At 71.6% G+C, this 54,967-nt stretch carries 53 protein-coding genes (2 of these 53 cut by a window edge); 23 read left to right on the top strand and 30 right to left on the bottom strand.

The features are described 5' to 3' along the window. Window positions 1-565, bottom strand: the 5' portion of a protein-coding gene (locus tag ACIQ6Y_RS01545) for a response regulator transcription factor (protein ID WP_404031280.1). It extends 170 nt beyond the left edge of the window; 565 of the gene's 735 nt are visible here — the first part of the coding sequence; it begins with the start codon at window positions 563-565; the stop codon falls past the left edge of the window. 111 nt (window positions 566-676) lie between these two features. On the opposite strand from ACIQ6Y_RS01545, the gene ACIQ6Y_RS01540 reads away from it, so the two are divergent. Genes ACIQ6Y_RS01540 through ACIQ6Y_RS01530 form a run of 3 tightly spaced genes read left to right on the top strand, consistent with a single transcriptional unit; the run spans window position 677 to window position 2,762 of the window. Next, the gene (locus ACIQ6Y_RS01540; protein ID WP_404031277.1) at window positions 677-1,393 is read left to right on the top strand and encodes a glycosyltransferase family 2 protein; all 717 of its coding nucleotides are present in this window, start codon (window positions 677-679) and stop codon (window positions 1,391-1,393) included. Then, window positions 1,390-2,010, top strand: coding sequence for a DUF2064 domain-containing protein (locus ACIQ6Y_RS01535; RefSeq protein ID WP_404031274.1), 621 nt, complete (start codon window positions 1,390-1,392; stop codon window positions 2,008-2,010). Before ACIQ6Y_RS01540 ends, ACIQ6Y_RS01535 begins: the two co-directional genes overlap by 4 nt. Next, the gene (locus ACIQ6Y_RS01530) at window positions 2,007-2,762 is read left to right on the top strand and encodes a class I SAM-dependent methyltransferase (protein WP_404031272.1); all 756 of its coding nucleotides are present in this window, start codon (window positions 2,007-2,009) and stop codon (window positions 2,760-2,762) included. Before ACIQ6Y_RS01535 ends, ACIQ6Y_RS01530 begins: the two co-directional genes overlap by 4 nt. A 313-nt stretch (window positions 2,763-3,075) precedes the next feature. Here the strand turns inward: ACIQ6Y_RS01530 and ACIQ6Y_RS01525 are convergent, their stop codons facing one another. After that, window positions 3,076-4,308 carry a molybdopterin-dependent oxidoreductase gene (locus ACIQ6Y_RS01525; protein WP_404031269.1) on the bottom strand — a complete coding sequence of 411 codons (1,233 nt, stop codon included), beginning with the start codon at window positions 4,306-4,308 and terminating at the stop codon, window positions 3,076-3,078. A 161-nt stretch (window positions 4,309-4,469) separates the two neighbouring features. Here ACIQ6Y_RS01525 and ACIQ6Y_RS01520 point away from each other — a divergent pair, with 161 nt between their 5' ends. The 7 genes from ACIQ6Y_RS01520 to ACIQ6Y_RS01490 all read left to right on the top strand — a co-directional run bounded on the left by ACIQ6Y_RS01520 (window position 4,470) and on the right by ACIQ6Y_RS01490 (window position 11,018). Further along, complete coding sequence (locus ACIQ6Y_RS01520) at window positions 4,470-5,849, top strand: hypothetical protein (RefSeq protein ID WP_404031267.1); 1,380 nt, start codon at window positions 4,470-4,472, stop codon at window positions 5,847-5,849. 29 nt (window positions 5,850-5,878) lie between these two features. Next, window positions 5,879-6,328 (top strand): SRPBCC family protein, encoded by a 450-nt coding sequence (locus ACIQ6Y_RS01515; RefSeq protein WP_404031264.1) that lies wholly within the window; start codon window positions 5,879-5,881, stop codon window positions 6,326-6,328. A gap of 103 nt (window positions 6,329-6,431) precedes the next feature. Beyond that, window positions 6,432-7,037, top strand: coding sequence for a LysE family translocator (locus tag ACIQ6Y_RS01510; protein WP_404031262.1), 606 nt, complete (start codon window positions 6,432-6,434; stop codon window positions 7,035-7,037). 2 nt (window positions 7,038-7,039) lie between these two features. After that, complete coding sequence (locus ACIQ6Y_RS01505) at window positions 7,040-7,741, top strand: B3/4 domain-containing protein (protein ID WP_404031259.1); 702 nt, start codon at window positions 7,040-7,042, stop codon at window positions 7,739-7,741. 29 nt (window positions 7,742-7,770) lie between these two features. Further along, on the top strand, window positions 7,771-9,231 hold the full coding sequence (locus ACIQ6Y_RS01500) for a PLP-dependent aminotransferase family protein (RefSeq protein WP_404031257.1): 1,461 nt from the start codon (window positions 7,771-7,773) through the stop codon (window positions 9,229-9,231). Between the two features lie 137 nt (window positions 9,232-9,368). Then, window positions 9,369-9,521 carry a hypothetical protein gene (locus tag ACIQ6Y_RS01495; protein WP_404031254.1) on the top strand — a complete coding sequence of 51 codons (153 nt, stop codon included), beginning with the start codon at window positions 9,369-9,371 and terminating at the stop codon, window positions 9,519-9,521. Window positions 9,522-9,593: 72 nt separating this feature from the next. Continuing rightward, window positions 9,594-11,018: an MFS transporter gene (locus ACIQ6Y_RS01490; protein WP_404031252.1), complete on the top strand. Its 1,425-nt coding sequence runs from the start codon at window positions 9,594-9,596 to the stop codon at window positions 11,016-11,018. A 118-nt stretch (window positions 11,019-11,136) separates the two neighbouring features. Here the strand turns inward: ACIQ6Y_RS01490 and ACIQ6Y_RS01485 are convergent, their stop codons facing one another. The 3 genes from ACIQ6Y_RS01485 to ACIQ6Y_RS01475 form a co-directional block, all read right to left on the bottom strand. Beyond that, the gene (locus tag ACIQ6Y_RS01485) at window positions 11,137-12,579 is read right to left on the bottom strand and encodes an MFS transporter (protein ID WP_404031249.1); all 1,443 of its coding nucleotides are present in this window, start codon (window positions 12,577-12,579) and stop codon (window positions 11,137-11,139) included. Between the two features lie 61 nt (window positions 12,580-12,640). Beyond that, a complete protein-coding gene (locus ACIQ6Y_RS01480) occupies window positions 12,641-14,233 on the bottom strand; it encodes an MFS transporter (protein WP_404031247.1) in 1,593 nt (530 codons plus the stop codon). A gap of 50 nt (window positions 14,234-14,283) precedes the next feature. After that, entirely contained in the window at window positions 14,284-14,748 is a 465-nt protein-coding gene (locus ACIQ6Y_RS01475) for a MarR family winged helix-turn-helix transcriptional regulator (protein WP_404031245.1), read from the bottom strand. Window positions 14,749-14,960: 212 nt separating this feature from the next. Here ACIQ6Y_RS01475 and ACIQ6Y_RS01470 point away from each other — a divergent pair, with 212 nt between their 5' ends. After that, on the top strand, window positions 14,961-16,139 hold the full coding sequence (locus tag ACIQ6Y_RS01470; protein ID WP_404031242.1) for a magnesium and cobalt transport protein CorA: 1,179 nt from the start codon (window positions 14,961-14,963) through the stop codon (window positions 16,137-16,139). Here ACIQ6Y_RS01470 and ACIQ6Y_RS01465 read toward each other — a convergent pair. Together ACIQ6Y_RS01465 and ACIQ6Y_RS01460 are read right to left on the bottom strand one after the other, a co-directional pair. Then, complete coding sequence (locus ACIQ6Y_RS01465; RefSeq protein WP_404031240.1) at window positions 16,117-17,181, bottom strand: protein kinase family protein; 1,065 nt, start codon at window positions 17,179-17,181, stop codon at window positions 16,117-16,119. The two genes, ACIQ6Y_RS01470 and ACIQ6Y_RS01465, sit on opposite strands and share 23 nt — an antisense overlap. A 128-nt stretch (window positions 17,182-17,309) precedes the next feature. Continuing rightward, window positions 17,310-17,873 carry an NAD(P)H-dependent oxidoreductase gene (locus ACIQ6Y_RS01460; RefSeq protein WP_404031238.1) on the bottom strand — a complete coding sequence of 188 codons (564 nt, stop codon included), beginning with the start codon at window positions 17,871-17,873 and terminating at the stop codon, window positions 17,310-17,312. A 191-nt stretch (window positions 17,874-18,064) separates the two neighbouring features. Between ACIQ6Y_RS01460 and ACIQ6Y_RS01455 the strand changes: the two genes are divergently transcribed. Both ACIQ6Y_RS01455 and ACIQ6Y_RS01450 read left to right on the top strand, forming a co-directional pair. Next, window positions 18,065-18,748, top strand: coding sequence for a TetR/AcrR family transcriptional regulator (locus tag ACIQ6Y_RS01455; protein ID WP_404031236.1), 684 nt, complete (start codon window positions 18,065-18,067; stop codon window positions 18,746-18,748). Between the two features lie 129 nt (window positions 18,749-18,877). After that, complete coding sequence (locus ACIQ6Y_RS01450) at window positions 18,878-19,921, top strand: LacI family DNA-binding transcriptional regulator (RefSeq protein WP_404031233.1); 1,044 nt, start codon at window positions 18,878-18,880, stop codon at window positions 19,919-19,921. A gap of 21 nt (window positions 19,922-19,942) precedes the next feature. On the opposite strand, the gene trxA is transcribed toward ACIQ6Y_RS01450, so the two are convergent. After that, window positions 19,943-20,323 carry a thioredoxin gene (gene trxA, locus ACIQ6Y_RS01445; RefSeq protein ID WP_404031231.1) on the bottom strand — a complete coding sequence of 127 codons (381 nt, stop codon included), beginning with the start codon at window positions 20,321-20,323 and terminating at the stop codon, window positions 19,943-19,945. Window positions 20,324-20,465: 142 nt separating this feature from the next. Between trxA and ACIQ6Y_RS01440 the strand changes: the two genes are divergently transcribed. After that, window positions 20,466-21,905 carry a dihydrolipoyl dehydrogenase family protein gene (locus tag ACIQ6Y_RS01440; RefSeq protein ID WP_404031229.1) on the top strand — a complete coding sequence of 480 codons (1,440 nt, stop codon included), beginning with the start codon at window positions 20,466-20,468 and terminating at the stop codon, window positions 21,903-21,905. 34 nt (window positions 21,906-21,939) lie between these two features. On the opposite strand, the gene ACIQ6Y_RS01435 is transcribed toward ACIQ6Y_RS01440, so the two are convergent. After that, window positions 21,940-22,587 (bottom strand): peptide deformylase, encoded by a 648-nt coding sequence (locus ACIQ6Y_RS01435; RefSeq protein ID WP_404031226.1) that lies wholly within the window; start codon window positions 22,585-22,587, stop codon window positions 21,940-21,942. Between the two features lie 150 nt (window positions 22,588-22,737). Between ACIQ6Y_RS01435 and ACIQ6Y_RS01430 the strand changes: the two genes are divergently transcribed. Continuing rightward, window positions 22,738-24,195, top strand: a complete 1,458-nt coding sequence (locus tag ACIQ6Y_RS01430; RefSeq protein WP_404031224.1) for a PepSY-associated TM helix domain-containing protein — start codon at window positions 22,738-22,740, stop codon at window positions 24,193-24,195. Window positions 24,196-24,436: 241 nt separating this feature from the next. Here the strand turns inward: ACIQ6Y_RS01430 and ACIQ6Y_RS01425 are convergent, their stop codons facing one another. Then, the gene (locus ACIQ6Y_RS01425; protein WP_404031221.1) at window positions 24,437-24,901 is read right to left on the bottom strand and encodes a MarR family transcriptional regulator; all 465 of its coding nucleotides are present in this window, start codon (window positions 24,899-24,901) and stop codon (window positions 24,437-24,439) included. Continuing rightward, on the bottom strand, window positions 24,898-25,386 hold the full coding sequence (locus tag ACIQ6Y_RS01420; protein WP_404031219.1) for a MarR family winged helix-turn-helix transcriptional regulator: 489 nt from the start codon (window positions 25,384-25,386) through the stop codon (window positions 24,898-24,900). Before ACIQ6Y_RS01420 ends, ACIQ6Y_RS01425 begins: the two co-directional genes overlap by 4 nt. A gap of 112 nt (window positions 25,387-25,498) precedes the next feature. On the opposite strand from ACIQ6Y_RS01420, the gene ACIQ6Y_RS01415 reads away from it, so the two are divergent. Beyond that, complete coding sequence (locus ACIQ6Y_RS01415; RefSeq protein WP_404031216.1) at window positions 25,499-26,464, top strand: pirin family protein; 966 nt, start codon at window positions 25,499-25,501, stop codon at window positions 26,462-26,464. Window positions 26,465-26,665: 201 nt separating this feature from the next. Here ACIQ6Y_RS01415 and ACIQ6Y_RS01410 read toward each other — a convergent pair whose 3' ends face one another. From ACIQ6Y_RS01410 to ACIQ6Y_RS01375, 8 genes are all read right to left on the bottom strand, one after another. Next, complete coding sequence (locus ACIQ6Y_RS01410) at window positions 26,666-27,319, bottom strand: SdpA family antimicrobial peptide system protein (protein WP_404031213.1); 654 nt, start codon at window positions 27,317-27,319, stop codon at window positions 26,666-26,668. A gap of 2 nt (window positions 27,320-27,321) precedes the next feature. Continuing rightward, on the bottom strand, window positions 27,322-27,690 hold the full coding sequence (locus ACIQ6Y_RS01405) for a hypothetical protein (protein ID WP_404031211.1): 369 nt from the start codon (window positions 27,688-27,690) through the stop codon (window positions 27,322-27,324). A gap of 395 nt (window positions 27,691-28,085) precedes the next feature. Beyond that, window positions 28,086-28,805, bottom strand: a complete 720-nt coding sequence (locus ACIQ6Y_RS01400) for a potassium channel family protein (protein ID WP_404031208.1) — start codon at window positions 28,803-28,805, stop codon at window positions 28,086-28,088. After that, window positions 28,798-30,210: a TrkH family potassium uptake protein gene (locus tag ACIQ6Y_RS01395; protein ID WP_404031205.1), complete on the bottom strand. Its 1,413-nt coding sequence runs from the start codon at window positions 30,208-30,210 to the stop codon at window positions 28,798-28,800. The genes ACIQ6Y_RS01400 and ACIQ6Y_RS01395 overlap by 8 nt, the downstream gene beginning before the upstream one ends. A 329-nt stretch (window positions 30,211-30,539) precedes the next feature. Next, the gene (locus ACIQ6Y_RS01390; RefSeq protein WP_404031203.1) at window positions 30,540-30,974 is read right to left on the bottom strand and encodes a hypothetical protein; all 435 of its coding nucleotides are present in this window, start codon (window positions 30,972-30,974) and stop codon (window positions 30,540-30,542) included. 45 nt (window positions 30,975-31,019) lie between these two features. Continuing rightward, window positions 31,020-31,289, bottom strand: a complete 270-nt coding sequence (locus tag ACIQ6Y_RS01385) for a hypothetical protein (protein ID WP_404031200.1) — start codon at window positions 31,287-31,289, stop codon at window positions 31,020-31,022. Continuing rightward, on the bottom strand, window positions 31,286-32,593 hold the full coding sequence (gene nhaA / locus ACIQ6Y_RS01380) for a Na+/H+ antiporter NhaA (RefSeq protein ID WP_404031197.1): 1,308 nt from the start codon (window positions 32,591-32,593) through the stop codon (window positions 31,286-31,288). Before nhaA ends, ACIQ6Y_RS01385 begins: the two co-directional genes overlap by 4 nt. Window positions 32,594-33,182: 589 nt before the next feature. Next, window positions 33,183-33,488: an STAS domain-containing protein gene (locus ACIQ6Y_RS01375; RefSeq protein WP_404031194.1), complete on the bottom strand. Its 306-nt coding sequence runs from the start codon at window positions 33,486-33,488 to the stop codon at window positions 33,183-33,185. 392 nt (window positions 33,489-33,880) lie between these two features. Here ACIQ6Y_RS01375 and ACIQ6Y_RS01370 point away from each other — a divergent pair, with 392 nt between their 5' ends. Continuing rightward, window positions 33,881-35,116, top strand: a complete 1,236-nt coding sequence (locus tag ACIQ6Y_RS01370) for a cation:proton antiporter (RefSeq protein ID WP_404031192.1) — start codon at window positions 33,881-33,883, stop codon at window positions 35,114-35,116. Between the two features lie 437 nt (window positions 35,117-35,553). On the opposite strand, the gene ACIQ6Y_RS01365 is transcribed toward ACIQ6Y_RS01370, so the two are convergent. Both ACIQ6Y_RS01365 and ACIQ6Y_RS01360 read right to left on the bottom strand, forming a co-directional pair. Then, window positions 35,554-36,615: a PucR family transcriptional regulator gene (locus ACIQ6Y_RS01365; RefSeq protein WP_404031189.1), complete on the bottom strand. Its 1,062-nt coding sequence runs from the start codon at window positions 36,613-36,615 to the stop codon at window positions 35,554-35,556. Window positions 36,616-36,767: 152 nt separating this feature from the next. Continuing rightward, complete coding sequence (locus ACIQ6Y_RS01360; protein WP_404031186.1) at window positions 36,768-38,726, bottom strand: NAD-binding protein; 1,959 nt, start codon at window positions 38,724-38,726, stop codon at window positions 36,768-36,770. Between the two features lie 624 nt (window positions 38,727-39,350). Between ACIQ6Y_RS01360 and ACIQ6Y_RS01355 the strand changes: the two genes are divergently transcribed. From ACIQ6Y_RS01355 to ACIQ6Y_RS01345, 3 genes are all read left to right on the top strand, one after another. Then, window positions 39,351-41,390, top strand: a complete 2,040-nt coding sequence (locus tag ACIQ6Y_RS01355; RefSeq protein ID WP_404031184.1) for a flotillin family protein — start codon at window positions 39,351-39,353, stop codon at window positions 41,388-41,390. Between the two features lie 123 nt (window positions 41,391-41,513). Further along, window positions 41,514-46,406: a DNA repair ATPase gene (locus tag ACIQ6Y_RS01350; RefSeq protein ID WP_404031182.1), complete on the top strand. Its 4,893-nt coding sequence runs from the start codon at window positions 41,514-41,516 to the stop codon at window positions 46,404-46,406. A gap of 72 nt (window positions 46,407-46,478) precedes the next feature. Beyond that, window positions 46,479-46,982 carry a GNAT family N-acetyltransferase gene (locus ACIQ6Y_RS01345; protein WP_404031180.1) on the top strand — a complete coding sequence of 168 codons (504 nt, stop codon included), beginning with the start codon at window positions 46,479-46,481 and terminating at the stop codon, window positions 46,980-46,982. Window positions 46,983-47,072: 90 nt separating this feature from the next. Here the strand turns inward: ACIQ6Y_RS01345 and ACIQ6Y_RS01340 are convergent, their stop codons facing one another. The 6 genes from ACIQ6Y_RS01340 to ACIQ6Y_RS01315 form a co-directional block, all read right to left on the bottom strand. Beyond that, window positions 47,073-47,234: a transposase gene (locus tag ACIQ6Y_RS01340; RefSeq protein WP_404031177.1), complete on the bottom strand. Its 162-nt coding sequence runs from the start codon at window positions 47,232-47,234 to the stop codon at window positions 47,073-47,075. Between the two features lie 176 nt (window positions 47,235-47,410). Beyond that, a complete protein-coding gene (locus ACIQ6Y_RS01335; protein ID WP_404031174.1) occupies window positions 47,411-47,536 on the bottom strand; it encodes a hypothetical protein in 126 nt (41 codons plus the stop codon). Between the two features lie 337 nt (window positions 47,537-47,873). After that, complete coding sequence (locus ACIQ6Y_RS01330) at window positions 47,874-48,146, bottom strand: hypothetical protein (protein WP_404031172.1); 273 nt, start codon at window positions 48,144-48,146, stop codon at window positions 47,874-47,876. Between the two features lie 62 nt (window positions 48,147-48,208). After that, window positions 48,209-48,469, bottom strand: a complete 261-nt coding sequence (locus ACIQ6Y_RS01325; RefSeq protein WP_404031168.1) for a hypothetical protein — start codon at window positions 48,467-48,469, stop codon at window positions 48,209-48,211. A gap of 328 nt (window positions 48,470-48,797) precedes the next feature. Then, window positions 48,798-49,340: a DUF5994 family protein gene (locus ACIQ6Y_RS01320; RefSeq protein ID WP_404031165.1), complete on the bottom strand. Its 543-nt coding sequence runs from the start codon at window positions 49,338-49,340 to the stop codon at window positions 48,798-48,800. A 190-nt stretch (window positions 49,341-49,530) separates the two neighbouring features. Next, window positions 49,531-50,175, bottom strand: coding sequence for a GH32 C-terminal domain-containing protein (locus ACIQ6Y_RS01315; RefSeq protein ID WP_404031162.1), 645 nt, complete (start codon window positions 50,173-50,175; stop codon window positions 49,531-49,533). 45 nt (window positions 50,176-50,220) lie between these two features. Between ACIQ6Y_RS01315 and ACIQ6Y_RS01310 the strand changes: the two genes are divergently transcribed. Then, entirely contained in the window at window positions 50,221-50,391 is a 171-nt protein-coding gene (locus ACIQ6Y_RS01310) for a hypothetical protein (RefSeq protein ID WP_404031160.1), read from the top strand. Between the two features lie 28 nt (window positions 50,392-50,419). Here ACIQ6Y_RS01310 and ACIQ6Y_RS01305 read toward each other — a convergent pair whose 3' ends face one another. Both ACIQ6Y_RS01305 and ACIQ6Y_RS01300 read right to left on the bottom strand, forming a co-directional pair. Beyond that, window positions 50,420-50,632, bottom strand: coding sequence for a hypothetical protein (locus tag ACIQ6Y_RS01305; protein WP_404031157.1), 213 nt, complete (start codon window positions 50,630-50,632; stop codon window positions 50,420-50,422). After that, on the bottom strand, window positions 50,629-51,240 hold the full coding sequence (locus tag ACIQ6Y_RS01300; protein WP_404031154.1) for a hypothetical protein: 612 nt from the start codon (window positions 51,238-51,240) through the stop codon (window positions 50,629-50,631). The genes ACIQ6Y_RS01305 and ACIQ6Y_RS01300 overlap by 4 nt, the downstream gene beginning before the upstream one ends. 109 nt (window positions 51,241-51,349) lie before the next feature. On the opposite strand from ACIQ6Y_RS01300, the gene ACIQ6Y_RS01295 reads away from it, so the two are divergent. Continuing rightward, window positions 51,350-52,360, top strand: a complete 1,011-nt coding sequence (locus tag ACIQ6Y_RS01295; RefSeq protein ID WP_404031152.1) for a hypothetical protein — start codon at window positions 51,350-51,352, stop codon at window positions 52,358-52,360. Window positions 52,361-52,791: 431 nt separating this feature from the next. Further along, window positions 52,792-54,009, top strand: a complete 1,218-nt coding sequence (locus ACIQ6Y_RS01290) for a hypothetical protein (protein ID WP_404031149.1) — start codon at window positions 52,792-52,794, stop codon at window positions 54,007-54,009. 281 nt (window positions 54,010-54,290) lie between these two features. Here the strand turns inward: ACIQ6Y_RS01290 and ACIQ6Y_RS01285 are convergent, their stop codons facing one another. Then, window positions 54,291-54,967, bottom strand: the 3' portion of a protein-coding gene (locus ACIQ6Y_RS01285; protein ID WP_404031146.1) for an ROK family protein. Its footprint extends 490 nt past the window's final position; 677 of the gene's 1,167 nt are visible here — the last part of the coding sequence; the start codon falls outside the window, past its right edge; it ends in the stop codon at window positions 54,291-54,293.

Below are 54,967 nucleotides of genomic sequence, written 5' to 3'. Positions count from 1 at the left end.
CGCGGCCGAACGCCCGCCCCGGATGGCGCAGGAAGAACAGCAGCAGGTCGAACTCCCGCAGGGTGAGGGTGAGTTCGGAGCCGTCCTTGGTGACCCGGCGGGCGTCCGGGTCGATGCTCAGCCCGGCCGCGGTCACCCGATGTCCCGAGGGCGCGGGGCGGCTGCGGCGCAGCACCGACTCCACGCGCAGCACCAGTTCGCGGGGGCTGAACGGCTTGGTGACGTAGTCGTCCGCACCGACCTCCAGGCCCAGGATGCGGTCGTCCTCGTCGCCGCGCGCGGTCAGCATGATCACCGGCACGGGACCGCGTCCGCGCAGCCGCCGGCACACCTCCAGGCCGTCCATGCCGGGCAGCATCAGATCCAGCACCACCAGGTCGGGCCGGTGGGCCGCGGCCCGGGTGAGGGCGGTCGGACCGTCGTCCGCGCGGTCGACGACATAACCGGCCCGGTCCAGGTATCCGGCCACGACCTCGGAGACGGTCGGATCGTCGTCGACGACCAGGACCCGGGCCGACGAAGGGCCCTGGCGGTGCGCCCCGGAGGGCTCGTGCGGCTGCTGCATGACCCCAGCCTCGCATCCCTGCCGGGAGGCGGATCGCGCACGGACGCGACGTCCGCGTTTCGTAAGGAGCACGCGCCCGGAATGTCCGGATCGGATGCGTAGGGTGAAAGCGTGACGCCCCTTCCACCGCCCCTTCCACCGGCCCTTCCACCGGACGTCGACGTGGTGCTTCCCTGCCTGGACGAGGCCGAGGCCCTGCCCTGGGTGCTGCGGCGCATTCCGCCGGGCTGGCGCGCGCTGGTCGTCGACAACGGCTCCACCGACGGCTCCCCGCACATCGCCCGCGCGCTCGGCGCGACCGTCCTGCACGAGCCGCGCCGCGGCTTCGGCGCCGCCTGCCACACCGGGCTGATGGCGGCCACCGCCGACATCGTCTGCTTCTGCGACTGCGACGCCTCCCTCGACCCGGCGCTCCTCGTGCCGTTCGTCCGCGAGATCCTCGCCGGCGAGGCCGACCTGGTGCTCGGCCGGCGGCGCCCGGTCCGGCGCGGCACCTGGCCCGCCCACGCCCGCGCCGGCAACCTCGCGCTCACCCGGCTGCTGCGCCGCCGCAGCGGGCTGCGCCTGCACGACCTGGGCCCGCTGCGCGCCGCCCGCCGCGCGGACCTGCTCGCCCTCGGCCTCACCGACCGGCGCAGCGGCTACCCCCTGCAGATGGTCGTCCGCGCCGCCGACGCCGGCTGGCGCGTCAGCGAGCACGACGTGCCCTATCTGCCCCGCTCCGGTGCCTCCAAGGTGACCGGCACCTGGCGGGGCACCTGGCAGGCCGTCCGCGACATGAGCCGCGTCCTCGCCGAACCCCCGGCGACCGAAAGGGCCGTACGGTGACCACCACCCTCCTCGTCATCGCCAAGGAACCCCGCCCCGGCCGGGTCAAGACCCGCCTCACCCCGCCCTTCACCCCCGAGGAGGCCGCCCGGCTCGCCGAGGCCTCGCTCGCCGACACCCTCCACGCCGTGGCCGCCACCCCGGCCGACCGGCGCGTCCTCGCCCTCGACGGCACGCCCGGGCCCTGGCTGCCGTACGGCTTCGACGTCGTGCCGCAGTGCGCGGGCACCCTGGACGAGCGGCTCGCGGACGCCTTCGCGCACTGCTGCGGGCCGACGCTGCTCATCGGCATGGACACCCCGCAGGTGACGCCCGGCCTGCTCACCGTCGACCTCACGGCGTACGACGCCTGCTTCGGCCCGGCCGAGGACGGCGGCTTCTGGGCGCTGGGCCTCGCCGAGCCCGACCCGGGGCTGCTGCGGGGCGTGCCCATGTCCACGCCGGACACCGGGGCCGTACAGCGGGAGCGGCTCGTCGCGGCCGGGCTCCGGGTGCGCGACCTGCCCCGGCTGCGGGACGTCGACACCGCAGCCGACGCGCACGCGGTCGCGGCACTCGCCCCCAACGGCCGGTTCGCCGCCCGGCTGGCCCGCTGCACGACGGCGGCCGACCGGTGACCACCACGGTCCCGGCCTGGGCGGCCGCCGACCCCTACGCCGCCGCCCTGCGCGCCGGCCGCGGCCCGCTGTTCCTGCGCCGCAGCGACGGCTGGCTGCTGCCGCTGGAGGTGGAACGCTGGTGCGCACGGGCGGACGCGGCCGACCGGAAGGCGCTCGACCGCTGTGAGGGCGCCGTCCTCGACATCGGCTGCGGGCCCGGCCGGCTGGTCGTCGAACTCGCCGCGCACGGCCGGACCGTCCTCGGCATCGACGTCAGCCAGGCCGCCGTCGACCACACCGTCCGCCTCGGCGGGGCGGCGCTGCGCCGCTCGGTGTTCGACCCGCTGCCCGCCGAGGGCCGCTGGGGCACGCTGCTGCTGATGGACGGCAACATCGGCATCGGCGGCGAACCCCGCGCCCTGCTTCAGCGGGCGGCCCGGCTGCTGCGCCCCGCCGGGCTGCTGATCGCCGAGACCGACCCGGCGGACGTCGACGAACGCGTCCAGGTGCAGGTCGTCGACGTCACCGACGCCCGCCGCGCGACGGGCGGCGCGTTCCCCTGGGCCCGGCTCGGCACCCCCGCCCTGCTGCGGCTGGCCGGGGAGGCGGGCTGGAGCACCGTGGCTCAGTGGGACGCGGGCGGGCGCCGCTTCGTCGCCCTGCGCAGCCGGACCGCCAGCAGCAGCGCCGAACCACCGAAGAGGACGGCCGTGATCAGCAGCCAGCGGGCCAGGAAGCCGTCCGGCGACAGCGCGGTCACCGACCGGTAGCGCCGGTCCACCATCCCGCAGATCAGCGGGAACCACACCAGCAGCAGCAACGCCGACAGGGCCGCCGGCACCCGCACGTATCCCACCCACGGCCGGCGGCCGGCCGTCTCCAGCCCCCGTACGACGGCCCGGTCCACGGTCGCGTACAGCGGCAGCAGCACCAGGTCGTGCAGCAGCGCGGCGCCCACGAACCACAGGGCCACACCGAACCAGTCGCCGTCGAGCAGCCGCACCCCCGCGTAACCGGCGAGCGCGAACGAGCAGGCGAGCAGCAGCAGTTGCAGTGGGCTGCCGAGCGGCAGTCGGGCGCGCATCACAGGTCTCCGAAGGTCAGCCGGGCCACCCACTTGGTGTTCAGCACCCCGGGCGCGGCGGGCACGATGATCCGCGCCGGATGGCCGTGGTCGGGGGAGAGCGGCTCGCCGTTGACGTACAGGGCGAGCAGCGAGCGCTCGTCGGCGACCTGGTTGGCGCGCAGGGCCGCCCGCCGGAACGCGCCGTGCCGCTGGAGCGACTCGACGAACAGGTCCGGCGGGTCCTGTCCCTCGCCGACGAGCGCCGCGAGGTCCCGCAGCCGTACGCCGCGCCACCACTGGTCCGACGTGGACCAGCCCTCCACGCACGCGATCGGCAGCGCGGCGCTGTGCAGCGGAAGTCGCAGCAGCTCGGCGCGGCTGAGCCGGACCGTGCCGGTGCGGCCGGTGACGACCAGCCGCCATGCCTCCTCGCTCGTCTCGGCCGCGTCGATCCCGGCGTAGCGGGCCGTCTTGTTGATCTGGAAGCCGTTCGGGCCGCTGCCGGGCTCCGCCCCGCCGTGCGGCGCGAGCAGCGCGGTGCGCCGCAGCAGCCCGTCGAAGTTCTGCCCCACCGTCGTGGCGAACAGCAGCAGCGAACCGCCCCCGACGAACCACAGCGCACCCCGCCGCGACACGGTCGGCTCCGCCGGGCGCGGGGAGACGAGATCGTCCGCCTCGCCCCTCATCCGCCGCAGATTCCGTACGGCCATGGGGAACTTGAGGGCGGTGTGCGCGGCGAACGCGGCGAAGAACACCCACGCGCCGTAGAAGTGCAGCGGATAGAAGGAGCCGGGGAAGACATAGTCCAGCTGGACGTTCAGCACCCCGGTGACGAACTCGAACAGCCCGCCGCCCACCAGGAGCAGCAGCGAGATCCGCTCCAGTGCGTGCGCCAGGGAGCGGGCCGGCGGCAGGGTGAACAGCCTCGGCACCACCGACCACAGCTTGGCCAGCAGGACGGGGATCAGGGTGAGGCCGAGCGTGACGTGCACGCCCTGGTTCAGCCGGTACAGCCAGTGCGGGTCGGTCGGCCAGGCGAAGAGGTAGAAGCCCAGCAGGCCCTTGTCCGGCGTCTTGTCGTTCACCGGCGACAGATCCGGGTTGTAGGCGGCGTAGGAGACGAGACCGGTCAGGAACAGCACCGTGATCCCGGCCAGCAGGACCAGCCCGAGAACCGAGGTGAACCAGGGGCCGCGCAGCGGGCTGCGCCAGAAGCCGGGGGAGGTGGGGAGCCGTGGAGCGTCGCGCATGACTCGACCGTAGGCCGCCCGCGCCCCCTCACCGGGTGTGCGACGCATGACGAAACGCTGACGTCCGGCCGCGGTGCCGGGTCCCGCCCGCCCGTCCGGCCTAGCGTGCCGGTGTGACCCGCTCCCCGCGCCGAGATGTGCCCCGACGCCAGTGCCGCGATGTGCAGCGAGATCGCTGCGGAGACCTGCGCCGAGATCTGTACGCCGTCCTGGCCGCCGCGCTGCTCGTGACCGCGGCCGTGCTGGTCGGCCGGCACCTCCAGGACACCCGGCACACGCTGTTCGTGAACTGGCCGCCGCTGCTGGCCGACTGGGAGCCGCACCTCGGCCCCGGCACGCCCGCGGCGCTGCTGGTCGCGGCGGCCGTGGTGGCGTACGGCCCGGCGCTCGCCGTCCGGCTGTCCTGGCGCGCGCTGCTCGCGGCGGCCTGGGCGACCGGCCTGGCCTGGACCGTCTCACTCGCCCTGGTCGACGGCTGGCACCGGGGGATCGCCGAGCAGCTCACCACCCGCAGCGAGTATCTGCGGTCCGTCGGCCGCTTCGACGACATCCCGGCCACCCTGCGGGACTTCACCGCGCACATCCTCATCGACACCCCCGACAACTGGCCCGCCCATGTCGCGGGCCACCCGCCCGGCGCCACCCTCACCTTCGTGCTGCTCGACCGGATCGGGCTGCACGGCGGCGGCTGGGCCGGGATGTGGTGCATCACGCTCGGCGCGACGGCCTGTCTCGCCGTGCTCGTCGCCGTGCGCGCGCTGGTGGGGGAGGACCCGGCCCGGCGGGCCGCGCCCTTCCTGGTCCTGGCCCCGGCCGCGGTGTGGATGGGCACCTCGGCGGACGCGTACTTCGCGGCGGTCGCCGCCTGGGCCGTGGCCCTCCTCGCCCTCGCGGTCACCGGCGGCCCGGCCGGCTGGGCGGCGGGCTCGGGTCTGCTGTTCGGGCTGGCCTGCTATCTCTCGTACGGTCTGACGCTGATGGCGTTCCTCGGCGCGGCCGTGCTGCTGCTGGGCCGGGAGGGCGTCCGTGCGCGGCTCCTGCCGCTGTGCGGCCTCTTCCTCGCCGGACTCGCCGTCGTCCCGGCCGCGTTCACGCTCGCCGGCTTCGACTGGTGGGAGGCGTACCGCCTGCTGGTCACCCGTTACCACCAGGGCGCGGGCGGAGTCCGTCCCTACGGCTACTGGGTGTGGGCCAATCTCGCCTGCGCGGTGCTGATCGTCGGTCCGGCCACGGTGGCGGGGCTGCGGCGGGCCGGGGCGGCTCTGCGCGGGCGCGGTCCGGCCACGGTGGCGGGGGCGCGGCGGGCCGGGGCGGTTCTGCGCGGGCGGGCCCGGCTCGCGGTGCTGGTGTCCGCCGCCGTGCTCGCGGTGCTGGTCGCCGACCTCTCCGGCATGAGCAAGGCCGAGACGGAACGCATCTGGCTGCCCTTCGCCCTGTGGCTCCTGCCGTCCTGCGCGTTCCTCACCCGTCCCCGCGCCTGGCTCGCCGCCCAGGCCGTTCTCGCCCTGCTCCTCAACCATCTGCTGCGCACCGGGTGGTGACCGGGACCGGCGCGGCGGAGGCTTGAGGCATGACGATCGACGTGACGGCCGAGCGTGTCCTCCCCCTGCCCCCGGAACGCGTCGCCGCCTACGCCATGGACTGGCGGCACGACGCCGAGTGGACCCAGGGCATCCGCACCGCGGAGCTGACCCGGGAGGCGGACACGGGCGGCTTCGGCACCGGCGCCGAGGTCACCCGCACCGCGTACTTCCTGGGCCGGCGCATCGACTACGTCCTGCGGGTCGCCGCGTACGAGCCGCCGGGGCTGCTGGACATGGTCTCCGTTGCGGGCCCGATGCCGATGCGCGTCACCTACACCTTCGAGGCCCACCCGCGGGGCACGCTCGCCCGCATTCGGGTGCGGGGCGGCGGAGGCGGCCTCTACCGCATGGCGGCGCCGCTGCTCGCCCGGCAGGTGCGCGGCAGCCTCGTCAAGGACCTGCGCGATCTGGAGGCACGGCTCACCGGGCAGGACTGACTCGTGCGGTTATGGACCTGTCGATCATGCCTGCTTTGGCTCTGTCGGCCGGACCATTGCGGCGGGACAGTGGGAACGTCCGAAAGCTGGAGCGGAGGTTCCCGTGAGTGTCGCCTTTCTGTTGACCACCCTCGTCGTGGTGATCACCCCCGGCACCGGCGTGGTGTACACGCTGGCCGCCGGCCTGTCCCATGGCCGCAGGGCGAGTGTGATCGCCGCCTTCGCCTGCACGCTCGGCATCGTGCCGCACCTGCTGGCGACGGTCACCGGGCTCGCCGCGCTGCTGCACACCAGCGCCGTCGCCTACGAGACCGTGAAGTACCTCGGCGTCGGCTATCTGCTGTACATGGCGTGGGCGACCCTGCGCGACCGCGACGCGCTGACGGTCGCCGCGCAGAGCGAGCCGCGGTCCGCCGCCCGCGTGATCGCCTCCGGGGTGCTGCTCAACCTGCTCAACCCCAAGCTGACGATGTTCTTCGTCGCCTTCCTCCCGCAGTTCGTGCCCGCCGGCGCCGAGGGCTCCGCCGGGCAGATGCTGCGGCTCGGCGCCGTCTTCATGGCCCTCACCTTCGTGGTCTTCGCCGCCTACGGGCTGTGCGCCGCGGCCGTACGCGACCGTGTGCTCGCGCGCCCCGGGGTACTGACCGGCATCCGCCGGGTGTTCGCCGTCTGCTTCGTGGGCCTGAGCGCCCGGCTGGCGGTGGCGTGAGCATGCGCTTCCGGCACGCCGACACCCTGCGCTCGCAGTACCCCGAACTCACCGCGGGCGTGCTCTACGCCGACCGCGTCGACGCCGCCGCCGACACCGGCCCGGCCACCGCCTCGTACACCGCGCGGGCGACGGCCCGGCTGGCCGGGGCCACCGAGGGCGAGTTCCCCGAAGTCCTCGCCTGGCGGCGGACGTTCAGCCGGATGGGGCTGAAGCCGACGCAAGTCCGGTGCGCCTCGGAGTCCCTGCTGCGCCGGCTCCGCAAGGAGGGGACCCTGCCCCGCATCCACCCCGTGGTCGACCTGTGCAACGCCGTCTCGGTCGCCTACGCCGTCCCGGTGGCCGCCCTCGACGCCGACCGCATCGCCGGTCCGCTGCTGGAGGTGCGGCACGCCCGGGGCGACGAGCACTACACGCCCTTCGGCGGCGGCACCGAGCATCCCGCGCCCGGCGAGGTCACCTTCGTCGACTCCGAGGGACGTGCCCACGCCCGCCGCTGGACCCACCGGCAGAGCGGCCACTCCGCGGTGGGCCCGCACACCCGGCGCATCCTCGTGGTGACGGAGGCCATGCACGACGAAGGCGCCCTGGCCGTACCGGAGTTGCTGAAGACGCTCGCCGCGGAACTGACCGCGCACTGGCCGACCGGCACCGAGACGGCCGTACTCACCGCCACGGAGCCGGAGTTCACCTTCCCGGACTGAGGGCCGCCGCCCATGACACCATCGACGCGATGAACGAACCCTCCGGGCCCGGCTCCGACTTCCTCCAGCTCGACGCCGCTGCCGTGCCCGCCGTCGGCAAGGCGGACTGGCTCGCCGGGCGGCTGCGCGGGGCGATCGCCGACGGCCGGCTCACGGTCGGCAGCAGACTGCCGTCCACCCGGGTGCTGGCCGGCGAACTCGGCCTGTCCCGGGGGGTGGTGACCGAGGCCTACCGGCGGCTCGCCGAGGACGGCCATGTGGAGGGGCGCCGCCGCGGCGGCACGGTCGTGGTCGCCGTGCCCCGCCCGGCACCGCAGGCCCCCGCGCGTCCGGCCGGCCCGGCACCCGCGTCCCTGTTCACGGGCACACCCACCGTGGACGTCTTCGACGCCCTGCGCACCGCGCCCGCCCGCGTCGACTTCACCCCGGGCCGCCCCGACCTCGCCGTCTTCCCGCGCACCGCCTGGCTGCGCGCCGAACGGTCCGTGCTGGCCGAGCTGTCCGCCGACACCCTCGGCTACGGCGACCCGCGCGGGGCACCGCGACTGCGCCGGGCCGTCGCCGACTGGCTCGCCCGAAGCCGGGGCATCCGCGTCGCCCCGGACGAGGTACTGGTCCTGGCCGGCACCTCCCAGGCGCTCACCCTGCTGAACCCGGTCCTGCGCGCGGACGGCATCGACGCCGTCGCCGTCGAGGAGCCCAGCTCGCTCGGTGCCCGCCAGCACCTGCTGCACGGCGGCATGGCCACCCCGCCGGTGCCGGTCGACGAGCACGGCGTCCGCGTCGACGCCCTGCGCGCAACCGGGGCCCGGGCGGTTCTCCTCACGCCCGCCCACCAGTTCCCCACCGGCGTCGTGACCAGCGGAGAGCGCCGCCGTGAGCTGCTGCGCTGGGCGCAGGAGGGCGGCCTGATCCTGGAGGACGACTACGACGCCGAGCACCGCTACGACCGACCGCCGGTGCCCGCGCTGCGCGCCCTGCTCGCCGACCAGGTCTGCTATCTCGGCAGCGTGTCCAAGCTGCTCGCGCCCGCGCTGCGCATCGGCTGGGCGGTCCCGCCGCCCCGGTACCGCGCCGCCCTCACCGACATCAAGCGGTTCACCGACCTCGGCAACCCGGTGCTGCCGCAACTGGTGCTGGCCCGACTGATGGAGTCCGGCGAGCTGGAGCGCCATCTGCGGATGCTGCGGGGCCGGCACCGGCGCCGCCGGGACGCGATGATCGCCGCCGTCGCCGAGCATCTGCCCGGAGCGGTGGCGCACGGCGCTGCCGCCGGACTGCACCTCACCGTCACCTACGCGCCGGACGTGCCCGACACCGAGCTGGCCGGAGCCGCGCTCGCCCGCGGGGTGAAGTGCCAGCCGCTGTCCTGGCACCGCCAGTCGCCCGGCCGCCCCGGCCTCGTCCTCGGCTACTCGGCGACCCCGCCGGGCGTCATCGCCGACGGAGTCGCGACGCTGGGCCGCGCACTGCGCGAACTGAGCGCCTGACTACCCCCACGGGGTATCAACTTCCTTCTCCGGAACCCTTGCACGCACATACGGGTGGGGGGTATATCTATGTCTCGCAGATACCCCCCCGGGGTATCGTGCACTCCGGGAAAGCAAGTCCGATCCGAGGAGGAACCATGTCCGGCTGCTGCACCCCCGAAGGCACCTGCCACACCGAACCGGCTGAGGAGACCGTCCAGGTCGTCACGACCACCGGTGAGCCGGCCGAGCCGCCCGTCGAGAGCCTCGTCGAGGCCGACCGGCGCTCCGTGGGCGGCGTGCCCGCCTGATCGACACCCGGCGGCCGGGGCCACCCCCCGGTCCCGGCCGCCCTCCCTTCCCGCATCCCAGAGAGGTACGCGATGTCAGCCGCCGATCCCCGGCGCTGGTGGGCCCTGCTCGTGCTCGCCGCAGCCCAGTTCATGGTCATCATGGACACCTCGATCATCGGGGTGGCCCTGCCCGAGATGCAGCGCGACCTCGGCTTCACGCCCGGCGACCTGCAATGGGTGTTCAACGCCTACGTCATCGCCTTCGGCGGCCTGCTGCTGCTCGGCGGCCGGCTGTCCGACCTGCTCGGCGCCCGCCGGGTGTTCACCGCCGGCTGGGCGGTGCTGATCGCCGGCTCGGTCGTCGCGGCCGCCGCGCAGACCGCCTGGGTCGAGGTCCTCGGCCGGGCCGTTCAGGGCGTCGGCGGCGCGCTCATCGCCCCGTCCGCCATGACCCTGCTGATGATTCTCTTCGCGCACGACCCGAAGGAACTCGGCAAGGCGATGGCCCTGTACGGCGCGGCCGCGCCCGCGGGCGGCACCGCCGGTGTCTTCCTCGGCGGCGTCTTCACCGAATGGCTCAGCTGGCCCTGGGTGTTCATCGTCTACGTCCCGATCGGCCTGGCCACCCTCGCCGCCACGGGCCTGCTCCCGGCGGTGGCCCCGCGACGCGGAGCCGTGGACCTCCTCGGCGCCGTCACCGTCACCGCCGGTCTCGCCCTGGCCGTGTTCGCCGTCGTACGAGCGCCGGAGGCCGGGTGGGGCTCGGCGCCGACCCTGCTCGAACTCGGCGGGGCCGCTGTCCTGCTGGCGCTGTTCCTCGTGGTGCAGAAGACCGTGCGCGAGCCCCTGATGCCGCTCGGCATCTGGCGCGTCCCGCGGCTGGGCTCGGCCAACCTGGCGATGGCCCTGCTCGGCGCCGCGTGGATCCCGATGTGGTACTTCCTCAACCTCTACCTGCAACAGGTCCTCGGCTACGGGGCGTTCGCGTCCGGCGCCGCGCTGCTGCCGATGACCGGCCTGCTGATGGTCTTCATGACCGCGATCACGGCCCGGCTGCTGGGCCGCTTCGGTGCCAAGCCGCTGATCGGCGGAGGGCTGCTGGTCCTCGCGCTCGGTCTGCTGTGGCTGTCGGCCGTCGAGCCGACCGGCTCCTTCCTGGTCGACGTCCTGCCCGCCTCGCTGGTCGCCGCGCTCGGTATGTCGCTGGCGTACATCCCGGCGATGCTGGCCGCCATGTCGGGCGCCCCGCAGGAGCAGGCGGGCCTCGCCTCCGGCATCGTCAACACCACCTACCAGGTGGGCTCCGCGCTGGGTCTGGCCGCCCTCACCGCCCTGGCCACCTCACAGGGAGCCGACCGGCTCGGTGACGCCGCCGCCCTCACCGAGGGCTTCGGCACCGCCTTCCTCGCCGCCGCGGTCATCGCGGCCGTCGGCGGACTCGCCACCCTGCTCCGGATGCGCGGGGACAACGCCGCGCGGCCCCGCCAGGAGGCGGCGCGGAAGGTGTCCGCCTGACGACGGAACGCCGTACAGCCAGGGGCGTCCGACGGCTCGCCGCAGCCGTCGGACGCCCCTGGGGTCTGCCTACGTTCGCTCAGCCCGTGTGCGTTTGATCATGTGCGTGTACGTTCGATCAGTGGATGTGCGGTCCGCCGGTCGACCGCGGCTTGCCGCGCGGTACGAGCCCCAGGGACACCACCGCCCCGACGGCGGCGACGGCCGCGGCGACGGTGAACGCGTCGGTGAAGCCGCCGACTGTGCCGCGCTCGATGCCGGCCGCGGCGACCGTCGACAGCACGGCCACTCCGATCGAACCGCCCACCTCGTGGAAGGTGTTGACGACCCCGGAGGCCAGCCCCGCCTCCTCGGGGCCGACCAGTGCCAGCGCCGTGGCCGTGGCCGTGACGAACACCGAGCCGAGGCCGAACGACGCCACGACCAGCCCCGGCAGCAGCCCGGTGTACACGCTCCCGTCGGCCGACAGCCGGGTCAGCGGCAGGGTCCCCGCCGCGGCGACGGCCAGCCCCGCCACCGCGGTCGGCCTGCTGCCCAGCGTGCCCACGAGCCGCGCCCCGAGGTGCGCGCCGAGCGCGGTGGCCACCGCGACGGGCAGGAACACCAGCCCGGTGCGCAGCGCGCTGAAGCCGCGCGCGTGCTGGAGATACATCGAGCCGACGAAGAAGTACGAGATGAGCAGCGCGGTCGCGGTCAGCATCAGGAACGCGCCCGCGACCACCGGGCGCCGCGTGAACATCCGCAGATCCATCAGCGGGGCCCGGCTCGCCCGCTCCACGGCGGCGAAGGCGGCGTACAGCACGAGAGCCCCGAGCAGCGGCAGCACCGTGGCCGGGGCGCCCCAGCCGGCGTCACCGGCCTTCACCAGGCCATAGATCAGCGCGCCGGTCCCCGCGGTCACCAGCACCGCGCCGGGCACGTCCAGCCGGGCCGGCCGCGGTGCGCGGCGCGGCAGCAGGGAGGGGAGGGCGGCGAGGGCGACCAGGCCGACAGGGACGTTCAGGTAGAACACCCACTCCCAGCCCGGCCCCTCGGTCAGTGCCCCGCCGAGCAGCACCCCGACCGCCGACCCGGTGCCGCCGATCGCGGCCCAGACACCGAGGGCCTTGTGGCGGGCCGCGCCCAGGAAGGCGGTGGTCACGATCGCGAGGGCCGCCGGCGACAGCAGGGCCGCGCCGACGCCCTGGGCGATCCGTCCGCCCAGCAGCACGGACGCGTCCGGCGCGAGACCGGTGACGAGGGACGCGACCGTGAACAGGCCCAGTCCGGCCAGGACCGTCCGGTGCGCGCCGAGCGCGTCGGCCAGCCGGCCACCGAGCAGCATCAGCCCGCCGAAGGCGAGGGTGTAGGCGGTGACCACCCACGTCAGGGTCTCGCGCCCCAGGTGCAGATCGGCCGCCATGTCCGGCAGGGCGACGTTCACCACGGTGACGTCGAGGACGAGCATGAACTGCGCCAGGCACAGCAGCACGAGCAGGGGGACCGCTCGGCGCGGCGCGGGGCCCGGGGCGTCGTGCGAGGGGCCCGCGGGGTCGGCGGTGGTGTGGTGGGCATGCGTCATGAACTGAACTGTACGGGACAGTACAACTGAACTCAACAGTTCAGTTCATGCGGCTTCAGCCTCAGTGAGACGCCTGCCCTTCCCGTCGTCGTACGCCCACCGCTGCGACGACCGCGCCGAGGACACAGAGCGCACCCGCGACCAGCACCGCCGTGTGCACGCCGTTCATGAAGGCCTGGTGGCTGCCCTCGACCACCGCCGCCCTGAGCCCGCCGGGCAGGTCGGGGGAGACCGGGGCGACACCCATCGCCACCGCGTCCCTGGCCTCGTACAGCCCCTCGGACACCGGGCCCGGGACGCCGGCTGCGGTCAGCTCGGAGGCGAGGGTGGAGCCGACGCGGCTGCTGATCAGGGACACCAGCACGGAGGTGCCGAGGGCGCCGCCGATCTGGAGCGCGGTGGCCTGCAGCCCGCCCGCCACACCGCCGTCGCTGACCGGCGCGTTGCCGACGACGGCTTCGGAGGACGACGCCATCACCATGCCGACACCCAGGCCGAGTGCGACGAACGGCGGCCACATCACGGCGAACGACGACCCGGCGCCCCAGCCGAGCATCACGAAACAGGCGACCGCCTGCAGCGCCATACCCAGCGGCATGGTCAGCCGCGGCCCGAAGCGGTCCGTGAGCGCCGCGCCCAGCGGCGAGGCCACGACCGACGCCAGGCTCAGCGGCAGAGTCCGCACACCCGCCTCGACCGGCGTGAAGCCCCGGACGTTCTGCAGGTAGATCATGACGAAGAAGATCACGCCGAGCAGCACGAAGAAGTTCAGCGCGGTGATGACGGTCCCGATGGTCAGCGCCGGGTTGCGGAACAGCCGCATCGGCAGCAGCGGCGAGGCGACCCGCGTCTCGTACAGCCCGAACAGCACCAGGACGACCACGCCGGCGCCGATCGCGCCCAGCGTGCCGGCCGAGGTCCAGCCCCACGTCTCACCCTTGACCACGCCGAACACGACCGCGAGCAGACCCAGCGCCAGCAGCACGACCCCCGGGATGTCGAACCGCTCACCGGCCGCCGCGCTGTTGCGGGTCTGCGGCAGCACGACCGCGCTGAACACGAGTGCCACGACACCGATGGGTGCGTTGATGTAGAAGACCGACTCCCAGCTGACGTGCTCCACCAGCAGCCCGCCGACGATGGGGCCGAGCGCGGTGGACACCGAGGACACCATCGCCCAGATGCCCACCGCCATGCCGAACTTCTTCGGCGGGAACACCGCCCGCAGCATGCCGAGGGTGTTCGGCATCAACAGGGCGCCGAAGAAGCCCTGGGCGGCACGGAAGACGATCACGCCCTCGATGGAGCCGGCGAGCCCGATGGCGACGGACGCGACGGTGAACCCGGCGACGCCCACCAGATAGAAGGTGCGGCGGCCGAACCGGTCGCCGAGCTTGCCGCCGAGGATCAGGGCGGCGGCCAGGGCCAGCAGATAGGAATTGGTGACCCATTGCAGGTCGGCGGTGGACGCGTGCAGGTCGCGGCCGATCTCGGGGTTCGCGATCGACACGACCGAGCCGTCCAGGCCGACCATGAACAGGCCGAAGGCGACGGCGATCAGCGTCAGCCAGGGGTTGGCGCGCAGGCCACGGGGCTGCTGCGCGGGCAGGGCAGGGGGATGCGGGGCCGAGGAGCCCAGGGCGACGGAGGGCATGGAGGTGCCTTGTCCTTCGTGAAGGTGCGGGGAGCGTGCCCCGCGGGTGATCAACGGGCGGCGTCGTGAAGGTGCCGGTTCAGCGACACCAGCGCGCCCAGCGCGGAGCCGAGGGCGTCCTGCTCGCCGTCGGTCAGGGCGTGCAGCGCCCGCGTCAGTCGGTCGGCCATCAGTTGCTGGACCTCGGTGACCCGCTGCCGCGCGGTCGGGGTGAGGTGCAGATGGGCGACCCGCTTGTCGGCCGGGTCCGGCCTTCGCTCGAGCAGGCCCTGCGCGGTGAGCTGGGTGACCAGCGCGCTGACGTTGTTCGGCTTCATCAGCAGGGCCTCGGCCGCCGCGCGCACGGTGACGCCGTCGTGCGTCTCCACGTGCCGCAGCAGCGCCAGCTGGGCCTCGGAGGGCCGGGGGTGGACATAGTCCCGGCCGACCTGGCGCTCCATGGCCCGGGACAGCGCGGGCAGACACGCCACGAGGCTCGCGGCCATGTGGTCGAGGTCCTGGCTGTCCTGGGGCATGTGACCGAGTTTAGGTATGCCGAGATACCTATGTCAAAGGAGGTAAGCGCCTTCGCCGAGCCGCCCTTCGCCGAGCCGCCCTTCGCTGAGCCTTCACCGAGCCCTTCGCCGACCGCTTCGGCCAGCCCTTCCCCGAAGCACGGAGCAACCGATGGCGCGCGATCTGTGGCCCGGGTCTAGCCTGAACCCCAGGGACCCTGGAGGTAGCAGCCATGGCCGACTGGCGCGGACGCGCGGTACGAGCGGGCAAGCGGCCCTTCACCCGGCCGCCGGCCGCCGCGCGGGTCAGCGGCGCCAAGGAAGAGGCCCCCGAGCACACGATGGACCCGCGCGCCGACGAGGAGCAGGAGCCGGCCTCGGTGTCCCTGCAGCGCACCATCGTCGACGCCGCCCTGTACCGCAACGGGCACCGGATCGACGGCCACGGCTCACTGGCGGAGATCTACCGCAAGCTGCCCGGCGAGCCCGGCACCATGGCGTGGATCGGCCTGTACCGCCCCGCCGAGGGGCAGCTGCTGGCGGCGGCCGAGCAGTTCGGGCTGCACGAGCTGGCCGTCGAGGACGCCATCGTCGCCCACCAGCGGCCCAAGCTGGAGCGCTACGGCGAGACCCTGTTCGTGGTCCTGCGCGCCGCCCGCTATCTCGACGAGGCCGAGGAGGTCGACTTCGGCGAGATACACCTCTTCATCGGTCCCGACTTCGTCCTCACGGTCCGCCACTCCCAGGCCCCCGACCTCGGCGCGGTGCGCGCCCGTCTGGAGAAGGACCCCGAGCTGCTGGCGCTCGGGCCCGAGGCGGTGCTCTACGCCGTGCTGGACGCCGTCGTCGACGGCTACGCGCCCGTCATCGCCGGTCTGCAGAACGACATCGACGAGATCGAGACCGAGGTCTTCGGCGGCGACCCGAAGGTGTCCCGCCGTATCTACGAGCTGTCCCGCGAGGTCATCGAGTTCCAGCGCGCCGCCCGGCCCCTGCTGGGCATCATGCGGGACCTGGAGGCGGGCTTCGAGAAGTACGGCACCGACGAGGAGCTGCAGCGCTATCTGCGCGACGTCGCCGACCACGCCACCACGGCCGCCGAGCGCGTCGACGCCTTCCGGCAGATGCTGGAGAACATCCTCACCGTCAACGCCACGCTCGTCTCCCAGGCGCAGAACGAGGAGATGAAGCTGATGGCGGAGGTCGGGCACGCGCAGAACAACGAGATCAAGAAGATCTCCTCCTGGGCGGCCATCCTCTTCGCCCCGACCCTCGTCGGCACCGTCTACGGCATGAACTTCGACCACATGCCGGAGCTGCACTGGATCTTCGGCTACCCCTTCGCCCTCGCCCTGATGGCGGTCGTCTGCGTGAGCCTCTATCTCGTCTTCAAACGCCGCGACTGGCTGTGAGCGCCCGGCGCAGTCGGTCCGCCGGGATCGGGGTCCGCTTGCTGTGCGTGAGCAGGCTGTCGAAGAAGTCGTCCAGGACGAGCGAGGCCCGGGCGTGCCGGTCGACCAGCGCAGCGATCCCCGGCGGTACGGCCACCGGTGCGCGCCCCGCGACCCATGCGCGCAGGAAGTCCGGGTGCGGGATCTCGCCGCGCAGCCGGTCCAGCAGATGGTGGCGCAGCAGATGGGCGGGCGTGTAGGCGCGGTCGTAGTCGAGGTGGTCGGCGAGGAAGGCGGCCTCCTGCGGGGCCAGCTCGAAGTCCCGGCTCAGCGCGAGGCCCAGGTCGGCGAAGTACACCCGGTGGCCGTCGGTGAGCAGGTTCCGGAAGTGCGCGTCGAAGTGGACCATGCCCCGCCCGCTCAGGAATGACGTGCCCCGCTCCAGCTCCTCCTCCACCCACCGGTACACCCGGGCGTCCGCCACACCGGCCGTCCCGCGCGCCCGGGCCAGCCAGTCGGCGAGGGTGGACGGCACATGCTCCAGGAACAGCACCACAGAGGCGGGCGCACCCGCGATCGCCTCCAGCCTGCGCCGCACGGCCGGCGAACCCTCCCAGTGGGCCACCGCCCCCTCGACGCCCCCGAACACATCGACGAACCCGGTCGGCGGTGCGTCGGCCAGCACCCGCCAGTGGTGGAGCAGCGGAAACCCGCCGTACTCGTCGCGCAGCACCCAGCCGGTGGTCATCACATGGGCCGCCAGCTCCCGCCACGCACCGAACCCGGCCGAGCCGATCCCGTACTGATAGAAGAGCGGCAACGCGAACATGTTGGCCGTGGACCGTACGTTCTCGGGCCGCAGTTCCAGTTCGGTCAGCGGCACCCGCTTGACGAACACCCGCCGGCCCGCCACGTCCATCAGGGCGGCCCGCCCGCCGATCCCGGTCCCGAGCGGCTCGGCGGTGGAGACGGCGTCGGCCAGTCGGCTGTCGCTGAGCAGCGACAGCCTCGTCCCGATGGCGACGTGGTCGGCGAGCCGGTCGCGGTGCGACGACGCCTCCATGTGTGTCCCTCCCCCTTGCCCGGCGGCAATCACCGCCGATGATGTCAGCCCGCGCGGGGGCCGGACATGCGGAAGGGGGCCGCGGCCCGAAGGCTGCGGCCCCCTTTCCGGGACGGACTGTCTGCCGGTCAGGCAGCGGCCCCCGCGCCGGCGTGGCCGTGCACGGCGGTCAGGACGGCGGTGAGCTGCTCGACGACCTCGGCGTCGTCGGCCGGGTGGGTGTCGGCGAAGCGGGTCACGGAGCCGGGCACGGAGAGCTTGACGTCCTCCAGGACCTTGGCGCCGGCGATGCCCACGGCCTTGCGGGCCTCGTCCTGCGCCCACACGCCGCCGTACTGGCCGAACGCGGTGCCGACCACGGCGACCGGCTTGCCGACCAGGGCACCGGCGCCGTACGGGCGGGACAGCCAGTCGATGGCGTTCTTCAGGACGGCCGGCATGGTGCCGTTGTACTCGGGCGAGAACAGCAGCAGGGCGTCGGCGGAGCCGGCGGCCTCACGCAGGGCGACGGCGGCGGCCGGGACGGAGCCCTCGACGTCGATGTCCTCGTTGTAGAAGGGGACGTCGGCCAGGCCCTCGAACAGCTCGATCTGCGCGCCCTCGGGAGCGTGCTTCACGGCCGCCTCGGCGAGCTGACGGTTGTGCGAACCGGCGCGAAGGCTGCCGACGAGCGCGAGGATGCGGACGGACATGACTACTCCCGATGGCTGAAAACTGTTGTGCCGACTGACGATCAAACATCCGGACCGAGGTCCGTTGAAAGTTGTACCACTTACTTGTACCACTAGAACCGGACCGGGGTCCAGTTCCCGCTCCGGAACATCCGGACCGCGGTCCTCTTCTGTGTATCAGTTAACCGGACCGCGGTCCAGTTTCATTCCCGATGGTTTACGCTGTCTTCATGTCCACCGACCTCCCGCTGCTTCAGCCGCCTTCGCAAGAGCCGGAACCGGGTGTCGAACTGCTCCAGCTCGGAACCCCCGAGGACGAGCCCTGCCTGCGTGCCGACGCCGCCCGCAACCGGGCCAAGCTGCTGGACGCGGCCGCCCGGCTGATCGCCGAGCACGGCGCTGCGGGCGTCACCATGGAGGCCGTGGCAGCGGCGGCCCAGGTGGGCAAGGGGACGGTCTTCCGCCGGTTCCGCGACCGCACCGGTCTGCTCACGGCGCTGCTGGACCACTCCGAGCGTCAGTTCCAGGCCGCCTTCATCAGCGGCCCGCCCCCGCTCGGCCCCGGCGCGCCGCCCGTGGAGCGGCTGCGGGCGTTCGGCCACGCCGTGCTGCGCCGCACGGTCGAGCAGCTGGACCTGCAGATCGCGGCCGAGCCGAACACCGAACGCCGCTTCGCCGCACCACCCCGGCGGGCGCTGCACGCCCATGTGGCCATGCTGCTGCGCCAGCAGCTGCCCCAGGCGGACACCGAGCTGCTCGCGCACACCCTGATGGGCTACCTCAACCCCGTGCTGATCCACCACCTGATCAGGCAGTGTGCGATGCCCATGAGCCGGCTGGAGGCCGGCTGGACGGACCTGGTCGCCCGGACCACGGGGACCGAACCGCCCCGCTGACCCCAGAAACCGCCCAACTCCCCACAGGGCACGGCGAGTTCACTTCTACGCGCGGCACGTTCGTAGAACCGTGAAAGACCCGGTCCCGCCCGGAACCCCGCATCCCGGCTCTGCCAAGATGCCTGTGTCATGGTGCAGATACCCAAGCAGTCAACGCCTTCGTCGCCCTCGCCGCCCGCACCGTCCGCCGTGCCCACGAGCGCCGACGTGGCCCGTCTGGCCGGAGTCTCGCGCGCGACGGTGTCCTACGTCCTGAACAACACCAGCGCCGTCCGCATCAGCGAACCCACCCGCCGCCGGGTGCACGCCGCCGCCAAGGAGCTGGGCTACGTCCCGCACGCCGCGGCCCGCAGCCTGCGCGCCGGACACAGCCGCACCGTCCTGATGCCCGCCCCCGCCGTCCCCACCGGCCCGCTCTACAGCCAGTTCCTCAACGATCTCCAGTGGGCCCTCGGCCGCCTGGACTACACCGTCGTGCAGTACGGCACCGTCGGCCTGAACGGCGACGAGGCCGCCCGCGCCTGGGCCGAACTGCGCCCCGTCGCCGTCCTGGTCCCCGGCTCCGGCCTGAGCCCCCAGGGCGTGGCCGTGCTCAAGCGCTCCGGCGCACGCGCCGTCGTCACCATCGGGCCCGCCTCGGTCGAGGGCGCCCACGCCCTGCTCATGGACCACGAGGAGGTCGGCCGCGCCGCCGCCGCCCATCTGTACACCCGAGGCCGCCGCCGTATCGGCGTCGTCGTCCCGGCCGAACCTGGCCTCGACGCCTTCTCCGCGCCCCGGCTCGCCGGGGTCCACCGCGCCCTGCACGGCACCCCGGCCAGTGTGCGCGAACTGCCCCTCGCCTACGAGGAGGAGTCCGCGGCCCGTCTCGCCGCCCGCTGGCCCGACCTGGGCCTGGACGCGGTGTTCGCCTACAACGACGAGTACGCCATGCTGCTGATGCGCGCCCTCCAGGACGAGGGCGTCCGCGTCCCCGAGGACACGGCCCTGATCGGCGCGGACGACCTGATGCTCGGACGGCTGCTGCGGCCACGGCTCAGCACCGTGCACATCGAGCTGCCGTCCGTGCGCGACCTCGCCGAACTCGTCGACCGCGCCGTGCGCAACCCCGCCGCCGCGCCCGAGACCCACAAGGTGCTGGGAGCCACGGTGATCCACCGCGACTCCAGCTGAGGGGTCACTCGTCCTCGACGGTCACTTGCCCTGGGACCCGGCCTGCTGCGCGGCCACCGCCTTGCGCACCTCGTCCATGTCCAGCTTCCGCGCTTGCCCGATCACATCGGTCAGCGCGGCCTCCGGCAGCGCGCCCGGCTGGGCGAACACCGCCACCTGGTCCCGGACGATCATCAGCGTCGGGATCGACTGGATACCGAAGGCCGCGGCCAGCTCCGGCTGCGCCTCGGTGTCGATCTTGCCGAACACCAGGTCCGGGTTGTCCTGCGCGGCCTTCTCGTAGACGGGCGCGAACTGCCGGCACGGCCCGCACCAGGCTGCCCAGAAGTCGATGAGAACGAAGTCGTTCTCGGTGACCGTCTGGTCGAAGTTCTCCTTGGTGAGCTCGACAGTGCTGCTCATGGCGTGAATCCCTCTTCCTGGTGTCGGGGTGAGCCGTCCGGACCAACGCGGAGGGACGGGCGGGTATTCCGTGCGCGCACAGTCACGCAACCGCGCGCGTACCCGTGTGGCCACGCCGCACACCACCCGTAAGACTGACCCCATGACGGAAACGGATTCCAACGCGTACGACGTCGTGGTGCTCGGAGCCGGGCCCGTGGGGGAGAACGTCGCCGACCGCACCCGCGCGGCCGGCCTGTCCACCGCGGTCGTGGAGAGCGAGCTCGTCGGCGGCGAGTGCTCGTACTGGGCGTGCATGCCCAGCAAGGCGCTGCTGCGCCCGGTCATCGCCCACGCCGACGCCCGCCGCCTGCCAGGCTTGAGCCGGGCCGTGCAGGGCCCCCTCGACGCGCCCGCCGTCCTGGCCCGCCGCGACGAGTACACCTCGCACTGGAAGGACGACGGGCAGGTCGGCTGGATCGAGAGCATCGGCGCCGACCTGTACCGCGGCCACGGCCGCCTCACCGCGCCGCGCACCGTGGAGGTCACCGCCTCCGACGGCACCCGCCGCACCCTCACCGCCCACTACGCCGTCGCCGTGTGCACCGGCACCCGCGCCCAGCTCCCCGACCTGCCCGGCCTCGTCGACGTACGCCCCTGGACCAGCCGCGAGGCGACCAGCGCGAAGGCGGCGCCCGCCCGGCTGATCGTCGTGGGCGGCGGCGTCGTCGCGACCGAGATGGCGACCGCCTGGCAGGCCCTCGGCTCCCGGGTCACCCTCCTCGTGCGCGGCAAGGGCCTGCTGGGCCGCATGGAGCCGTTCGCCGGGGAACTGGTCGCCGAGGCGCTCACGGAAGCCGGGGCCGACGTCCGTACCGGCACCTCCGTGCGGTCCGTGGTCCGCGAGAACGGCACCGTGATCGTCACGACCGACTCCGGCGAACGTCTGGAAGCCGACGAGATTCTCTTCGCCACCGGGCGCGCCCCGCGCACCGACGACATCGGCCTGGACGCCGTCGGCCTGGAACCCGGCTCCTGGCTGCCGGTCGACGACAGCCTCCGGGTGACCGGCACCGACTGGCTCTACGCCGTCGGCGACGTCAACCAGCGCGCCCTGCTCACCCACCAGGGCAAGTACCAGGCCCGTATCGCCGGTGCCGCCATCGCCGCGCGCGCCACCGGCGAGACGGCCGACCTGGAGACGCAGGAGCCCTGGAGCGCGCATGCGGCCAGCGCCGACCACGCCGCCGTCCCCCAGGTCGTCTTCACCGACCCCGAGGCCGCCGCCGTGGGCCTCTCGCTGGCCGAGGCGGAACAGGCCGGCCACCGGGTGCGGGCCGTCGACGTCGAGTTCTCCTCGGTGGCGGGCGCGGGCCTGTACGCCGACGGCTACCGCGGCCGCGCCCGCATGGTCGTGGACCTGGAGGAGGAGATCCTGCGCGGCGTCACCTTCGTCGGACCCGGCGTCGGCGAGCTCATCCACTCCGCGACGATCGCGGTCGCCGGACAGGTGCCGGTCAGCAGGCTCTGGCACGCCGTCCCGTCGTACCCGACACTCAGCGAGGTGTGGCTGCGGCTGCTGGAGGCGTACCGGGACAACTGACCTGTCCTGTCAGGGAGTTCACTCCGGCAGTTCTTCACTCGGGCAGGTCGAAGCCGAGCGCCCGTGCCGCGGTCGCGGGCGTCGGCTGGTTCCAGCGCTCCGCCATCGCCTGCGCCGAGGACAGCGAGCGCGGCTCGGCCCGGTCCAGGTAGAGCGTGCCGTCGAGGTGGTCCGTCTCGTGCTGCACGATCCGCGCGGGCCAGCCGGTGAACACCTCGTCCAGCGCCCGGCCGTGCTCGTCCTGCCCGGTCAGCCGCACCATGGCGGGACGGGCCACCACGGCCTGCCAGCCCGGCACGCTCAGACATCCCTCGAAGAACGCGGCCCGCGCGGTGCCGACCGGGCTGTACGACGGGTTCACCAGCACCCGGAACGGCTGCGGCACCCGCCCGCGCGCGAGGCGCACCTCCTCCGGCACCGGCGCCGGGTCCTCGATCACGGCGATCCGCAGCGGCACACCCACCTGCGGCGCCGCGAGCCCCACACCGGGCGCCGCGCGCATGGTCTCCCGCAGCGCCACCACGAACCGGGCCAGCAGAGCGGGCTCCAGCTGACCGTCGTACGGCTCGGTGCCCTGTCGCAGCACCGGGTCACCGGCGGCGACGATCGTCAAGGGGCCGCCGGCGGCGAGGAGTTGCTCGACCTGTTCGGCAAGGGGGGCCTGTGCGCTGGGGGTTGCCATCGAGCCAGGATGCCACGCCGCGTCCGACACCCATCACCGCCCGTGTGACGCAGGCCACTTCGCCGCGCGGGAACTCGGTGCCCGTCTCTCCCGACTCATGGACCGCAACGGCTGACCGAGACCGTTATCCAGCCATGGAGAGACCCACCGATGACCACCGCTCCCTCGCCCGAGACGGACGAGGCACCCCAGCCCGCGACCCCGGCCGCCGCCCGACCGGGCCCCTGGCGGCCCCTGCGGCCCCTCGTGCTGCGCCTGCACTTCTACGCAGGCCTGCTCGTCGCCCCCTTCCTGCTCGTCTCCGCGCTCACCGGATTCCTGTACGCCGGCTCGTTCCAGGCCGAGAAGATCATCTACGCCGACGAGATGACCGTCCCGGTCGGTGACACCAAGCTGCCGATCGCGCGGCAGGTGGCGGCGGCCCGCGCGGCGCATCCCGAGGGCGACGTCACCGCCGTACGGCCGTCCCCCGAGGACGACGCCAGCACGCGCGTGCTGCTGTCCGGGGTCCCGGGCGTCGGCGAGGGCCACACGCTCGCCGTGTTCGTCGACCCGTACACCGCGAAGGTGCGCGGCTCGCTGGAGCAGTACGGGGCGAGCGGGGCGCTGCCGCTGCGGACCTGGATCGACGAGTTCCACCGCGATCTGAAGCTCGGTGAGAACGGCCGCCTGTACAGCGAGTTGTCCGCGAGCTGGCTGTGGGTGATCACCGGCGGCGGACTGGTGCTGTGGTTCTCCCGCGCGCGTGCCCGGCGCAAGCTGCGCGGCAGCAGCGGCCGCCGCCGTACGCTCGGCCTGCACGGCACTGTCGGCGTATGGGCCGCGGCCGGTCTCTTCTTCCTGTCCGCGACCGGTCTGACCTGGTCGACGTACGCGGGCGAGTCGATCGACGAACTGCGCACCGGGGTCGGCCACGCCACGCCCTCGGTGTCGACGACCGTCGGCGGCGCCGGGAGTGCCGGGGGCGGCGGAGGAGGCGGCCACGCCGAGCACGGGGGAGCGGCGGCCGGGTCGGCGTCCGGCGGGGCCTCCGCCGACGGTGTCGGCCTGGACAAGGTGCTGGCCGCCGCCCGTGCCGAGGGGCTCGGCGACCCGGTGGAGATCGTCCCGCCGGCCGACGCGTCCTCCGCGTACGTCGTCAAGCAGGTGCAGCGCAGCTGGCCCGAGAAGCAGGACGCGGTGGCGGTCGACCCGGGCACCGGCCTGGTCGTCGACGTCGTACGGTTCGACGACTATCCGCTCCTCGCGAAGCTGACCCGCTGGGGCATCGACTTCCACACCGGCACCCTGTTCGGCCTCGCCAACCAGATACTGCTGATGGCGCTCATGCTCGCCCTGGTCGCGATGATCGTGCTCGGCTACCGCATGTGGTGGCAGCGCGGCCGCGGCTCCGCCTTCGGCCGGCCGATCCCGCGCGGCGCCTGGGCGCAGGTGCCCCCGCAGATCCTGGTGCCGCTGCTGGCGGCGGTCGCCGTACTCGGGTACTTCCTGCCGCTGTTCGGCATCCCGCTGGCCGCGTTCATCGTCGTCGACGTGATCCTGGGGGAGATCGCGTACCGGCGGGGCGGCCGGGAGTACGGCAGGGACGCGGCGGCCGGGGTGAACTAGGGCCTGTCTTCCGGATCAGGCGGGCTGTGAGGCGCTTCCGCCTCCTGGCGGGGTCGAGCGGGGTCCCCCCACGCCCTTGAGGCAGTGGGGGAGTGCGTGCCAGGCCCCGCGACGCCGGCATGATCCGGAAGACAGGCCCTAGGGCCGCACGCACGGGGACCGCGAGGGCCCGGCATCCGGGGGGATGCCGGGCCCTTCGTGATTGCCGGGGGCTCCTCAGTGCGTGATGACCGGGGACTCCTCAGTGCTGCTCGGCGGCCTCCAGCGCGGCGAGTTCGGCGTTGGCGCGCTCGGCGATCTGGGCCAGGACGCGGCCGGCGGCGGCGAGGTCCTCCGGCGGTATGCCGGCGTAGATCCGGGCCGAGATCGGTGCGGTCTCCGCGCTGGTGGTGGCGTACAGCTCGCGCCCGGCGTCCGTGATCCGCAGCGCGGACCCGTCCTGGCCGGCCAGGCCACGGTCGATCAGTTCGCCGAGGGTGGCCTCGATCTCCGACTCCGGCACCTTCAGGGCCGCGACCGCGTCGGCGACGACGGCGTCACGGGTGACGGGCCCCTCCGCGACGGCCAGCAGCCTGAGCGTGACCGCCTGCTGGAAGGTGGTGCCGTACCGGGCCAGGACGCGCTCCAGTACGGCGCGGGCGGCGTAGTGGGCGAGCGCGAGGCTGCGCGGGGTGACGGCGGGGGAGGGGGCTGCGGTGGTGGTCATGACTGCTCCTGCCTGTTCTCGTTCTCGTGGGAGGGATCAAGCGGTGCGTCGAGCAGGGCCGCGAGGTCGCGGGCGAGGCCGTGGGTGCGCTCGCTGTCGAGCCCGCCCAACGGTGCCAGCAACTGCTCCAGCAGCGCGTGCACGACCTCGATGGCCCGCCGGGTCGTCTCGCGCCCCTGCTCGGTGAGCGCGAGCTGGACCGCGCGCGGGTCCCGCGGATCGCGCTCGCGGGTGACGAGCCCGGCGCTCTCCAGGGAGCGCGCCAGCTTGGACACGTACAGCGGTTCGAGTCCGGTGTGGTCGGCGAGCCGTCGCTGGCTGGGGCGTTCACCGGTGCGGTGCATGCCGTGCAGCGAGGCCACCAGGGAGTACTGCGCGTGGGTGAGCCCCAGCGGGGCCACCGCGCGGTCCACGGCCGTCCGCCACTTCATCGACAGCCGCCAGACCAGGAAGCCGGGCGTCGCGCCCTCGGAACCCTTGCTCATGGCGAATACAGTACATGGCTACTATGTCCATGGCTACTATTTCTTTCGAGAGCCGGGTGATCCCCGGCCGTCGCCCTGACGAAAGGGTGTGCGCGGGGCTAGGTTGTTGGTCATGAGCAATCTCGACCGCGAGGCGGTTCCCGCCGTGTGCGGAGGCCGCGGTTTCGTGGTGGCGGAGCCCGTACGCGAACTCCTCAGCCCGCGCAAGGTCAAGCTCGGCGAGTCGAGCGAGGTCCGCCGACTGCTGCCGAACCTGGGCCGCCGCATGGTCGGCGCCTGGTGCTTCGTCGACCACTACGGCCCCGACGACATCGCCGACGAGCCCGGCATGCAGGTGCCCCCGCACCCCCACATGGGCCTGCAGACGGTGAGTTGGCTGCACGAGGGCGAGGTGCTGCACCGCGACTCCACCGGCAGCCTCCAGACCATCCGCCCGCGCGAGCTGGGCCTGATGACCTCCGGCCGGGCGATCAGCCACTCGGAGGAGAGCCCCCGGGAGCACGCCCGCTTCCTGCACGGCGCCCAGCTCTGGGTCGCCCTCCCCGACAGCCACCGCCACACCGACCCGCGCTTCGAGCACCACGCCGACCTGCCGGTGGTGACGGCGCCGGGCCTGAAGGCGACCCTGATCCTCGGCGCCCTCGACGGCGCCGCCTCACCGGGCACGACATACACCCCGCTGGTCGGCGCCGACCTCGCCCTCACCCACGGCGCCGACGTCCGCGTCCCCCTCGACCCCGACTTCGAGTACGCCGTCCTGTCCATGTCCGGCGAGGCCCACGTCGACGGCGTCCCCGTCCTCCCCGGCTCCATGCTCTACCTCGGCTGCGGCCGCACCGAACTCCCCTTGCGCGCCGAGTCGGACGCGGGGCTGATGCTGCTGGGCGGGGAGCCGTTCGAGGAGGAGCTCATCATGTTCTGGAACTGGATCGGACGGTCCCAGGAGGAGATCGAGCAGGCGCGGCGGGACTGGATGGAAGGGACGCGGTTCGGCGAGGTCAAGGGCTACGACGGTGCTCCGCTGCCTGCCCCGGAACTCCCGGTGACGCCACTGAAGGCGCGCGGAAGGGTCCGCTGACCTGCGGAAATGAGCGACTGCTCATTGATGGGCGGACAGCATGCTGTTGACTGCTGTCCGCCGCCACGGAGTCGCGTGCGAGGCGACGGACGGGCGGCCGCAGAACTGATGCGTACGCCCTGTGCATTCCACGATGCGGCCGTCTGTGGGCAGGTGTGGCAGGACACTTGCTAACCCTTTGCTCACTTTCCTGACTCTCCGTCAGGTTGGCTCGGATCTCTTCGTTCTCGGCTTCGTGGTCGTACCCATGTGCTTCCAGGTCCGGCGGCGGCCAGCGGAACGCGAGCCTCGTGAGTGGTTGGCCGCGAGGGGGACGGTGAGGCGGTCGGGGGTGTGATTCGCGTCCATGAGGTCGCGCCAGGCGAAGGGCACCGGCTTCTGCTCCACGAGTGCGACCCGTCCGCACAGGGTCGGTTCGGGGACCGGGTTGGCGATCGTGCCCGGCTCAGCCGCCCGGTCCAGGCAAGCTGCCAAGTCGCGGTCACATTTCGTCCATCGCAGTCCGTCAGCCTGTGCGAGCAGCAGTGCCATCTCGATGCCCTGGGAACGCGAACGGCGGTTCAGCCCGAAGGCGTTGTGCGGAGCACTGTGCGGGGCCATCAGCTGGTCTCTCCAGGCGCCGTCACGAAGAACGTAGGGTTGCAGTTCGCTGTCCCGGGGCGATTTGGTGAAGAAGCTCCAGCCCTGGGGCGCCAGCCGGTTGACCGTGGTCGCCACGGTGTCCTGCCCGGGGAAGGTGAGCGTGTTGCCGGGCAGATGTGTCTGAATCACGTACAGCGCGGGCAGCAACCACGTCATGGCGGCCAGCATCACCCAGCGCCTGGAGAAGCCGACGCTGCCGCTCGGCTGCTCCACTGTCAGCGGTAGTCGCTCTTTCCAGTCCTTCTGGCTCGGCGTACCCCATTCGTCCTTCCAGCAGCCTCGTCGATCGCGGCCGTCAGCTCCTTGATCGCCTGGCGGGCCTCGGGCGTGCCGTTCTTCTTCAGCTGTCCGGTGCGGTCGCCGATGAAGGCGTCACTCGCCAGCAGTTTCTTGCCGACTGTTCCCTGGCCGAAGTAGAGGCCAGTGAACAGTGCCTTGCCATCGGTGCGGGCATCGGCCACGTCCACCGGCGCCGATGCCTTCACTGTCGAGCCGGCGGGCTCGTCAGCCGCTTGGGCCGCCGTGACGACGCCACCGATCAGGAGCGAGCCTGCAGCTAAGGAGACCAGAAGGGCTCTCTTCACGTTGCGTACCTTTCGCTCGAATGTCCGTCTGTTGCTCGGCCGGCCCCCCGCGTTGTGGTCGAGCGTCGACGCGCCTGCGCTGTCGTGAGATCGACCACGACGTCGTCGGCGAGGTTTCCGCTCAGGCAGCTTTGATGACGGGAGGTTTCCACCGGGCCGGGACGTCAGAGGCGCCACGGCGCGGTGACGGCGAAGGTGGAAAGCGTGTGCCCCGATCTTTCCGCCACGCCTGGCAGGGCCGCCTTGCCGCACATGCTGAGCACTGGCAGGAAACGGCAGGGTGGCCCTCCGGTGGTTGCCGAGGTCTACAAGTTGGCATGCGAGCGACATATGCACACCAGTGGGAATCGGCCCTACCGTCGTGCCACATGCGGCTGCGGTCGCGGCGCGCCCGCTCAGTCGAGTGCGGCGAAGGACTCCACGGCCTGGGTCTTGCCGGTGACGATGATGACGTCTCCCGTGGCGATGACGGTCTCGGCGGTGGCGTACGTGAAACCCTCACCGGACCGTTTGATGCCGACGACCGTGACGCCGTACTTGCTGCGGACCTGGCTCTCGCCCAGCGGGATGCCGGTGGCGATGCCGGGGGCGACGGTCTTGATCAGGGCGTAGTCGTCGTCGAACTCGATGAAATCCAGCATCCGCCCGGTGACCAGGTGGGCGACGCGCTCACCCATTTCGTGTTCGGGCAGGACGACGTGGTGGACGCCGAGGCGCTCCAGGATCTGGCCGTGCTGGCGGCTGGTGGCCTTGGCCCAGATGTTGGGCACCTCTGCCTCCAGCAGGTTGGTGGCGATGAGGATGGACGCCTCGATGTCGCTGCCGATGCCGACCACCGCGCTGGTGAACTCGTGCACGCCGAGCTGCCGTAGTGCCTCGGTGTCGGTGCAGTCGGCGACGGCGGCGTGGGTGATGTCGTCACTCATCTTCTGGACGATCTGCGGGTCGGTGTCGACGCCCAGGACGTCCCAGCCGCGGCGCATCAGCTCGTGGGCCAGGGAGCTGCCGAAGCGGCCCAGGCCGATGACGGCGACGCGTTGGTCGGCGTCCGGGCTGGGTTGGACGGCGAGTTGCTTGGCGCGGCGGCGGCGCAGGTTGCGCAGGTAGTCAACCAATGACGGGTCGCTCCTCAGGTAGCTGGTAGCGGCGGGTGCGTTCACGCAGCGCCAGTGCGGAGACAAGGGTGACGGGTCCGAGCCGGCCGACGAACATGAGCAGGATGACGATCAGCTGCCCGCTGGTGGGGAGGTCGCCGGTGATGCCGGTGGACAGACCGACTGTGCCGAAGGCGGACACCGCCTCGAAGAGCACCTGCTCGAACGGCTTGTCGGCCACTACCAGCAGGGCGAGCGTCGCGGACATCACGAGTCCGACCCCGGCGAGGGCGACGGTCAGGGCCTGACGCAGTACATGCGGTGCGAGCTTGCGGCCCATCACCCCCGAGTGCGGCTCGCCGCGCACCTCGGCGAGCATGGCCGCGCCCAGCACGGCGAATGTGGACACCTTGATGCCACCGGCCGTGCCGGCGCTGCCGCCGCCGATGAACATCAGCATGCAGGTCACCAGCAGGGTGGCGTCGGTCATCGCGCCGATGTCGACGCTGTTGAACCCTGCGGTGCGGGTCATGGCGGAGTGGAAGAACCCGGCGAGGATCTTCCTTTGCCAGTCGAAGGGGCCCAGCGTGCCGTCGTTGCCCCACTCCAGCGCACAGGTCAGCACGGTGCCGACGGTGAGCAGGACTGCGGTGGTGAACACCGTGAGGCGAAGGTGCAGCGACCAGCCGCGCCGCCCTGTGAGCCTCCGGCGCCGGTTGTGCCGCAGCAACTCCAGCAGCACGGGGAAGCCGATGCCGCCGAGGACGACGGCGACGGCGATCGGCAGGGTGACCCAGGGATCCCGGGCGTACTTGGTGAGGTTGTCGACGTGCAGGCCGAACCCGGCGTTGTTGAACGCGGAGACGGAGTGGAAGAACCCGAGATACATGGCGTCCCAAACGGATTCCCCATAGCCCAAGCGCAACCGCAGCGCGAGGACCGAGCCCACCACCAGCTCCACCACGAGCGTGCAGCCGGCCACGCCGAGCAGCACCTTGCGGACGTCTCCGATGCCCAGGCTCTTCGTCTCGGCCTGCGCGGTCAGCTGCATCCGCAGCCGGAGCTTGCCCGAGATCAGCAGCCCCAGCAGCGAGGCCATGGTCATGATGCCGAAGCCACCGACCTGGAAGAGGGCCATGATCACACCCTCGCCGAAGCCGCTCCAGTACGTGCCGGTGTCGACCACCACCAGACCGGTCACACAGACGGCCGAGGTGGACGTGAACAGCGCTGTCACCAGGCCGGTGGACGAGCCGTCTTCGCTCGCCACCGGCAGCATGAGCAGGACGGTGCCGAGCAGGATCACGGCGGCGAAGCCGTTCACGACCGTACGGGCGGGGTGTGCCGTGAACAGCGACTGCCATCTCCGCGCGGCTCCGTGCGTGCGTGTTGCCCTTGTCGCTGGCGCTGCCGCACGTCCGGTCACCCGCCGACTCCTCCACCTCTCGTCACGGCAAGACATCGTCAAGGGTCCGACAGGTCCGCACCAAGATCTCGACGGCACACCCTAACGGAACGTCCGAAATGGGAAGCCCCCTGCCACCTGCCCGGCGGCACGGTGGCGAGCACGGCAGGACACGGCGCGCTGGAAGAGTCGCGTCATCGCCTTCCGCTCGTCAGGCGCGTCGTCCCGCCCGCTTCGGCGTCCATGCATTCTTGCGCGCAGGTCTGCCGCCCAGGATGAACGGCGCAGGTGAAGGTGGTCGGACGATTTTGTGGCCCCGTCTACGACCGTGCTGGCAGGCCGCCTGGCGGTCAGCCCTTGCCCGTAGCGACGCGCGCCCTCGCGGCGTTGGAGCCGGCATTGACGCGGGCGAGGTGGGCCCGCTCCTGGATGGTTGCCCCGAACTGCCCCCATCCGTAGAAGGCGGCCACGAGGGTGGCCAGCGTTGCCGCTGCCGACGAGGCAGCCGCCAAGGCCCGGGCCATGCCCGCCCGGAGATGGGCAAGGATCTTCACGCTGGTGTGATCGGCGATGTCCGCACAGCGGCTCGCCCACATCTCCAACCCCTGCGCTGCTCGTGCCAGGAAAGCCGCGACGCATGCGAAGAACCAGACGGCGAACATGAATCCTGCGATGAACCTGGTCGCGAGGCTCGGCGCGGGTTCGGTGTCGAAGAGCGGCCACCCACGGATCATGTACACGAGACCGGAGCCGGACATCATGCCCATCACGACGGCTGCAAACATCGCCCAGGAGACGTCCTTGTAGCGGTGCGCTGGGAGAGCGGATCCTCACCTTTCGATGTGTTCGGTCCGCGCGACGAGGAGGCCGGCGAGTACTGCCCAGGGCAGGCTGCCAGGTCCGGACAGCGTCCAGCCGAGGGCGACGAACAGACCCGCTGTCGCCAGGCCGGCTGTCAGTGCTCGTGTATCACGGAGAAACGCCCACTCGCGGCGGCCGGCGCCTGGAGCTTTGAGTTCGTGCACTGCCGTACGGATGACCAGAAGCGCGAGCACGATGCTGACGGCGAGGACTGCGGGGCCCATGTCCTGCATGGTCATCGGGTGGTGTCGGTGCTCGGCAGGATGTCCACCTGATAGATGTCCGGGATGCCGTCGGCGTTGTCATCGCGGTCCTCCTCCGCACACAGGCGCCGATAGAGGCGGTTGCGCCGGCGCAGGAAGAGGGCGGCGAGGGCTGCCGCGGTCAGCGAACCCACCAGCACGGCGGCCTTGACGTGTTCTGTCTGTGCGTGGTCGGTGAAGGAGAGTTCGCCCAGCAGCAGGGCGACGGTGAAGCCGATACCGGCGAGGACTGCCAGGCCGAACACGTCGGCCCAGGCGAGTTCGGCATTCAACCTCGCGCGTGTGAACCGGGCTGCCAGGTAGGTGCCGCAGAAGACTCCGAGGATCTTGCCGGCGACCAGGCCGATGAACACAGCCAGAGGTTCCGGGTCCGTGAAGACGTGCTCCAGGGCTGTGCCGGACACGCTCACCCCGGCGGCGAAGAGCGCGAAGAGAGGGACGGCGACGCCTGCGGAGAACGGGTGCACCCGGTGTGAGACGCGCGCCGCGGGGGAGTCTTCTTCTCCTTCATCGGGAGTCGTACGCAGGATGAGGCCCATCGCGACTCCGGCGACCGTGGCATGCACGCCCCCGTTGTACATCAGCGCCCAGATCGCGACGCCGAGCGGCACGTACCACCACCAGCCCCGTACCCGAAGGCGCTGGAGCAGGTAGAAGACGGCGAGTCCGGCGAACGCCCCTGCCAGAGCCCACGGGTTGAGGTCGGAAGTGAAGAAGATCGCGATGATGAGGATCGCGCCGAGGTCGTCCACGACCGCGAGGGTGAGCAGGAACGCCCGCAGGGATGCCGGGAGATGGGTGTTGATGACGGCGAGCACGGCGAGCGCGAAGGCGATGTCCGTGGCCATCGGCACGGCCCAGCCGTCGAGACTGCCACCGCCGGTCGAGGCCACGAGCACGTAGAGGGCGGCGGGGACGGCCATGCCGCAGAGCGCGGCGATCGCCGGCAGCGCCGCCGTGGCCGGAGTGCGCAGCTCGCCGAGGACGAGTTCGCGCTTGAGTTCCATGCCGGCCACGAGGAAGAAGACGGCCAGGAGGCCGTCCGCGGTCCAGTGCTCCACCGACAGGTCCAGTCCCAGGGCGGGTATGCCGAAGTGGAAGTCGCGTATCTGCTCGTACGCCGTGTGCCAGGGGCTGTTCGCCCAGACCAGGGCCACGAGCGCCGCGGCGAGGAGGACGAGGCCGCCGACGGTCTCGGTGCGCAGGGCCTCGGTGATCACCTTGCGCTCGGGCCAGGGGAGAAGGCCCAGGAAGACATTGCGTCGGCGGGGGGACGTCATGGTGGCGAGCCTCCGGGGCTGTCGGCGGAAACGGGCACACGGGCCCCTCGGACGCCGACCAGACTTCCCGGCACACCAGCGTCACTTTGACGCGTTCTTTACACCCTATCGGGTGGCCGGGGGGCCTGCCAGGGCGCCTCTCACGTGCTGGGATAGGGGGAGAGGATCTGCCTCCACAAAGGCGCGAGGTGGAGACAGGCCCTCTCGGGAGCCGGCCGCCGGGGGACGGTCAGACGGTTGTCTTCACCGGCTCCTTGTCGGTGTCGGGCCTCGGTGTCGAGTCCGGCGTCACGGCTTGACGAAGTCCAGGAAGGAATGTCTACGACACCGCATCCCCGCCGCAGCTCGATCATGCGTGACGCTGATCGATCAGGCTGAGGCGGCTACGCACGCGGACGTGCGCCTCTAGGGCGCGATCCTGCGCATCGCTCTGGACGACCTAGCCAGGATTCTCGACGACTGCTTCCTCCACACGCACGGAATCACCGGCCAGGTCATCACCGCGTACGCGGCGGAACCATGGCCACGGCATCAGTCGAGATCGCGGATAGATGGGTACCTGCCGGCCGCTTCTCGTCCGCCGGCATGGCTACAGCTCGCTGCGGGGTCTGCCCCGAGGGCCGGCCCCCTCGTACACGCCGAGCGCTCGCGCCAATCCCAGCCGACGCAGAGTGCCGAGGGGCTGGCGTCGCACATGTGTGACGCTCACCGACGTACCGCCGGCCCGCGCCGCGCGCCACGCCATGAAGAACGCCGTGCCGCCGGCGGTGTTCAGACGTGTCACGTTCCGCAGGTCGACTTCGAGGACCGCCGGTCCTGGTCGCGCCGCTTCCACCAGCCGCCTGCCGATGCGCTCGGCGTTGGCGGCCGTGATCTCACCGGACAACCGGACCACGACATGGTCCGTGGCAGACGCAGGTGCGTGGTGCCTGAACGGGTTCCACCGGCGGATGCTCGGCTTCCACCAGTCGTGCCCACGGGGCCTTCCGGAACGAGGCGAGTCGTGCATCAGGGACTCCAGGGCACAGGGCGGCAGTTTGCCGACCAGTCTTCCCGGCGCACCTACGTACCAGCCTAGGTCGCCTTGGGCTCTGACGCCGCGGCCTGCTGAGCCGAACGTGGCTGTCACGAAGCTTGTATTGCCGGACTGCGGCAACCTTCGAGCCCTCGTGGTGCCCGTCAGCGATCTGTCAAAGACGCGTCAAGAGCCGATAAGGTTCCCCCTGGTGTGCCGGGAAGCCTGGTCGGCGATGTGAGGACAACTCTCTCTTCCGATCGGGGCCCGTCATGGTGCTTGTGGTGGTGTTCGGCGTCGCGCTGCTGGTGGCAGTGCTCCTGTCCGGCCTGGCGGCACGCACCGTCTTGTCGACGTCCTTTCTCTTCCTGGTCGGCGGCGCGCTCGTCAGCGACGGCTTCCTCGGCCTGATCCACATCACACCGGACAGCGAGATCGTGTCCGTCACCGCCGACCTGGCCCTGTTCGCGGTGCTGTTCACCGACGGCATGCACGTGTCCTTGCCGAAGCTGCGCGCCAACTGGCGGAACCCGGCACGCGCGCTGGGCCTAGGTATGCCGCTCGCGTTCGTCTTCATGGCACTCATCACCCACTACCTGGTGGGGTTGGACTGGACGACGTCCTTCCTGGTCGGAGCGGTGCTCGCGCCGACCGACCCGGTGTTCGCGTCGGCGATCGTGGGGCGAGCAGAAGTGCCGGCGAAGCTGCGGCAGTTGCTGAACGTGGAGAGCGGCGTCAACGACGGTCTGGCGCTGCCCGTCGTGCTGATGCTGATCGCCGCTGCCGGCCCGACCGCGGACAGCGCGGAGGCCTCGGCGGGCCTTATCGCAGTGGAACTGCTGCTCGGATTGGTCTTCGGTGTCGTCCTTCCCCTGCTGGTGAACGGCCTCGTACGGTTCCGGCTGCTGGGTGCGGAGCCGAAGCTGCAGCCGCTGCTGCCGCTGGCCACCGGGATCATCCTGTACGCCGCCTGCCACCTGACGCACGCCAACCCCTACCTGGCCGCGTTCTCGGCCGGTGCGGTACTGGCTCATGTATCGAGGGAGGCGAAGGAGTCGTTCGAGCCGCTGGGGGAGGCGCTGGCGGAGCTGGCGAAGTTCGCGGCACTGCTGGTGTTCGGGGCCCTGCTGACCCCGGAGCTCTTCGGGGACCTTTCCTTCGGTGGCTATGTGGCGGTGGTCCTGGCGATCGTCCTGATCCGTCCGGCCTCGCTGCTCATCTCGCTGCTCGGTACGACCATCTCCCGCAAGGAGAAGCTGGTGGCCGCCTGGTTCGGGCCGAAGGGCTTCGCCTCTGTCGTCTACGGCCTGCTCGTCCTGCAGTCCGGTATTCCGCAGGCTGAGGAGGCGTTCACGCTCGTCGCGGTCTGCATCGCCTTCTCGATCATCGCCCACAGCTCGACGGACGTACCGATCGCGCGGGCTTTCGACGTCGACGAACTGGCCGGTATCCCGGACGGCAGGTCGTCGCAGTCCGAGCCCCTTGCGGTGACGACCAAGCAATCGTGAACGCCACGCGGAGGTGAGGCGGTCCCAGCAGCCGCGGCCGTCTCCCCTGCGGCACCGATCGATCGTCGGTGTCCTATGACGCCAGAGCTGTACTGGTAGAGAACATCCGACTGTCGGGAGGTGGAATGCGGTACGCGTTCGCGGGCGTGTTCACCGCGCTTTGTCTCGCTGTTGCGGTCAGTGGTGTCGTCGAGCTGCTCACCGGATGGATTCATCCTTGGGAGCGGACCAACGTCATGCGGCCTTTGCCTCACGGACTCGGCCAGGTACTGGCCGGCAGCGGTACGACCTGTTTCGCAGGGATCCTCAGCTTCACACCGACAGGGGAAGCGCTGAAGGGTCTCCTCGCGGCCGCAGCTTGTCTGCTCCTGGCGGGAAGTGTCCTGCTGGGTGTCTCCAGATTCCCGGACCGTTAGACGTCTTCAGGCCTCAGGCGGTCATACGTCGTCGTCGGGCCAGCCGAGCAGGCGCGCCCCGATGACCGCTGTCTGCAGGGTGTACCGGTGGACGGAGTCGGAGGGGTCGGCGCCGGTCAGCTTGTGGATGCGCTCCAGTCGGTACGTGAAGGCCCGCACACTCAGGTTGAGGCGCCGTGCCGCCTCGGCGGCGACGCAGCCCGAGTCGAAATACGCCGTCAGCGTCTCGACCAGGGGACGGGCACCGCCGCGCGCGTCCTTGAGCGGGCCCAGAGTATTGCGCACGAGGTCCGCCATGGCCTGCCGGTCGCGGGTCAGGACGGGATAGACGAGGAGATCGGCCGCGCGCAGCACAGGCTCGGTGAGATCGAGGCGCTCGGCGAGGTCGAGTGCGTTGAGGGCCTCTTCGTAGGAGTGGACGACTCCGCCGGCACCCGGGTGAGGGCGCCCGATGGCGACCTGGGCGCCGTCGGTCGCTGCGTACGCCTGCTTGGCGAAGAACGACAGCACGTCGTCCTGGTCGCCGGGCGCGACGCAGACAAGCCGGCCGTCCTTGGTGGTGAGCAGGATGCGGCGCTCGCCGAACCGGGCGACCACGGCGTTCTCGACCTGCCGGGCGGCTGAGTCGGCGTCCTCGACCGGCTTGCCGCCCCGGGCCACGGCTACGGCGTGCGCGCGGGAGAGAAGCAGTCCGAACCGCTCTGCCCGCTCGGCGAGGCGGCCCAGGTCGCTGCGGCCGTAGAGAAGGTCGTCGATGAACTCCCGGCGTACCGCTTCCTCATGGCGTACGGCGAGCAGTTGCGCGCGCTCGTACCCTTCGGCGAAGGCGTCGATCGCCTGCTCGACAGCGGCGAGGACATGACTGCCGGAGGCAGGCGACAGTGTGGGCCAGGTGTCCCGGGCCACGGATATGTGCCGGCGTACCAGAGCCCGCAGGCCGAACCCCGCCTCCGCGGCGAGCTCACCGCGGGCCCGCAGCGCGTCCAACTCCTCCCGGCTGAGTCGGCGGCCCGTCGCGCATACCTCGGCCAGTATCTGGGCGTACCCCTCCAGATACCGATCGGGTACGTCCCGCCCCGTCACCCGTTCCTCCGGTCTTGATGCGACGCATACGCCTTCTTGACGCACGCCGGACAAGAGTGGCAGATCGCGACGTGGCTGAGGGAGCCGGGCCAGCTCGTCAGTCCGTTCCCACTCCGCCCAGCCAGTGAGGGGTGGCCGTTCCGGCCCGGCCCTCATGGGCCCGTGGTGCCCGGGTTGCTGTGCAGGTGCGCGCCCAGAAGTTCGGCCAGCCCCTGGCGGGTCGCGGCGAGGACCACACGGTCCTGGGGGTGGAGAACGTAGCCGGGGTGAAGGTCCCACAGGAGGCCGCTGGAGTGTTCCGGGCCCTCGTGCGACGGCGTCATCGCGAGGTCGGGAAGGCGCTCGCCGGGTGCGGTGGAGTCGACGGCCAGGACACGCCAGGCGCCGGGGCGGAACACCTCGGCGACTGTGCGGCCCTCCAGCTGCGGGTGGCCGGCGACGTCCAGGGCGGCGAACACGAGGACGCGTCGTTCGACCGGGATGGCTCCGAGGACACGGCGGCCCATCATGGCACCGGCGAAGGCGGGGGCGGCGAGGGTGGACACGCTGCGGCTGCGGGTGAGGGCGTTGGGGTGCGCGGCGCGCAGGGTGCGGTACACGGCGGTGGCGAAGTCGTCGTCGTACAGGCGTAGGGACACGCGAAGGTCGGGTGCTACTGAGCGGGCGTACAGGGCGGCTTCGAGGTTGGTGGTTTCGCTGCTGGTCACGGCGAGCAGCGCGTGGGCGCGGTGGATCCGTGCCGCTTCCAGCACGCCTTCCTGCGTGACGTCGCCGACGACGGTCGGGACGTGCAGCCGGCGCACCAGGGGGATGCCCCGTGCCTCGGGGTCCTCCTCCACGCACACCACGGGGACGCCGAGTTCGTGCAGCCGGGCCAGGACGCGGGTGCCGACCTTGCCGAGGCCGAGCAGGACGATGTGGCCGGACAGGCCGCGTGGCGGACGGCGTAGCGCGGAGGCGTTGCGGAAGGTGACGAGTCCCTCCAGTACGGCGGCGAGCAGCACCGGCAGGACGAGCAGTCCGGTCAGGCCGGACAGCAGTTGGAGGACCTGGCGGGGGACGGGGTCGCCGGTGGCGGGATCACCGATCGCGAAGATGTCGAGGAGCGTCAGGTAGGCGGCGTGCAGAGGATGATCGCCGGTGGTCAGCCAGGACGCCACCGCCAGCCCCAGGACGCTCATCACGAGGCCGCCCAGCGACCAGCGCAGACGGCGTGAGAAGAGCGCGCCGATCGGCAGGCCGCGCCCCGCGAGGCGCCGTGGTGGGCGGTCGGGGCCGGCGTGCATGACGGTCTCCAGTACGACCGTGCCGCGCCCGGAGGCCGCGGCGACCGTGTCATCGTCGGGCAGCAGCACGGGACCGTCGTGGCCGCTGGCGTCCGAACCCTCCGTCCCCGCCGGGTCGTTGGCGGTGGCGGAGAGCAGGGCCAGTGTGCACAGACCGGTGTCGGCCGCCTCGCCTGCCTGCGGCGGGGTGCGTTCCGCGGCCCGCAGCAGCAACCCGTCGGCCTGGACGATCTTGCTCGAGCCGGCCACGGCGGTGGCCACCAGGGCGGGGGCCGCGGTGTCCGCGTCGGACAGCACGGTGGTCGAGGTGTCGAGGGTGGCCGGGTCGAGGCCGGGTGAGGCGACGGCAGCGGCCTGGTCGAGCAGGTCGGCAAGGTGCTGGCCCAGTTTGCGGTCGTAGAGCCGGATGACCAGTCGCAGACGGGGGTTGAGGCGGCGAGCGGCGAGCGCGGCGCGGATGTTGGTCTCGTCGTCCTCGTGGACGAGCGCGAGGGCGTCGGCCTGCGCGACACCGGCCTCGGTGAGCGACCGCTCGTCGAGAACGGGCGCCTGGAGGACTCGCACTTCAGGGTCCGTGCTCGACGCCCGGATCACCGCTGCCTGCAGTCGGGCGAGCAGGGCAGCGGCGCCCGCCCAGCGCTCCGCACCGGGACCCGTGGTACCGGTGCCGGGCAGCGACGGAACGACGACGGTGACCCGCACGCGGTAGAGCTCCCGCAGTTCGGCGGCCAAGCGCTCGGCCAGGGCGTCGTCACCGGCCACGACCATGTGGCTCGGCAGCGCACGGTGCCGCGCCTGGTCGGGAAGCGAGGGCAGGCGTCTCATCGGCCGTCCACCTCGCGCTTGCCGTCATGTGCGTCTGAGCCGACGAGTGCGCTCACCGCTGTTCCTTCCCCCCGGGATACCGGCATCGGTCGGACAGCGGCGGAAGGCCTGTGATCCGCCGCGACCAGAACCGATCATGGCGCAGATCCTCGAGCAGGGCCGCCGACTTGGCTCCCGGGCCCGTGCTTTCGCTCCGCACCGCGGGTCCGTGCTGCCGTCTGGGTCTCTGTCCGGCATTAAGACGGCGTAAAGATTGCCGGAACACGGCAATGCGGGCCGCGACGTGCTCCGTTCAAGATGGAGGCGGCAGAAACACGGGGAGGGGTCCCGGCGCTGCGGCCCGGCAAGGGTGCGCGGGCGCCGGGACCAGGACACACGCTCGGGGGTGAGGACATGGCGCACACGGATGCTGCCGCCTCACAGTGCCCCGCCGTCATCTTCACTCGGGCCCCAGTGGTCGTTCGCCCCGACGCGGCGAGCTGCACTCCGTACGATCCCGGCAGTCGGCGCCCTCGCGGCTGACCTGCCGCTGTCGCGCGTCACTGCTGACGCATCCGCCCGCAGCCGAGCGGGACCCGCCTCCTGTTCGAGGCGCCCATTCTTCGCAGACATCGAGGACTTCCTATGGATCTCAGCACCCTGGGCATCGGCGTGCTCGCGTGCCTTCTCGTCATAGCCGCCGTGCTGTTCGCCGTCGCGCGGCTGTTCCGCAAAGTGGAGCAGGGCAAGGCGCTGATTGTGTCCAAGATGCGCAAGGTCGACGTGACGTTCACGGGGCAGGTCGTGCTTCCGGTGCTGCACAAGGCCGAGGTGATGGACATCTCGGTGAAGACCATCGAGATCACCCGGGCCGGCAAGGAAGGCCTGATCTGCAGAGACAACATCCGCGCGGACATCCGCATCTCGTTCTTCGTCAAGGTCAACAAGACTGTCGAGGACGTCATCAAGGTCGCCCAGGCCGTGGGCACCCAGCGGGCGAGCGACCAGCGGACGCTGCAGGAGCTGTTCCACGCGAAGTTTTCCGAGGCACTGAAGACCGTTGGCAAGCAGCTGGACTTCACCGACCTGTACACCAAGCGCGAGGAACTGCGGTACCGCATCATCGAGGTCATCGGCGTCGACCTCAACGGCTATCACCTGGAGGACGCGGCGATCGACTTCCTGGAGCAGACGCCGATGACCCAGCTCGACCCGGCCAACGTCCTCGACGCCCAGGGCATCCGCAAGATCACCGAACTGACCGCCGTGGAGCACGTGCGAACCAACGAGGCGCAGCGCACCGAGGAGAAGGAGATCACCCGGCAGAACGTCGACGCCCGTGAGGCGATCCTGGAGCTGGAGCGCCGACAGGCCGACGCGGAGATCAAGCAGCGCCGGGAGATCGAGACGGTACGGGCGCGCGAAGAGGCCGAGACCGCGCGGGTGGTGGAGGAGGAGCGGCTGCGGGCGCAGTCGGCCTTCCTCAAGACCGAGGAACAGCTCGGCGTCCAGCGAGAGAACCAGGCCCGCGAGGTGGCGGTCGCGCAGAAAAACCGGGAACGGGTCATCGCCATCGAGAACGAGCGCATCGAGAAGGACCGGCTCCTCGAAGTGATCGCCCGGGAGCGGGAGACCGAGCTGACACGGATCTCCGCCTCCAAGGAGGTCGAGGCGGAGAAGCGGGAGATCGCGGAGGTCGTCCGCGAGCGGGTCGCCGTCGACCGCACGGTCGCCGAGCAGGAGGAGTCCATCAAGAAGCTCCGCGCCGTGGAGGAGGCGGAGCGGCAGCGCCAGGCCGTGATCATCGCCGCGGAGGCCGAGGCCCAGGAGCGGCTCGTCAAGGACATCAAGGCCGCCGAAGCCGCCGAGCAGGCCGCCGTGCACCATGCCGCCGAGGAACTCACCCTCGCCGAAGCCCGGTTGAAGAGCGCCGACCTCGACGCGCAGGCCAAGCTGCGCCTCGCCGAGGGCATCCAGGCCGAGGCCGCCGCCGAGGGGCTGGCCGCCGTCCAGGTGCGCGACAAGGAGGCCGAGGCGATCGAGAAGGTCGGCCGCGCGGAGGCCGAGGCGACCCAGGCGCGCATGCTGGCGGAGGCCGAGGGCGCCAGGGCCAAGGCACTCGCGGAGGCGGTTTCCATCGGCGAGAAGCTGAAGGCCGAGGCCGCCGGTCTCACCGAGAAGGCCGCCGCGATGGCCGCGCTGGACGAGGCATCTCGCGGCCACGAGGAGTACCGGCTGCGACTGGAGGCGGAGAAGGACATCCGCCTCGCGGGGCTGGACGTGCAGCGGCAGGTCGCCGAGGCGCAGGCCACTGTGCTCGCCACCGGGCTGGAGAACGCCGACATCAACATCGTCGGCGGGGAGTCGGTCTTCTTCGACCGGCTGGTCGGCGCGATCGCGCTCGGCAAGGGGGTCGACGGATTCATGCAGCACTCCGAGACCGCGCAGGCGCTCGCGAAGCCCTGGATGGACGGGACGTCGAGCTTCACCGGCGACCTGAGCCGGATGCTCGGCTCGGTCTCCACGTCCGATGTGCAGAACCTGACCGTGTCCGCGCTGCTGATGAAGCTCATGAACGGTGGCGGCGGCAACGCCGGACAGGTGCAGCAACTGCTGGACAGGGCGGGAGAGCTGGGCCTCGCCGACACCCCGCCGGCCGCGATGAACGGCAGCGCCAAAGTTTGAACGACCCGGCCCAGGAACCTGATCGACCTGGGCCGAGGCATCACTGGCCCTCGGCCCGGAGCTGCCGCACGAGGGGACGGCAGCTCCGGACCGAGTTTCTCCTGACTTCTCGAGAGGGACCCCATGACCACCGGCCTGGACGACGGGACGTACGACGCGCTGGACACCGGCACCTACGAGGTGTTGCGCGACCGCCTTGCCGCCCAGGCGGCCGAACTCGCCCGCCGGGCCGAGGCGTTGAACGCCCGCCGCATCGAGGAGTTCGGGTCCCTGCGGCTGGAGCTGGCCGGCACCGAGCGGCTGCGCACCGAGTCGGCCTGCGTGCCGCGTGACATCGTGGCCGTCGGCGATGTCCTGCTCTTCGGTTACAACACCGTTCCCGGCCGCGGGCCGCGGACCACCGTGCGAGACGTGTTCGCCCTGCACGACCGGACCCTGAACCGCCAGCCCGACGACACCGTGCCCGGCCTGCTCGACGACCCCGCCTTCATCCGGGAGTTCACCGCCCTCCACCGCTACTTCCACCACGCCCGGCTGCTCCAGCTGCGCCGCGTCGAGAACAAGCTGCTTGCCGTTTTCCAGACGGGCGAGACGGTGGGCGACATCCGGGTCCTGCGCTGGGAACTCGGCGACGACGGCAAGGCGTCCTTCCTGGACGCGCGCGGGGACCGCGACCATGTCCTGCCGCCTGCCCACGACTTCGAGTGGACGGTGACGACGCGCGATGACCACGTGCTGGGCCGTCACCCGCATGTCTCGATCGGCGGCGAGATCTTCGTCGACACGGTGGGCGGGACGCTGACCGTCAAGGCCGAGGACGACACCGAGACGGGGGAGGGCATCCATGCCGAGCCGGTCGACGAGCCGCTGCAGTCGCTCGCCGACGCGCACATCGTCTACGCACGCGTGGGCGCCCTGATCCTCCTGGACATCCTCCCCTACAAGGAGGATGTCCACCGTTACCTGGTGTTCAGCACCCTCACCAAGACGGTCGTACGCCTCGACAGCATCGGGCAGGCATGCCGCCGGCTGCCCGAGGACCAGGGCATCGTCTTCCCCGGCGGCTACTGCCTGGCCGACGGCACGCACCGCACGTTCGACGGCGTCGACACCGCCGGCCTGGAGTTCGAGCGGACGATCCGCTCACCGAACGGCGAGGACGTCCTCCACGCCTTCCACGCGCGCGCGGAAGGCCGCAGCCTGCTGCTGCCGTACAACATGATCCGCAAAGAGGTCGCCACGCCCTTGACCTGCCACGGCTGGGCCCTGTTCGACGACGGCGCCCTGCTCGCCCTGCGCGCGGACGGCGACGAGCCGCAGCGCGTGCACCCCGTCCAGGTGTGGAACTCCCCGTATGTCTCCGACACGCACGCCGCCGCCCAGCCGCTGGGCACCGGACCGCTCGCCCGCGTGGGCAACGCAGACCTCGTCCGCGGCATCTCCGACTGCTTCTCCCTCACCCGCGCGGTCGCCGAGACCACGCCGACCAGGGAGGTCTACGAGGCACTGGTGGCGGCGTGCGTCCGGGCCGCCGACTCCCACCACTGGCTGGCCGACCCGGAACTCGGCGGTCTGCACGAGCCGCTGGTCCAGGTCCGCGCCACCGCCGAGCAGGTGCTGTCCGAGTTCGAGACCGTCCAAGCGCTCACCCGGCAGGCAGCCCAAGCCCTCGCCGAAGCCGCGGCGCGCGTGGCCGGCGTCGTACGGCGCCTGCGCGGCGAGGTTCCGCGCAGCGCCGCCGCATGGGTCTCCGGCCTCACCGAACTCCGGCATGCCCAGGGGCACTTGCTCACCTTGAGGGACATGCGGTACGCCGACACCGCCCGGATCGACGAGCTGGCCGCCGACGTCGAGGCCGACCTCGCTACCTTCGGACAGCGTGCCGTCACCCACCTCGCCCATGAGGACGCCTTCGCCGGCCACCAGGCCGACATCGAGCAGCTCGTCGCCGACGCCGAGTCGATCAGCACCGTCGCCGAGGCCGCGCCCGTCGCGGCCCGCCTCGACGAACACGCCGACAGCCTGCGCACGGTGACCGAGGTCGTCTCCGGCCTCGACATCGGCGACGCCACCGTCCGCACCTCCATCCTGGAGCGGATCGCAGAGGTCCTCGGCGGCGTCAACCGCGCTCGCGCCACACTCGACACACGTCGCCGCGCACTCCTCGACCGTGAGGGCCGTGCTGAGTTCGCCGCCGAGTTCGCGCTGCTCGGCCAAGCGGTCACCGGCGCACTCGCGGCGGCCGACACGCCGGAGGCCTGCGACGAGCAACTCGCCCGCCTGCTCGTGCAGGTGGAGACCCTGGAGTCGCGGTTCGCCGAGTTCGACGACTTCCTCGCCGAGCTGGCGGACAAGCGTGACGAGGTCCACGAGGCGTTCTCCGCCCGCAAGCAGACCCTCGCCGACGCCCGCGCCCGCCGCGCCGAGCGACTGGCCGACTCGGCGGACCGGGTCCTTCGGACCGTCGCCCGCCGGGCCGCCGCGCTCGCCGACGCGGACGCCGTCGCCACGCACTTCACCTCCGACCCCATGCCCGCCAAGGTTCGCCGCGTCATCGACGAGCTGCGCGAACTGGGCGACCAGGTCAGGGCCGAGGAACTGGACGGCCGTCTGAAGGCCGCCCGCCAGCAGGCCCTGCGGGCCGTGCGCGACCGTTCCGGCCTGTACGCCGACGAGGGTCGCACACTCCGTCTGGGCGCCCACCGTTTCGCCGTCAACACCCAGCCGCTGGATCTCACCCTCGTCCCGCACGGCGAGGGCTTGGTCTTCGCTCTGACCGGCACCGACTACCGTGCCCCGGTCACCGACCCCGACTTCGCGGCGACCCGTCCGTACTGGGACCGCCCGCTGTCCTCCGAGTCACCCGAGGTCTACCGCGCCGAACACCTCGCCGCCCGCCTCCTCGACGAGCACGGCCCGGCCGCCCTCGCCGCGGCCGATGACCTGCCCGCCCTGGTCCGGCAGGCGGCGCAGGCAGCGTACGACGAGGGCTACGAGCGCGGCGTCCACGACCACGACGCCGCCCTGATCCTCGCCGCACTCCTGCGCCTCCACGACGACGCCGGCCTCCTCCACCACGAACCCGCGGCTCGCGCCGCCGCCCAGGTCTTCTGGGCGCACCGCACGACGGCCGGGCAGCGCGACGCATGGACCCGCCGGGCCCGGTCGCTCGCCCGCGCCCGGGAGACGTTCGGACTCACCACCGCGATCAACGACCTGCAGGCCGAACTCGCCGAGGCGATCGGCACGCCGGCTGCCGCCGCGTACCTCTTCGACGAACTGACCACCGGCCCCGAGGGCTTCGTCCTCAGCACCGGCACCCGCACGCTGCTCGACAAGTTCCGTCGTACGGTGGGTACTTTGGCCTACGAAGACGACCTCGCCGCACTCGACGACCTGACCGCTCGCAGGCAACTCGTCGAGGCATGGCTGACGTCGTACGCCACGTCCACCGGCACCGAACTCGCGCCCGGCGACCTGGCCGAGGCGGTCGTCGCCGAGCTCTGCCCGGAGCTGGCCCGGTACGAGTCCGACGCGCCGGTGGCCGAGACCGTCGACGGGCTGCTCGGGACGCACCCACGCATCAGCGGCCGCACGCTCACCGTCCGGGTCGACGAACTCCTCGCCCGCACCAAGGACTTCCGCACCCACGAGGTCCCGGCCCATCGGGCCTACCAGCGCCGCCGTGGCACCCTGCTGACGGCTGAGCGGACCCGGCTGCGCCTGGACGAGTTCCGTCCGCGCCTGATGTCCGCCTTCGTGCGCAGCCGGCTCATCGACGAGGTGTACCTCCCCCTGATCGGCGACAACCTGGCCAAGCAGCTCGGCACCACCGGAGACGGCAAGCGCACCGACACCGGCGGGCTGCTCCTGCTCGTCTCCCCGCCCGGCTACGGCAAGACGACCCTGATGGAGTACGTCGCCGACCGCCTGGGCCTGATGCTGGTGAAGGTCAACGGCCCGGCGCTCGGCCACGGCGTGACCTCCCTGGACCCGGCGGAGGCCCCGAACGCGACCGCCCGGCAGGAGGTCGAAAAGATCAACTTCGCTCTGGAGGCGGGCAACAACACCCTGCTCCACCTCGACGACATCCAGCACACCTCACCCGAGCTGCTCCAGAGATTCATCCCGCTGTGCGACGCCACGCGCCGCATCGAGGGCGTCCGGGACGGACAGCCACGCACCTACGACCTGCGGGGCAAGCGCTTCGCCGTCTGCATGGCGGGCAACCCGTACACCGAGTCCGGCAGCCGCTTCCAGGTACCCGACATGCTCGCCAACCGTGCCGATGTATGGAACCTCGGCGACGTCCTGACCGGCAAGGAGGACGCCTTCGCCCTCAGCTTCGTGGAGAACGCCCTCACCTCCAACTCCCACCTCGCCCCGCTCGCCGACCGCGACCGCAGCGATCTGGAGCTGCTGCTCCGACTGGCCGCAGGCGACTCCACCGCCCGCGCCGACCGGCTGACCCACCCGTACGCGCCCGCCGAGCTGGAACGCGTCCTCGCCGTGCTGCGCCACCTGCTGACGGCCCGCGAGACGGTGCTGGCGGTCAACGCGGCGTACATCGCGTCGGCCGCCCAGTCCGACACCACCCGCACAGAGCCGCCCTTCCGGCTCCAGGGCTCGTACCGCAACATGAACAAGATCGCCCAGCGCATCCAGCCCGTCTTGAACGACAGCGAGCTGAGCGCCCTGATCGACGACCACTACACGGCCGAGGCCCAGACCCTGACGACGGGCGCCGAGGCCAACCTGTTGAAACTGGCCGAACTGCGCGGCACCCTCACTGCTGAACAGGCCGACCGATGGGGGAAGTTGAAGTCGGCCTACGTCCGCACGCAGACCCTCGGTGGCCCGGACGACGACCCGCTACTCCGCGCGGTCGCCGCTCTCGACCTTCTCGCGGACCGTGTGGCCGCGGTAGAGGCAGCCATCACCCGCGTCACCGACCCCAGCATGCTTCTCGTCATGTCTCAGGGCCGGCACGCCGCGGGCCGTGGGGAGCCGGCATGATTCCCTTCCTGGTTCCGGTCGCTATCGCCGTGCTGATCGTGGCGGTCTACACGACCGTACTAGCCCGTCACTATGGGGATACGCATCGCAACGGCCGGGGTGGCCGACTTCCATCAGGTCCTGACTGATCACCCCCGTTACTGGGGCGAACGCGACCTTCGGTCGCTACACCTTCTTGCACTGGTGCAGGAGTTCGGTTCCACCTGCTTGGTCGCCCGAGCCGAAGACGGCATCCGTGGGTACATCTTCGGGTTCGTCACCCCAGACGGCACCGGGTACGTGCATCTGATCGCCACGCGGGACGACGCCCGTGGCACCGGTCTCGGGCGCCGTCTGTACACGGCGTTCGCCGAAGCAGCGGAACGTCACGGTGCACGGCAGTTGAAGGCGATCACGTCAAACGAGAACACCGGCTCAATCGCCTTCCACCGCAGCCTCGGCTTCAACACGAAGATCGTCGACGACTACAACGGCCCCGGCCAGGCTATGGCCGTCTTCCACCGAGATCTGCCGCTCACGTCTCGTAGCCCTGCCCAACCAGCCGTCACTGATGATCGCTCCCCAGGCCGTTACTGAGGTTCGCCGCACGATGTCGCTGGAGCGCCCGCCCTGACCTGCAGTGAAGGGCAACCGCGGCGCGACATCACGCGAAGATCATCAGTAGTTTCAGGGCATGTCCCGCCAGGGGATGCCGGTACGGACCCGGAACCGTATGCCGTCGATCAGCTGCCGCCGCGTCCACACCGGCGGCCGGCCGGGCTTCTTGCCCCTCGGCAACAGCGGCTCCGACTGGGCCCATTGCTCGTCCGTCAGATCTCCATGCGCCACGAAACAAGATCATCGCACCCAAGATCCACTTTCGACACACGCCCTAGATGTGGAGCAGCCGTTGGGTGATCTCCCGGTACTGCCTCAGTGCGACCTGGAGTTCCTCGGACTGCGTCCCTGGAAGGCGGTGCTTCGCCGTGGGGTCCGAGGTGCCATGCCTGGCACCGTGCTGCCAGTCAAAGTCCGGCAACGGTTGACGCGCGGCGCGATCCGGCCCGCAGTGTCTCGGAGAGCGTGTCCGTGCCGAGCGCCCCGATGATGCCGAGCGCAACCGCCGCGACGAGCAGCATGAGAAGCAGCACCGCACAGCACCACGTCGGCCTCCTGGCGTCAGCGGCGGGCCGGCCCTTGTCCGCCGTGCACCGTGTACGGCGGCCCTGATCTCCCGGCCGCTGGGGTCCACCACATCGCATGTGCGTCACTCGTGGAGATCGGCCGAGTGGAGCACACCCGCGCCCCCGTGCACGTGCCGGTGACGCAACGGCCCCGGCGTGTACACACCGGGGCCGCCCTTCCGGGTCGTTGCACGTGAGAGTGCACCGGCCCACTCACCAGGGTAGGCCCGGGACGACACTTCAGTCATGGGGGGACAGAGCCGTCATCGGGCCGACCGGAGCACTGAGGGTGGCCTGGGCCGTGTCAGTCACTGTCCTTCTCCTCGGTCTCCATGAGCTGGATTCCCTTGTGTGTCAGTGTGACCATCGCGGGTGTGTTTCCTCGCGCCCAGTCGACCTGGACCAGTCCCTCGGCCGCCAGGTACGTGCAGGCGGCGGCCAGGTCCTCCTCTGGCATGGCGAGGTCCTCGCGCAGCTGCGCCCCGGTGAGGCCGAGGAGGCGATTGCCTTCGATGGCCTCGTACAGGGTCTTCATGATCGCCTCGCGGTAGTGCTGCCGCTCGTGCAGTGTCGCCATGGCCGCCTGCCTCTCGTGCCGGATCCACGGAAGCCCGTACGTCCCCGCTGAGGGTCATCTCCTCAGATTTCGTCCGGCTGTGTTTGATCATCCCGGGAGGACTGGCTGGTCGACAGCCAGGAGCGCACCGGGTCCGCCATGCGCGTGGTGTCCACGGTGAGGTGGAGGCGTGTTCCACCGTCAGCGCCCGCGGGGTAGCTGCGCGCTTCCGTGGCGGCGAAACAACGGCGGAGAATCTCCGCGACATGGCGAGCCGCCTCCGGGTCCGCAGCGACGATACGAACCTCCGCGTGCCCGGCCGACGGCAGTTCCGGTGAGTTCATGGTGACTTCCTTGTTCCGTCAGGACGACGTACACCGGGCGACGTGTCGGTGGGTGTGGCGGCGTCGCCCATGCCCCCCGGCCGGCAGCAGGTCTGCGTCTCAGCCGTTCCCCTCGCGATCCTCACGGCGTGGGGCGTCCCCAGGAGGAGCCTGGGGCGCGGGTGCCGGTGGACTCCTCCGGTTCCGCCGACCGATTCCCGAAAGGGCATCGCTGTAGCGGAACGCCCTGATCCGGTCGGCATGCTGCGCGTTGAGCCGGTGGATCAGGACCATTCCCGCGATGATCACAAAGATGATCGCGGCCACGGTGACGGCTGCCTCCACGTCCTCACCTCTTCACGGCGGAACTCAAGATCCCGGTCGCGGCTCCGCCGTCGGTCTCCCATTCGTCTTCCCGGCTGCGAGCGTCTGCCGCGTCGTGGGTCATGGCCTCGTGGGCCATCAGACCGCTGGCGGTGCGGATGCCTCCCGGAACGGTTGCCGCTGCCATCAGTCGGGTGGCGACGGACGGCTCCGTCTCCGGAGGGATCACCAGCAGGTCCATGCGGCCCACCGTGTAGGAGAGGAGGATCACCTTGTTCGGATCCTGCTCATCGGCGAACCAGCCGACATGCACCGTGTGCCCCGTGACGGGGACCTTATGGGGGATGACCGGCCAGTGTGCCGGGTTCACGGTGACGCGAGTGATCCGGCCCCAGTGCGCGTCCAGCGCGTCCGTGAGCGTGGGGATCTCCCGGAGGAGATCACGGGAGCGGGGCCACCAGGCGCCGTCCAGAAGGCCTGGAACCGAGTTGGCCGGGGCCAGGGACAGACGGGCCGTCGCCGAAGGCAGGTGCTCTTTGATGATCGTAGAGTCGATGGTCGCGGTCATGACGCGGACCTGTCCCCGAGCCTCGTCCAGGAGGCCGGCGTTGTGGTTCACCGGGAACGGCACCGACAGGGCGGCCGGTGTGCGAAGTACTCTCGGTCTCTTCACTCTACGCCGCTCCCAGGCCCCGGAACGTGCTCGTGAGCAGGCATTTCACCCAAGGCAATGACAGGGTTTCGCTGTCGAAATGCAGTCAGGCTGTGCCCCGGGAGGGACGCTGGTCCGTGATGGTGGATTCAGTGACCGGCCAGACGGTGCCGCGCAGCAGGTGTGCGTCGCCATCGGCGGCGATGGTGACGGCTCGGCCGGTGCCGGAGGGGTAGATCCGTGCGGTGAAGGGCCTGCCGTCGATGAAGACCTCCAGGACGTTCGCCTCCACCAGGGCCCGGACGTGCACCGGTTCGGCCGGGTCGCCGGGGACGAGGTGCTCGCCTCGGGCCGGAGTGAGGTAGAGCGTCGAGGCGGTGGTGTCGATCCCGATGAGGCCTGTGCGCCGGTCGAGGACGATGTCTGTGTGCTCGGTGCCGGCGGCGTCGGCGAGAACGTTCAGCCGGACGCAGGCCCCTTCGGCGACGGCGATGACGAACTCGGCGTCGTAGTGACCGCCCGCGTCCGCCAGGAGCGTCCCTGAAGCGATCGGGGTCTCCTTGATGTCGAGGGACGGGACACCGCGCAGGGTGGCGAGCTCGGCGACAGGCCGGGACCGGACCTTCGACCCGTGCAGGTGGACCTCCCTGGCGACGGTGAGGCAGCCGCCGATGTTGTAGTGGCTCGCGGCGGCGTCGAAGTTCTCCCACGCCCATCCCCACATGAGCTGCCGTCCGTCGGGGGCGGTCATGGAGGTGGGGGCGTAGAAGTCGGGGCCGTGGTCGAGCCTGCCGCCGTGCGTGAGGGTGAGTTCCCGGTCGAGGCCGACCGCTGGGACGACCAGGCATGGGCGCAAGGAGCGGCGGCTCTCGTCCTGGCCATCCCCTTCGACACGACCGGCGTGACCGGGGAGCAGGGACGCCTCGTGCGGGCACGCCTCGTCGGGGCGGACGCGGCTGCCTCCTGACGGCGCCGCCGGTTCAGCGCCGCGCGTGTCAGAGCCGACCGCGCGCCCGCTGGGTGCGGCGGGTGAGGGAATCGGTGACGAGGGCGGCCACCAGCACCGCGGCCACGATCACGTACCGCACCTCGCTGCCCGACGCGATCGACTGGATGAACAGCACTCCCAGCGCGGCCGACCAGGCCCTGCCCCGCCCTCCGAAGAGGCTGGTCCCGCCGATGACGGCGGCGGCGATCGTACTGATCACCAGGGGCCCGAGCCGGTCAACTGGCCCACCGAGGTGATCTGCGAGGCCAGGAACAGCCCGCCCACCGCGGCCATCGCCCCGGACAGCGCGAAGACCGAAACACGCATCAGCGCGAAGACCGAAACACGCATCAGCGCGAAGACCGAAACACGCATCAGCGCGACGTTGATCCCGGCGCGGCGCGGCGTCTCGGCATTGCCTCCGAGTGCGTAGATCTTGCGGCCGTACGGCGTGCGGCGCAGGACGTAGTCCAGGCCGACGACGGCCAGGAAGAGCAGGAGGGCGAGCGGCAGCCCTCGGAACTCGTTGAGGACATACGCGGCGCCGCATCCGACGGCGGCTGTCACCGCAGTCCGGACCGCGATCTCGGCCCGCGACCGCGAAGGGCTGCCCGCCGCCCGCAGTCGCCGAATCGCCTTCAGCTTGTCGAACGCGTTCGCCTGCGCGGCCAGGCCGATGCCGTGGCGTTCCAGAGTCTTCAGCAGCGACTCCAGGTGCACCACCGACGACGGCCCCAGATCCCGCTGCCCGGCGTTCCCGAAGCCTCGTAGAGAAAAGGCAACCAGGCCGGCAGTGTTCCAGGCGGCCGACCGTCTTGGGACAACCATTTGGCCATGCCATGGGTCTCCCAGGTGATCACGTCGTGATCGCACTGACGAGGAGACCATCATCACCGCCATACGTAAGACCCTGACCGCCACCGCAGTAGTCGGTGCCGTGCTGGCAGGTTCGGCTGCCTGCGGCACCGTGGAGCAGCTCTCCGCGGGGAGGAAGCTCGAGCAGGCCTTCGAGAAGCTGGGCAAGGAGAAGACGATCTCCTTCGAGCTCGACCTGGACACCGACGCCGAGACCCTCAAAGCGCTGGACGCGTCCTCGGACCCGGAGCCCGGCGAGGAGATCCCCGACGAGGCCGCCGACCTGCTGAGCGGCGCGAAGATCAGTGTCACCGTGCAGTCGAGGAAGCCGATCGACGAGTCCGGGGAGAAGGACTACGTCGGTATGGCCATGAAGGTCAGCACCGAGGACGGCGACCTCATCGAGTACCGGATCGTCGGTGACTACACCTACATCCGCTCCGACATGGACTCCGTCGGCAAGGCGCTGGGCACCCCCGTCCCGTCCGCGAAGGACCTGCCCGCGGAGGCCGGCGGGCTCAAGAAGGTGCTCGAAGGCGAGTGGGTGAAACTCGACACCAAGAAGATGGAGGAGACCACCGCCGAGATGGGTGGCGAGCCCGGCGCCGAGCCCGAGCCGGAGCCCACCCTCGACGCCAAGACGCAGAAGAAACTGCTGGAGGCGCTCCGCAAGACCGTCGCCGGCGAGGTCGACTTCAAGACCGCCGGGGAGAAGAACGGCTCCGAGCACATCACCGCCACCGCCCCGTTCCGCACCCTGATGACGGAGTTCCTCGGCGAGGTCCGCCCGTTCGCCAAGAACCTGCCGCCGGGCATGGCCCTGCCCACGGACAAGGAACTCAAGGATGCCCCGAACACCGACGTCACGGCTGACTTCACGCTCAAGAACGGCGAGCTGACCGAGGTCCGCGTCGACCTCGCCAAGCTGGCCGAGAACGCCAAGGTGAAGAAGCTGGGCCTGGTGGTGCGCATGAGCGAGGGCCAGAAGCCCACGGCCCCGGCCGGCGCCACCGAGCTGAGCATCGAAGAGGTCCTGGGCGGCTTCGGCGCGGCGATGATGGGCGAGGAGGCCTTCGCCGAGGACGCGATGTAGTCGTAGGCAGGCGCAACACGATCAACGATCGCCACCGTGCGGCGCTCAGGCTCTCGGTGTCGCCTCCAGGACCCCGCCCCGCCTGCTCGCCGCCGGCTTCGTCGCCATGGAGGACGGCTACCAGATGGAGGTCCTTGCCGGCCGACGCACCCGCACCGAAGTGATCACCGCCCTGCACGCCTACGCTCGCGCCGTCACAGGGCACGACCTGGCCGACCACCCCTGACAACGGCCCCAGCCTCTGCTCCGGGCGGCCGCCGTTCTTGATCCCCCGTCCGGGGACGGCCAGGGTCGCTTGAGGGCGGTGGCCCTCGCCGTGACCGCCGCCATGGCTGTGTCCCTCGCTGGTGCCGGCGGAGTAGGAGCAGTCGCGCGCCGAGGACCAGTAGCCTGCGGGGCCCGGGGAAGTACCACGGGACCAGGGGGGATCCATGCGCAGGCCGGTCGACCGTGAGGTGTTCGTCCACTACGGCCAGATCTACGTCGAGAGCGACCCGGACGAGTTCGGCCCGGGCCTCGCCGAGGCGTTCGCCGGGCAGGTCAACGGCCTGTGCGGGGCGGCGTTTCCGGGTGCGCTGTTCCTGACCACAGGGCTGCACACGGGCGATGTCGGCTTCACGGTCGAAGTCCATGACCACGCCCCGCCGTTGGACCCGGTGTGGGAGGAGGTGGTGGAGGCGTCCTACCGGCCCGTCTCGGACACCAGCCTGCTCGTGCAGTGGGCGGCGGAGGACTCCTGGCCGCTGGGCCTGGAGGAGACCGACCTCCGGGTGCGCTACTGCGCCAGAGGCATGGACGAGGCGCGTGAAGCCGACACCCGCGGGGACGCCGAGGCGCCGTACGACCACTACCTCCTGCAGTTCTGGCCCGCCCCGCCCGCACCCGACCGCATCCTGAAGCAGACCGCGCGGACCGCCGCCTACTGGCACGGCTACGCCGCCGAGCAGCCGCCCCCTCCCACTCCCGCCGAACGCGCCGAGGCCGAACGCCGTGTCCGCCTCACGCAGGAGGAAGAGGAAAGGGAACACCTGCTGGCCCATGAGCGGGAGGAGTGGGGCGGCCGACTGCCGAGCCGGGCCCTGCGCGAGGTCGGCGGCAATGTGCACGGGCTCCTTCCCTTCGACCCGTCCCTCGTCCACGCCCTCGACGACGCCGGCCCCTCCCTCCAGCGTGCGGCGGCCGTGCTGGCGGCGCGCCGGGCGTGTGAGGTGGCCGGCCTCAGCGGCCTGGACTGGATCGCCGCGGGCCTCGCCGCGCTGGACGAGGGGCGTCCCCTGCCGCCGCCGTTCGACGACCCGGACCGTATGTGGCGGGCCCTGGACAGCGACCCGCGCGTCCCCGACCGTACGGTGGCCCAGGCCGTGCCGCCCGAGCCGTCGCGGATACCCGAGGTCCGGCTTCCCGCGCAGGTGGTCGGGCCCGCGGCCGCGCTGATCGAGTCGTCGGGGGCCTCCGGGACGACGTCGTACGTCGGAGAACTCAGGCTGTCCCAGCCGCACATGGCGCTCCCCGCCCTGCTCGCCGCCGCCGAGCCGGACCCCCTCCGGGCGGCCCTGGACGCGGTGCACGCGGCCGTGACGGCCTACGGCGAGGACTACCCGAGCCTCCTCGCGGAGGTGCGGGCGTGCCTCGAGGTCACGGGGCCGTGAGCCGCAGGCCCGTCACCAGTTCCGGGCGGCGTGGCTGTCGGGGTCGATGCAGCCGGCCTCGTAGGCGACGACGACTCCTTCGCCGCCGGCCGCCCCGGTCCGCAGGGCGAGGCCCGGCGCCCGTGTGCGTGCGGATGACGATGTCCTCGCCGTCCATTCACATGGTTGACGGGACGGATCTGCCGCAGCGCTCGGTCGCGGCCCAGGGAGACACCGCCGAGGAGCCCCAGGGCAGCGCGAGCGGCCCAGGCCGGCGCCTGCCGCCCAGGTGGCGTGGTGCCCTACATGCTCAGCACATGCGCCTGGATCGCCGTGGCCGCGGCGCCGCGTGCCCAGTGTGTGAAGTCGCTGTGCTGGACGTCCAGTTCGAGCGGGCCGGCCGTCGGGGCGCGGTCGGCGCGCACCGCCTCGTCGACCGCCGTACGGGCCACCTCCGCCAGGCGGACGCCCTCTCCCGCGAGCACGATCTTCCGCACCAGGGTGAAGTTGGCGATCGCGGCCACCAGCCGGCCGAGGGCGTGTCCGGCGGCGGTCACGACCTGCGCGGCCACCGGGTCACCGTCTGCGGCGAGATCGAGGCACTCGTCGTACGTCACCGAACGTCGCAGCCCCACGGACACGGCGGCGCGGAGGGACGACGTCGTCAGCATGGCCGTGGCGCAGCCCCGGTGGCCGCTCGGGCAGAGCGGGCCCAGCGGGTCGAGGGGGCAGTGGCCGAGGAGGCCGATGCCGGCGTCCGGGCTGTCGACGACCGTGTCGTGCATGACCAGCCCGTAGCCGATGCCGGCCCCGATGGTGAGGACCGCGAAGCGGTCGTGCCCGCGGGCCACGCCGAACCAGTGCTCGGCCCGGGTCAGCGCCAGCAGGTCGTTGTCGACGGTGACGGGCAGCCCGAGGGCGTCCGTCAGCAGAGCGCAGAGAGGCACGTCCTCGGTCCAGCCCAGGAAGGGCGCCTCCG

Source organism: Streptomyces sp. NPDC096205, from assembly GCF_044763135.1.
GTDB lineage: Bacteria > Actinomycetota > Actinomycetes > Streptomycetales > Streptomycetaceae > Streptomyces.
This window is presented reverse-complemented; position numbering and strand designations above follow the sequence as displayed.

Bases quoted from the DNA above. Each gene is read 5' to 3' on its own strand.
- ACIQ6Y_RS01525 (WP_404031269.1), bottom strand. From the start codon at position 4,308: ATGCGCGACGCTCCACGGCTCCCCACCTCCCCCGGCTTCTGGCGCAGC.
- ACIQ6Y_RS01515 (WP_404031264.1), top strand. From the start codon at position 5,879: ATGACGATCGACGTGACGGCCGAGCGTGTCCTCCCCCTGCCCCCGGAA.
- ACIQ6Y_RS01505 (WP_404031259.1), top strand. From the start codon at position 7,040: ATGCGCTTCCGGCACGCCGACACCCTGCGCTCGCAGTACCCCGAACTC.
- ACIQ6Y_RS01500 (WP_404031257.1), top strand. From the start codon at position 7,771: ATGAACGAACCCTCCGGGCCCGGCTCCGACTTCCTCCAGCTCGACGCC.
- ACIQ6Y_RS01495 (WP_404031254.1), top strand. From the start codon at position 9,369: ATGTCCGGCTGCTGCACCCCCGAAGGCACCTGCCACACCGAACCGGCT.
- ACIQ6Y_RS01490 (WP_404031252.1), top strand. From the start codon at position 9,594: ATGTCAGCCGCCGATCCCCGGCGCTGGTGGGCCCTGCTCGTGCTCGCC.
- ACIQ6Y_RS01485 (WP_404031249.1), bottom strand. From the start codon at position 12,579: ATGACGCATGCCCACCACACCACCGCCGACCCCGCGGGCCCCTCGCAC.
- ACIQ6Y_RS01480 (WP_404031247.1), bottom strand. From the start codon at position 14,233: ATGCCCTCCGTCGCCCTGGGCTCCTCGGCCCCGCATCCCCCTGCCCTG.
- ACIQ6Y_RS01475 (WP_404031245.1), bottom strand. From the start codon at position 14,748: ATGCCCCAGGACAGCCAGGACCTCGACCACATGGCCGCGAGCCTCGTG.
- ACIQ6Y_RS01470 (WP_404031242.1), top strand. From the start codon at position 14,961: ATGGCCGACTGGCGCGGACGCGCGGTACGAGCGGGCAAGCGGCCCTTC.
- ACIQ6Y_RS01465 (WP_404031240.1), bottom strand. From the start codon at position 17,181: ATGGAGGCGTCGTCGCACCGCGACCGGCTCGCCGACCACGTCGCCATC.
- ACIQ6Y_RS01460 (WP_404031238.1), bottom strand. From the start codon at position 17,873: ATGTCCGTCCGCATCCTCGCGCTCGTCGGCAGCCTTCGCGCCGGTTCG.
- ACIQ6Y_RS01455 (WP_404031236.1), top strand. From the start codon at position 18,065: ATGGTTTACGCTGTCTTCATGTCCACCGACCTCCCGCTGCTTCAGCCG.
- ACIQ6Y_RS01450 (WP_404031233.1), top strand. From the start codon at position 18,878: ATGGTGCAGATACCCAAGCAGTCAACGCCTTCGTCGCCCTCGCCGCCC.
- trxA (WP_404031231.1), bottom strand. From the start codon at position 20,323: ATGAGCAGCACTGTCGAGCTCACCAAGGAGAACTTCGACCAGACGGTC.
- ACIQ6Y_RS01440 (WP_404031229.1), top strand. From the start codon at position 20,466: ATGACGGAAACGGATTCCAACGCGTACGACGTCGTGGTGCTCGGAGCC.
- ACIQ6Y_RS01435 (WP_404031226.1), bottom strand. From the start codon at position 22,587: ATGGCAACCCCCAGCGCACAGGCCCCCCTTGCCGAACAGGTCGAGCAA.
- ACIQ6Y_RS01430 (WP_404031224.1), top strand. From the start codon at position 22,738: ATGACCACCGCTCCCTCGCCCGAGACGGACGAGGCACCCCAGCCCGCG.
- ACIQ6Y_RS01425 (WP_404031221.1), bottom strand. From the start codon at position 24,901: ATGACCACCACCGCAGCCCCCTCCCCCGCCGTCACCCCGCGCAGCCTC.
- ACIQ6Y_RS01420 (WP_404031219.1), bottom strand. From the start codon at position 25,386: ATGAGCAAGGGTTCCGAGGGCGCGACGCCCGGCTTCCTGGTCTGGCGG.
- ACIQ6Y_RS01415 (WP_404031216.1), top strand. From the start codon at position 25,499: ATGAGCAATCTCGACCGCGAGGCGGTTCCCGCCGTGTGCGGAGGCCGC.
- ACIQ6Y_RS01390 (WP_404031203.1), bottom strand. From the start codon at position 30,974: ATGTTTGCAGCCGTCGTGATGGGCATGATGTCCGGCTCCGGTCTCGTG.
- ACIQ6Y_RS01385 (WP_404031200.1), bottom strand. From the start codon at position 31,289: ATGACCATGCAGGACATGGGCCCCGCAGTCCTCGCCGTCAGCATCGTG.
- nhaA (WP_404031197.1), bottom strand. From the start codon at position 32,593: ATGACGTCCCCCCGCCGACGCAATGTCTTCCTGGGCCTTCTCCCCTGG.
- ACIQ6Y_RS01370 (WP_404031192.1), top strand. From the start codon at position 33,881: ATGGTGCTTGTGGTGGTGTTCGGCGTCGCGCTGCTGGTGGCAGTGCTC.
- ACIQ6Y_RS01360 (WP_404031186.1), bottom strand. From the start codon at position 38,726: ATGAGACGCCTGCCCTCGCTTCCCGACCAGGCGCGGCACCGTGCGCTG.
- ACIQ6Y_RS01355 (WP_404031184.1), top strand. From the start codon at position 39,351: ATGGATCTCAGCACCCTGGGCATCGGCGTGCTCGCGTGCCTTCTCGTC.
- ACIQ6Y_RS01350 (WP_404031182.1), top strand. From the start codon at position 41,514: ATGACCACCGGCCTGGACGACGGGACGTACGACGCGCTGGACACCGGC.
- ACIQ6Y_RS01345 (WP_404031180.1), top strand. From the start codon at position 46,479: ATGGGGATACGCATCGCAACGGCCGGGGTGGCCGACTTCCATCAGGTC.
- ACIQ6Y_RS01330 (WP_404031172.1), bottom strand. From the start codon at position 48,146: ATGGCGACACTGCACGAGCGGCAGCACTACCGCGAGGCGATCATGAAG.
- ACIQ6Y_RS01325 (WP_404031168.1), bottom strand. From the start codon at position 48,469: ATGAACTCACCGGAACTGCCGTCGGCCGGGCACGCGGAGGTTCGTATC.
- ACIQ6Y_RS01320 (WP_404031165.1), bottom strand. From the start codon at position 49,340: ATGACCGCGACCATCGACTCTACGATCATCAAAGAGCACCTGCCTTCG.
- ACIQ6Y_RS01315 (WP_404031162.1), bottom strand. From the start codon at position 50,175: ATGACCGCCCCCGACGGACGGCAGCTCATGTGGGGATGGGCGTGGGAG.
- ACIQ6Y_RS01300 (WP_404031154.1), bottom strand. From the start codon at position 51,240: ATGGTTGTCCCAAGACGGTCGGCCGCCTGGAACACTGCCGGCCTGGTT.
- ACIQ6Y_RS01290 (WP_404031149.1), top strand. From the start codon at position 52,792: ATGCGCAGGCCGGTCGACCGTGAGGTGTTCGTCCACTACGGCCAGATC.